Genomic DNA, 57,671 nt, shown 5'->3' on the forward strand with positions numbered 1-57,671 from the left:
ATCTCTGGTCATCTAAACTTCACCGATATTAATAAAGCATTTGATCTATTACACAAAGGTGAATCCATTCGTACTATCTTAACATATGGAGAGTGAGATAATGAGTCTTAAACTTGTGAAACAGCATCGCTCTTTCGGTGGAGAACAATGTAAGTACAACCATTATTCTGAAGTCCTACAATGTGATATGACATTTAGTATCTTCTTACCTTCCAATAAAGAGATGAAAAAAATCCCTCTTATTTGGTGGCTCTCTGGTTTAACTTGTACAGATGATAATTTTAGTCAAAAAAGTGGATTTCAAAGATTGGCTGAAAAACATCAAGTTGCAGTCATTATTCCAGATACTTCACCACGTGGAGAAAATGTTGCTGATGATGAAGCATATGACCTTGGACAAGGTGCAGGTTTTTATTTGAATGCTACACAGGCTCCATGGGCGAAGCATTATAAAATGTATACGTATATAGTAGATGAATTAACAGCCATTGCTTCAACTTTAGTACCTAATTTTTCCGGAGAAGAAAGTTTAATGGGCCACTCAATGGGAGGTCATGGTGCCTTAGTGATTGGCATGAAAAATGCCACGAGATTCAAAGCGATTTCTGCTTTTTCTCCTATAGTAAATCCTAGTCAAGTCCCATGGGGCATAAAAGCTTTCTCCTCTTATTTAGGTGAAGATAAAGCTTCTTGGAAAGAATGGGATGCTTCAGAACTGGTCAAAGGAGCTACGATTCCACCTATTCTCATTACGCAAGGAAATCAAGATGAGTTTTATCCAAAACAATTAGAAGAAACGATTTTCTTAGAGAATGCCCGTGAAAATCATCAAGTAGTAAATTACAAGAAAGTTGATGGATATGATCATAGCTATTTCTTTATTGCTACTTTCTTAGATGACCATTTCGCTTTCCATATACAGTACCTTAAGAAATAGTTTGGAAGAAGAATGAGCTAGTTGGGAGGTGTAGTTATTATGGATATGAAAAAAATGTTAGTCAATGACAGTGTGAAACCATACTTATTAAAAGCCAGTTATGGAATTGAAAAAGAAAGCCAACGAGTTGACTTATCAGGAAATTTAGCGAAAACGGATCATCCTAAAAGGTTATCGATCAGAGATGATCATCCGTATATTCAGCGAGATTTTTCAGAAACGCAGATGGAATTAATCACACCTGTTACTGAGACACGAGAGGAACTGTTTGATTACTTAGCAGCTATCCATGATGTTGCTTATCGTTCTATGGGTGATAATGAAATGCTGTGGCCATTAAGTATGCCACCACAGTTACCTGAAAAAGAAGAAGATATTGTTATCGCGAAATTGAAAAATTCAGGAGATGTTCTCTATCGTCGATCCTTATCCAATTCTTATGGACGCCGTAAACAAATGATAAGTGGTGTGCATTTCAATTTTGGATTCGGCGATGAGTTAATCCAAGCGTTATTCAACTTACAATCGGAGATAAAAGATTATCGACAGTTTAAAACAGAGATTTATTTAAAAGTCACAAGAAACTATTTACACGATCGGTGGTTAGTCACTTATTTTTATGGAGCATCTCCTAGTAGTGAAAAGAATTTTTTTGAAGGAAATCCTTTGATTGAGGCAGTAAGAAGTATTAGAAGCAGTAAATATGGTTATTCAAATCGTGATGATGTTCAAGTGTCATATAGTAGTATACAGAACTATACATCCGATCTTTCTTTGATGGTTAAAAGAGGGCTTCTATTAGAAGAAAAAGAATTTTATGCATCTGTCCGTTTAAGGGGTGGGCAGCAGGTTTCAGATTTAGAAGAACATGGTGTTCGTTATATTGAATTGCGAAATATTGATTTAAATCCTTTTGAAACGTATGGAATTAGCTATGAACAAGCAGAATTTCTTCATCTTTTCTTACTTTATTTACTCTGGAAAGATGAAGGTGATAATTGTGATGAGTGGGTAAAAATGGGTGATTTTCACAATGAAGTAGTGGCTCTTGAGCATCCATGCGAGCATACACAATTTGAAACAGATGCGAACCAGATTATTGATGAGATGGAACATGTAGCAGAAATCTTACATTTGTCTATTTCAGATAAGTTATTTGTTCATCTGAGAGAAATGCTAACAGACCCAAGTAAGACTTTAGCTGGAAGACTTTATAAAGAGAGTGAAAAAAGCAGTCAAGGTCAAGTGGCTACGTATATTGCTAAAGAAAATTATAAAAAATCATGGGATAAGCCCTATCAATTATCAGGATTTACTGACATGGAGTTGTCCACTCAGATTTTCATGTTTGATGCTATTCAGCAAGGTATCCAGGTAGAAGTCTTGGATCGGCAAGATCAATTTTTGAAGCTTCAATTAAAAGATCATGTTGAATATGTAAAAAATGGTAATATGACAAGTAAAGATAGTTATGTATCTCCGTTAATTATGGAAAATAAAACAGTAACAAAGAGAATTCTTCAACAACATGGATTCCGTGTGCCGCAAGGTGAGGAATTTAATGACATAGAACAAGCTTTACGGTCCTATGAGATATTTTCCACCAAACCTTTTGTTGTAAAGCCGAAAAAAACAAACTATGGATTAGGCATATCTATCTTCAAAGATGGCGCAAATTACGAGGATTACCAAAAAGCAATCACATTAGCATTTAAAGAAGATTCATCAGTTTTAATCGAAGAATTTCTCAATGGAACAGAATATCGATTTTTTGTGTTAAACGATAAAGTTTATGCTGTTTTATTACGAATTCCTGCGAATGTTAAAGGTGACGGTAAACATACAATTGAAGAATTAGTCATTCAAAAGAATCGTGATTCCTTAAGAGGAAGAGACCATCGAACACCTTTAGAAAGTATACAATTAGGTGAATTGGAGAGCCTTATGCTTAAAGGTCAAGGATATCGAATGGACTCGATTCCAAAAAATGGTGAAATTGTCTATCTTCGCGAAAATTCTAATATTAGTACAGGGGGAGACTCCATTGATGTGACAGATCAAATTCCTGATGATTATAAAAAAATAGCGGTGGATGCGGTATCTGTACTTGGAGCTAAAATTTGCGGCATTGATTTAATTATTGAAAATAAAGAAGTTCCTGCAGCGGATGAAAATGCATATGGAATTATTGAAGCGAACTTTAATCCATCGATGTATATGCATATCTATCCATATAAAGGGGAGTCTCGACGTTTGACTATGCATATCATACATTTTTTATTCCCTGAACTATTACAAAGTCAGCAAATCGAGTAGGAGGGAGTGACTAACTCCCTCCTACTCGATTTTAAGGGGACGTACTATTTCGGTAGCCTGGGTAGAACGGTCGAACCCGTGGGAGTTCTCATCCCGTCGCTAAAACTGTTCACCCCCTACTTGTAGAAACCATCTTTAGGCTGGTTGGGACAAACGATCTCGCATCACTAGCGATGCTGTGGAACTGCAAGCAGTAAATAGGGGCTGCCGGCAATAAATGTTTGGAGAGGGAGAGATGTATGAATCCAGTCATCGGTCTGGATGTATCGAAAGGGCAAAGTCAAGGGCAGGTGTTTTTAGATAAAGGTCAATCTTACGGTAAGAGTTTCTCATTTCTTCATACCCAAGAGGGACTTCATTTCCTTTTAAACATGATCAAGGAAGTGTCTACACTGACAGGTCACTCGCCCACCGTCATCTTAGAGTCTACTGGGCATTACCAGGCTGCTGTTGTTCAGTTTCTGGAGGAACACTCTATTATCTTCATTGTGGTGAATCCGCTGATCTTAAACCAAGCGAAAAAGTCTTCTTCTCTACGTAAGGTTAAGACTGATGCAGTAGATGCCTATCAGCTCTGCGAGCTGTATTACAAGGAGGAGTTTGAGGCTTATAAGCAGAGAGGCGTACATTTCTTGAATCTTCGCCACCTCACGAGGCAGTTTGAATCCCTGACGGATATGTATGTTCAAGCAAAGTTGCAATTTCATGCGGTGCTCGATCAGATATTACGGGAATTCCCTACAGCTGAGTCGATCCTGGCTGCGGGCCACATTTACGCATGAAGATCAAGGATTCAAGAAGAGAGTTAGCTCTCCCTATACCCGTCAACAATCAAGTCAAGTTTTCCTGTTTTCGGGTCGATGACAAGACCATGAACCGGAACGTTTTCGGGCAGAAGAGGATGATGTTTGACCGTCTTAACGCTGGATCTAACGGAATCTTCTACACTGTCGAACCCGTGAAGCCATTTTTGCAAATCAATTCCGGCACTTTCAAGGGTATCAAGCTTTTCTTGTGAGATACCCCTTTCCTTCATTTTGTTTATGGTTTCATCCGGGTCAATTACACTCATACCACAATCATGGTGACCTATAACAAATACTTCATCGGCTTTTAATTCATAAACAGCAACGATAATGCTACGCATGATGCTCCCGAACGGATGTAAAACAATTGCACCTGCATCTTTAATAATTTTAGCATTACCGTCCTTTATGTTCAAAGCGCGGGGCAGAAGGTCGACGAGCCTTGCGTCCATACATGTTATAACAACGATCTTTCTATCCTTGTAACGTGTTCCTTGATATTTCTCAAATTCCTTGTTCTCAACAAACCCTTGGTTAAAATTAAGAATTTCATACAGTCGTTTCAAACAAATCACCTCTTTTTTCATACTGAAAATTATTATACCCATTACACGGGTCCCGCCAACATTTTAACGAAAATATACGCTAAGCCTTCGGAGCGACCGGTTTAGCGTTTTTTCTTACTTTAAGCAAAAGCAATCCTGACGATTGCTGATGACCCAATAGTTGGTGATAAGTACAACGCCTAAAAAAACGCCGGTACAATTCTCTTCGCCGTTCTCCACGAAGTTGAGCATAAATCTGTGGTGGATGCTTTTTCATGCCCAAGCATTCCTGGATAAACTCCAGCAGTGCACCGTTATCTAGTAACTGGCAGGCGTAAGTGTGACGAAACCCAAATCTCCGATACAGCCCACAAAAGAATCAGCACCCGATTATTTTGAAGTTTTCCACTGTCTAATTGAACCGGTGCACTATCCGCAAAGCTGGAAGCTACAAAAGTTGGCATCTGCAGACGAATTATGCGCCCCGATAACGGGGGGCAGCAATACTTTGAGAGCGAACACCCAATCAACCATGTAATGACTTGAGAGCAATCAAACCCGAAACGTTATGTGGCTTGAAATACAAATTGCCGGTCGTATGATTTTTCGATTACAGGGCATGATAAAACTATTAGTTTAATGAAGGAGAAGACTATGGTTGAAAAATACGACCCTCAAATATCCACATGGCTTGATGAATTAAAACAGAAATTAAACCATATGGATGATGCCGAAGTCGTTGAGCACAGAATGGGTAACAGTGGTCCAGTCCATCTTTTATACATAAAAACGTTAATCGATCAAGAGCGTTTAAACGAGGCGATTATTCAGCCAGTTCATCGATCTGCCAGCCATTCGCTTTCTTCATGCATAACCAATGCAAAAGTTTCGGAAATTATATCGATCGAAGATGCTGAGCAAAAAATAATGAAAGGATGTATTCTTCTAAACGATTCAGTCAACGATCAATGGTTAGGCGTCCAGCTGGAAAATCCTTTGGGTCGGGCAATTGAATCTTCCCAAACGGAAACTGTTATATATGGAGCGAAAGACAGCTTCAGCGAACAAATCGATAAAAACATTACAATGTTACGCAGGCGTTTGCCTATAATGACATTAAAAGCGGAAAGCTTCACTGTCGGTTCACTGAGTAAAACGAAAGTTGTGTTACTGTACATAGACGGATTAATTAATCCGGAATTTGTTTCCCTTGCAAGACAGAAAATTGAAAGTGTGGATTTCGATCAATTTTTAGACTCCTCTCAGCTTGCAGCTTTTATGGAAGATCATCATCATACGGTCTTTCCGCAGTTTCTACAAACGGATCGGCCGGATGCCTGCGCCTACGCCTTAGGTGAGGGAAAGCTGACGCTATTGGTCTCCAATTCACCGTTTGCCTTAATTGCTCCCATTACTTTTTTTCATTTATTCCAATCGCCGGAAGACTACTTCCTTCGTTGGCCGGTAGCCAGTTTTTTACGTGTAATTCGGTACGGAAGTTTTATTATTTCTTTGACGATGATTCCTTTTTATGTTGCGATAACGACATTTCATTACCAAATCGTTCCGCTGCCGATTCTTTTCGTATTATTGGAATCGAGAAGTAAATTGCCCTTTACTCCGTTTGCGGAAGGATTGTTCATGATCGTAACGCTGGAAATCATCAAAGAAGCAAGTTTACGAATGCCGACCAAAACCAGTCAAACGTTAGGGGTTATCGGTGGTATCGTCATTGGACAAGCGGCTGTAGAAGCAGGTTTTGCAAGTAAAGTATTGATTGTTTTGATGGGTATATCCGCCATTGCTTTCTTTTTAGTTCCCAATTATCAAATGACAAAATCCATGGTTCTGATCCAAGTGCTTCTTCTTATCCTTGCATCGTTTCTTGGGTTGCCGGGAATCGTGATCGGGCTGATAGGGATTCTTGCACATCTCAATGGATTAACGTCATTAGGTCAACCTTATTTAGCGCCGATCACCCCCTTTTATGGAAAAGATTGGATCTATCTCTTTATCCGCGGCCCTTTAATTTGGATGAAAACGCGTCCGAAGTATCTAAAACCACTACGGAAATGGCGGCAGGAGATGAAGAAATGAAGACTTTATCCTTATACAATCGAACTTCCACCCTTGGTGGCATCTATTTCTTTTTCTTGGTGAATCGCACACAAATGCATTATTTTATTTTAATCATGCCGGTTTATTTGGTTCATTCGTATATGGTTTGGGGAATTGCCGTCATGGGGCTACTGTCACAACTTAATTTGATGATGCTGTCCAAATGGTTTACTTCCAGTTATGCAACTAATGGCTACCAAGGATTTGTACAGCTTTTCGGAAAACTGCTGGTTCAAGTTTTCGCGATACTTGGTTTTTTGATCATATGGTTAAAAATTTCAATCATCACACTGGGGTACGTTGAAATGCTCCATAGTTTTATTTATCCATCTATGAATAAAAAGTGGCTGATCCTAATGATTCTTTTGATCAGCTTATTTGTGGCTTCACATGGAATGGAGAAAACATTGCGTTTTGTCGTCATCGCCTTTTTTTGCGGGGCTTGGATCGTAATCGCGTTTATTCCGTTTTTCTTTCCGCCGATTGCAAATTACCGCGATTTGTATCCTCTCATACCCACCGAATGGTCAGGACAATCCTGGCAGGGTTTGTTGTTTATTTGGTCGTCATTTTCCGGTTCGGTATATTTGGCCTTTATGGTTCCGTGGTTAAGCACCAATAAAAAAATATTAAAATATCTGGTCATTGGAAACATGCTGTCGGTCATGGAATATTCATCTTTGTTCATTGCTTCGGTGTTGTTTTACGGTTCGAACTACTTGAGCAAGATCAATTATCCAATTGTATATATGGGAAGCTACATTCAAACGAGCGGTTTAGAACGAATCGATTACATCCTTATCTCTTTCCATATGTTTAATTATGTGTTTGACATTTCAATCCTTTTGTTGTGTTTTTATGGAGCCGGAAGAGTCTTTATGAGAAAAATGAACGAACGCACGACTCGGATCGGATTGTTGTCGAGTTGGTTCGTCATTTTGATAAGCATCATCTTAATGGATCAATGGTTATGGCAAACGGTTCCAGGTCAAAAGATGTTACTGAACATTCAAATCTGGCTCGGCGCAATCATTTATTTACTTGTTCCTACGATCCTTTTCACTGCAGTTAAACGAAAGGAGAGCATGTAGGCATGGTACCATTCAAGCACTATAGTTTATTGGCGATTGTAAGCCTTATGTGGATGGCCGGCTGTTCTTCTCCATATGTCGAGGACAATAAGATCGAAGAGATCGCTCCGGTAGTTTTCTGGTCGGTTGACAAGGGGACGGAAGGGAAGTTGAAAATCAGCACTTTAGTACCACCGCTCATCCAAGAAAAAAAACGTCTTCTCTCCAAAGAAGTCGATCTGTTAAAGCAGGGAGGCAAGGAGTTTAATTTAATTTATAATCGGGAATTAAAGCAGGGGCAGCTGCAAATGTTATTAATCAATGAGGAGCTGGCAAAAACAAGAGGCATTGAAAAGCTGATCAATACGATACTGGTTGACCCCGATATTTCAATGCGTGTCTATTTGTTGATTGTCAGAGGTAATTTTGATGAATACATAAAAAATCAATTGACGAAGCAAGAAAACCAAGATTATTTTCTTTACCGGATGTTAAAGCATTACGAGGAGCATAACCAAGGTGAAATGAGCATCGTCAATAAGCATCAATTTATGAAGAAGTTATATTCCCCTCTTAAGGATCCGATCCTGCCGGTTTTTCATTCGGATAAGAACAATTTCAATTACGTAGGGACAGCCTTATTACAAAAGGATAAAGAAGTAATGGTCATTCAAGATGTGGACGATGAAATTTTTCAACTTCTGGATAACGATCATTTCCTAAAAGTCTTGGCCATTCCAAAGTTATCTATCAGTTTAGGACGTATTCGATCCAATGTTCGCATGAAACTTTCGAGGGACTATTCATCCTTGTCCTTACACGTGGGATTGAACGGAAGAATTGAGGAATACCAGGGGGAAAAGAACATTCAAAATGAGGAACAATTGGAACATTTAATTCATGAGATTGAGATTTACCTGGAGGAACAAACGTCAGATTTATTAAAAAGAATGCAACAGTGGAAAGTGGATCCCTTAGAGGTCGGAACACATTCGCTTAAGCCGTTTTCTAAAGAAATAACGGAAGAGCAATGGTTGAAATATTGGGGAAATATGAAAATTAATGTAGACTACGACATCAAAATAACTCCATTAATTAATGTTGAGCGGTTGAAGTGATTCAAAACAAGCAAATCGTTCCGAGCCGCTTGAAATAAGCGGTATTTTGTTTGCAATAAGATTGATGCAAGAGATTTAATGAGGATTAGTCTTTGGTTGGTGAAAACAGGACGTTAAGAGCGCAGCATAAGAAAATTGACAGTAAGGAACTTTATCCTGAGCTTGGTATTCTCGAGATTTTCGTAACTCTTAAAAAATCGGCTCTATGAGGCTAACAACTCGATTTATTGGTACTTACATTGGCTTCGAGATGTGTTTTGAATCACACAACAACACTATATTTAGCCTAAGGGAGTAGTAAATTTATTTGGTGTTAGATATGTCGAAGTGATAATCAAAAATATACCAAGTATGAAAGAAATTGTCGATGTAACTGGGATTAGACCTTCTCATACAGAAGGTATGTTGTTCCTAAAGACCCACATGCCGCTTACGCGGCACCATCAGATGATGAAAATGGATTACATCGATATAATTAACTTACGGCTGGCGAAGGGAGGTCGACAGTCAATGGTGCTTCGAGCCCGTGTTTTAGACAGACCCCAACGACCAGGTGCACCACAGATTGTTGCTCCAATTTGGAAGCACGCAGGATAGAATAACCATTGGTGGTTGTTGCACCAGCCCTTCAAATCTTAGATGCCGTAAGGAAGTTTTTTTGAATGGACGTCGTTTTACAGCCATGTATGCGGGCTTGACGTTCACAAAAAGAACGTCGTTGTTGCCTGCATCATGACACCCAAAGGGAAGGAAATCCGAACCTTTGAAACAATGACCGACGATCTAATCCTACTTATGGATTGGATCAAGGGGGCAGGATGCACTCACGTCGCAATGGAAAGTACAGGTGCTTACTGGAAACCCATCTACAACTTGCTTGAGCTTGAAGGGATCGAAACACTTGTAGTCAACGCCCAGCATATTAAGAACGCGCCCGGTCGTAAGACCGACGTGAAGGATGCAGAATGGATTGCCGGTTTGTTACGGCACGGTCTTTTGAAAGGCAGCTTCATCCCAAAACGAGAGCAGCGTGAACTTAGGGAATTGATTCGATACCGCCGTAGCCTCATTGAGGAGCGAGCCCGAGAAGTCAGCCGCATTCAAAAGGTGTTGGAAGGCGCCAACATTAAACTTTCGACCGTTGTCAGCAACGTGCTTGGGAAATCAGGACGCGCAATGATTGAGGCGCTGATCTCCGGCGAGACGAATCCCGATAACTTGTCGGAACTAGCGAAACGAAAGCTCAAAAGCAAAAAAGAGGCTTTAAAACGCGCTCTAAACGGGTTAGTAGGTAATCACCAGAAGTTAATGCTTAGTGCCCAACTTCGGCACATCGACTATTTGGACGAAGAGATTGGCAGGCTAGATGAAGAAATAAAGAGGCGCATGCTCCCTTTTGAGAATGACCTGACTCTGCTCGACACGATCCCCGGCGTGGCAAGACGGACTGCAGAAACAATTGCAGCTGAAATTGGTGTGAATATGGACCAGTTTCCCTCTGCTGCTCACTTGTGCTCATGGGCAGGGTTATGCCCAGGTCAGAATGAAAGCGCCGGGAAACGCCTATCGGGAAAAACTCGTAAAGGAAACAAAAAGTTACGCAGCACACTTGTGGAAGCAGCGAGAGCTGCTGCCAGAACAAAAGAAACGTATTTATCTAGCCAGTACCACATCGTATTGCGGCACGCCGGGGATCGAATCGAGCTGCCATTGCTGTAGCTCACAGCATATTGTCCATGGTCTACTATATTCTCAAACGGAAACAGCCCTATATCGAACTAGGTCCGACCTATTATGAGGAACGAAAACGCAACACAATCATAAAACAAAACTGAAGATTATGATACTGGAGAAGTGAAATGCAAGATCATCCCCGTGAGATCATTGAATTCGGATGTGCAAGAGCTCGAGGATCTGAGGCTCTATTCTGGAGGAATATACGATGTCTAAGAAGTGGATCGCGATATTTATTGGGGTCTATATTTTAGGGGGAATTGCTTACGTTGGTACAAAGAACGTAAATGATAGTGGGGCACATCTAAATCCGGAGACAAGCTTGAGTGAACAGGAGACCAGAGCGGGGGCTCCTTCTAGCTATCACATGGCCTGGTTTGTGCAGCAGCCGGGAAAGGGGAATTTTGAACCACCGTATTGGTTGAGTAAGCCAGAACTTGAAGAGCATGTAGAAGAGATGTCACATGATCATGAGCATGCGAAAACAACCAGCCCCGACAGTCAATTAATGACTTTCTTCTCTTATTTACAACTCGGTCCTCCAAAGGATTTAAACTCCTTTATTAATCCGGACATATCATACCAAGATATCTCAGCAAAAGACTTTCAACACATTGAAGAAACACTTAAAGAACTTGGGAATGAGATTAGCCGGGGGAAGACAATCAAAGAAGTTTATCTTTCGGACCCGCAGTTATCGGACGATCAAGCCTCTTTTGATGTAACGATCGTATACCAGGATGAAAAAATTGTGAAGCTGCCTAAGTTGGCAATGGTTAGCCAGAATGAGGTGAAAAACTGGTTTATTGATATCAGACTGTCCGAACTCGCTAGCCAGGTGAAACGGTTGATACAGACATAGTAGAAATCATTTATTGCTGAAAGTATGCTTTCCTGGATTGCTTTTGGAAGATGCAATGGCTGCTTGCTACTTAAGCAAAGGGGGACATTGTGAGTTGCTATTATTGTACGTGAGTTTCGCAATTTTACCGATTTCAGCGTTTGTATTTGGGAGAAAGAGAATTGGAAAGGCACTTACTTTTAACACTCTCTTACTTTATGGTCTAATAATCGGCGCCTGGAACACATGTTGTGGAGGTGGGCTGATCTACGGTGTTTTAGTCCTGTTCGTTTGTATGCCGGTTTATTTGATTTGTCTTTTCACATGGGTTTATTCTGCTTTGAAGCAACGGGAAACCTCGAGTAGAAAAGAATTATATGAAAAGATATGGCTTGGTCTGATAGCTACCGCATTACTCATAGAGGGAGCTTTGTTCGACCAACTTTGAGTGTCGTAGTGAATAACTACTTTGGTAAGTAGCGTCACAGCTTTGGCGTCGGCAGGAGTATTTTTCCAATCCGTGTGTTTCGAATCACGTATCCAACGATACGACATTTTTACGTCTATCTCATGCCGTCTGGCTACCTGGCTCGCGTTTCCTGTTTCTTGTGCCTCTTGGATCAGTTGTTGTTTGAACTCGATTGGATAGCGTTTCCGTTGCATAAAAAATCCCCCTCTGTTCTTCTGATATCAGCTTAACAAGATAAGGGGGTATGACTCAAATCCAATTTCGGGGCTTAAGAGAAATCACAATCGAAAATTTGCAAGACATCATGTTAATTGCCCAAGCACTAAAGAAGGCAAATGCATATATCTATTTATAGAACAAAAAAGAACATATCATTCCGACCAATAAACTTCACTTAAAATGCTTTTCATTGAGTACATTTTATTGGAAAAGGGGGTATCTTTACGCAAACTTCTAATTCAGTACACTCGGATTGTATCCGCGTCCAAAAAGTTTACGACTGGGTAGTAACTGCCAATAGAGTCCGAAACAAAGTTCCGATCCCTGAGGCCTGTCTAACACTAGTAAATGAAGCGATACGTGCTGGCCAAGTTATCAGTGTCGATTGTGTTGAGCCTATGGTCCCCCCACCGTTCCCAATCATCCCCAAGCCTCAACCTACTCAATTTTCTTGCACCTTACTCAATATTCGTCGTGAAAATGTCGTCATCAACGGCGGATCTCCAATTCTGATGGGAATTGTGAGATTCTTATTTGAAAGTACTCTACTAGTACGCATCTTCGCAAACGGTACGTTGCTTTGCGAATTCTCTGCAGAAATCCAATTCGAAGATGAAGTCGTTCTTTGTCTTCCCGCCCCCTTGGACGAAACCAATATTCTTTGCCGTATTACTTCCATTGAGTGTTCTTCAAACGCTCACGATCTGTTTGGTGGGATGGTAGAACTGGAGGTTATTATCTGCAAGGAAATCCAGGTGGAAGCAGATGTCAAACTAGAGGTATTGGCGAAACACTGCAAGCCGCGACCAAATGATTTACCCATACCTGGACCAACTCCCTCGGTCTTTTGTCCTCCCATCTCTTTTCCGCCTCAATGTCCGGGTATTTTTCCACCAACCCGGCCATGCCAACCTATGATTAATATGACGATAAGCTCAACATCTTTTCCTTGCGACTTTATCCTCAATGGAACCGTGACTTGTGCAGGTGAGCCTGTCGCTTTTGGCTTTGTTGCCTTGACTGCGGTGTTAGCAGGTATGGGTTCTGTGTCCGTTCCTGCTAGTGTCCCCATTGTGAATGGTCTCTTCACAACTTCTTTTTCCGCAGTACCCCCTACAATCGGAATGGCTACCGTGACCGCGTCTACAACGGTAAATGGGGTAAGTATATCAGCCATGGCTACAGTGATGATCAATTGTCCTCTCCCACCATGCCAGCCTACGATTACTATGACAATTTCAGCTACGGGTAACCCGTGCGAGTTTCTTATTGACGGAATGGTATCATGCTCTGGTGAACCTGTTATGGCCGGATTTGTAGACTTGACTGCAATGCTGGCAGGAATGGGATCCGTGTCCGTTCCGCCAACTGTCCCTATAATAAATGGTCTCTTTTCCGCGTCGCTGACTGCGACTCCACCAACAAGTGGAACAGCCACCGTAACGGCCTCTACCACGATAAATGGATTGATGGTCTCAACCATGGCGGCAATTAATGTCAACTGTCCTCCATTGCTACCTACTCATATTCTCACCCCAGGGGGAGAAGTAAATGGTGGAATTGCCACCAGCAACGTGGACGATTACTTCTGTGCAACGGATACTTGGGTAACACGTAATCCGATGCTACAAACACGAGAGACACAAGCGGGGGCATTATTGCCGAATGGAATTGTCATCGTCAGTCATGGTTTCGTCAATGCTCCATTCAATGCAACGGATACAGCTGAATTTTACGATCCTACCACTACCTTATGGAGTGCAGCTCCTTCTGCTGCAGTAGCTAGGGGTGATGTGGGAGGGGATACTTTAAACGGTCTATATTATGTAGTTGGAGGTACTAATGATGGCACTACACCGCTAAATACAGTTGAAATATTTGATCCTATAGCGAATACTTGGTCGATCGGGAACCCGCTCCCTACTCCAAGATTTCAATTAGTTGCCATCACACTAAATGGGTTACTTCACACAATCGGCGGATTTAATGGGGTAGAACTTACTACTCACGAAGCTTATGATCCTTTAACGAATACCTGGAGCACGAAAGCACCACTCCCACAGCCTCTTGCCTTCCTCTCAGCTGCGATTTTTGGAGGTAAAATATATGTCATTGGAGGAAGAGCACCTGGTTTTACCCCAACTAATGTTGTGTATATTTACGATCCTGTTACAGATATGTGGACATCCGGAGCAGCCATGCCTACTCCTCGCTGGGGAATGGCTTCATGCGTATGTGATTCTGAGATTTTTGTGATGGGTGGCTTTAACCCACCTAATTATCTAAATATTGTAGAAGCTTATAATCCAGTTACTGATACTTGGCGTACAAATGTAGCTCCTATGCCAACAGCAAGAGCGATCTACCCCTGCATATCGTTATAAATACGTTTCATTATGTTTGACTACAAGAGGTATTTATGTGTCCATCGCTATTGAAGAGAGAAAATAACCACTATGAAACAAAAGGTTTACAGGGCCTAGGTGGTTACCCGTTCAATGATAAGTGTTTTTAATCCTTTTATAGGTAACAGGGACGCGAATACAGCCGTTTATGATCGCAAATTATCCTTCAACCGAACCCCACTTCACAAGGGGATCATCGGCAATGCTTCAGTGCAAATAAAGTATTAGACCGGAACCCCCTAATAATACAAGGAGTTCCGGTCTGTCTTTATTTTATACTTTCAATACATGTATCCAATGTTTAAAGTATTGAAAATTAACGAGTTAACTTAATTTAGTATTGATAAATGATGAAGAGTGGTGAGCCGTTCGCGTTTGCAGGTCTATTTGATTCATGGACGAGCCCAGAAGGGGAAAGCGGGATGTCAAGACCTGGTAAGGTTCTTCGCGTTGCTTCGAATTAAACCACATGCTCCACCGCTTGTGCGGGCCCCCGTCAATTCCTTTGAGTTTCACTCTTGCGAGCGTACTCCCCAGGCGTTCGGAGTTTGACTGAGTTCGGTAACCCGATGAGGGCCCCTAGCCCAATCAGTGCTCTACCTCCAAGACTCTAAATTCCGAGGCTAGCCCTAAAGCTAGTGTGCCCTTAGTAACTTAACCACGACGCACAGGATGTGCTAGTGCATGCGTTGTCTCATGGATGAGACGAACTTAGCAGGCCATCACTAAAAGTACTTACAGTTAATATCTTAGCAATTTCATGCAGTATCCAGTTTTCAAAGAACAATGGATAGTTACTCATAAGAGTAACTGCCTGGCAACGTCCTACTCTCCCGGCTCCCTGCGGAGCTTGCGGGAAAGTATACAACGTTTTATTATAACTGTCACTTTACATTGAAATAATGCCGCATGACGAGGGAGTACATGGGGAATAATCGAAACATGTGCAGGAGGAATTCCAAAAGGGATTACAGAATGAAATGGCAATTATTACTGGATGTCTAATGTAAAATAAAATTACCCCAATTGGTCATCGTGCATTACCCAAAAAATCGTGCAAAATTACAGATCGCTAGGGTAACACGTTCGATTCCAGATATTCCGATACCTCTTCATAGGACAATCGTGAAGGGGACGGAGACTGGAGATGCTGAAGATGAGTCAGGTGGAAACGATAAAAGATTTACAGGCGCAAGGGCTGGGGCCGGTGGCTATAGCTGAACGTCTGAACATCTCACGAAAGACAGTGAGCATGTATATAGGCCACGAGAAAGGAAATGTCGAGAACAAGGTCGGCAACACGAGACGCAATCTGTTCTTTTCTTTGCCCACATCGCCGCCCTGTTCGAACAGGATAAGAAGACGTTCCTCTACTTGCCGAAAACAACGTTTGCCGCTTGCCTATACACCCGCATGGAACTATAACGATACCAGCCGAAGTTAAAAGGAGAAATTAACTTGACAACAAGTACCCAACAAAAGTTTTCGCGTCTTTTCACTGACATTCGGATTGGTCATTTGACATTAAAAAATCGTATCGGCTTAGCTCCGATGACCAGAGTAAGCGCTACTGAAGATGGCCAAGCAACCCAAATCATGATTGACTATTATAAAAGCTATGCACAGGGTGGTTTTGGATTCTTGATCACGGAAGGTGCCTATCCCGATGAAACGTATAGCCAAGGGTATTTGAATCAGTCGGGAATAGCAAATGAGAAGCATATCGCTGCATGGAGAAAGATAACTGAGGCGGTACATCAATCCGGATCCAAAATCATCGTCCAATTGATGCACGCAGGAGCCCAATCACAAGGAAATCGTTACAAGAGTGAGATCATCGCGCCCTCTCACGTACAAGCAAAAGGTGAACAGCTTCCGTTCTATGTCGGGGAGGGGCCTTATAAAAACCCAAAACCAATGACGAAAGCGGACATCCAAGAGGTCGTTCGCAGTTTTGCAGAAGCTGCCAAGCGAGCAAAAGCAGCAGGGTTCGATGGAGTAGAAATCCACGGTGCCAACGGCTACTTGCTTGACGAGTACCTGACGGATTATATGAATCAAAGAACGGATGAATACGGAGGCTCAACAGAGAACCGGGTCCGTATTCTTATCGAGGTTGCTAACGCTGTGCGTGAAGCGGTTGGGACCGATTTTGTCGTAGGAATCCGTATCTCGCAAGGGAAGGTCAGTGATTACCATCATAAATGGGCCGGAGCCGAAAAGGATGCTGAAATCATTTTTTCAAGCTTGAGCAGAGTAGGATTGGATTATATCCATGTAACCGAATATGATGCGACACAACCGGCATTTGAAGGAACCGAACATACGCTGGCGGCATTGGCCAAAAAATTCAGTAATGTTCCGGTAATTGCGAATGGCAATCTCGAAGATCCTGAAAAAGCGGAGCAGCTCTTGATACGCGGTGAGGCTGATCTTATCACCTTGGGTAAAGGAGCGCTTGCTAATCATGACTGGCCCAAGCGAATCGCGGCAGGGCAGCCTCTGCGGGAATTTAACCCGGAAATTTTGGGGCCTAAAGCCAACATAAAGTATCAAGAATTGATCATAAACGGCTGAGTCGGGAGCCGAATCTTCAATATCGTCACTGAAATGAGGAAGATGACATGTCTGAAAATAAAACAAACAAGCGGCTGGGCGACGTCCCATTCTCTGTTCTCGATCTGTCCCCGATTGTCGCGGGCGGCAGTCCAGCCGAGTCTTTGCGCAACACGCTTGATCTTGCCCAGCATGCAGAGAAGTGGAGCTACAACCGATACTGGCTGGCGGAGCACCACAATATGCCTTTTATTGCGAGCTCCGCTACTTCGGTAGTGATCTCCCACGTGGCAGCCGGCACGTCAAGAATCCGAGTGGGTTCAGGCGGTATCATGCTTCCCAATCATTCGCCCCTGGTGATCGCGGAGCAGTTCGGGACGCTGGAATCCTTGTTCCCGGGACGCATTGATCTCGGTCTCGGACGAGCACCCGGTACGGATCAGCGAACCGCACGCGCACTGCGCCGCGACAGCAGGAATGACGGAGAAGATTTCCCGGATCAGTTGGATGAGCTGCGGGCCTACTTCGACCCGTCGTTATCATCAGTCCCTAATCATGTGAGGGCTATTCCTGGAGAGGGCTTGCCTATTCCTATATGGCTGCTTGGCTCGAGCGGGTTCAGCGCGCAGCTAGCTGGTCAGCTAGGTCTGCCATTCGCCTATGCCAGCCACTTTTCGCCTGCCAACACCGTGCCGGCGATACAATTATATCGGCGTTCCTTCCAGCCATCGAAAGTACTGGAGAAACCTTATGCGATGGTCGGTGTCAACGTCATTGCAGCGGATACGGATGACGAAGCGAAACGTCTGGGAACGACTTTGCAGCAGCAATTTTTAAACCTGATCCAGGGCAATGAAGTGCCTCTGCAGCCGCCGGTGGATACCATGGATGGTCTTTGGAGCGAATACGAAAAGCGAGCCTTGGAGCAGCAGCTCGGTTCATCCATATTCGGCAGTCCGGATACTGTGAAGCAAAAGCTGCAATTCTTTCTGGACGATACCCAGGCTGATGAAGTTATGGTCATCGCCCAAATGTTCGACCACAAGGCGCGCCTGCACTCCTACGAAATCGTTGCAGATATCGTCAAAGCGTAGGGTGCAAGAGACACTGAAGTTTCAATGCAACAATAATCACCAAAACATGGGACTGCCGCGGCAGTCTCTTTGCACTTTTCGCCGCAATGACCGTTAAGGTGAACCGTATCACAAGTTAAAGCTGTTATTTAACTAACGGACGATAGCTCAATAATACAGCGGCAGGTGACGGAGTAACGTTTGCTCAGCGGACGTTGCTGCCAGGCCTGTATGTCCTCGAGAACGTTGCCGTGATGTTACTGATGGTGGAGGGGGACTATTGGCTGCCGAACATGCTCTCGATAAAGCGGGCAACGCAAGGTTGCCCATGCCGCTTTTGTACATTTGAATGACAGTTTCCTCCAGCCGGCCGCCCCGCCGCTGATACGGCTCAAAGACGTGAGTCTGGAACTGCCGTTACGATCTCTTGGCACTTGGAGGTCTTCGATGTGACCGTACTTAGTGTTCAGAGAGCGCTTGTAGTAGCCATTGCGACTATTGTGCTCGCCGCCGGGCTCTTCCTCCATGTAGTGTTTGATTTCTGCACGGATGATGGATTCCAAGTTTTCTTTCACGAACGAAGTGATAGCATTTTCAAATAGATTGGCAAGCAAGTTTAGGGTATAGTAGTCATCGAGTAGGATCCTTTCTTGGTGGCGTCGTAACCCCGAGGATATCCTGCTTTTTTGTTGTCTTTTAAGACTCCAAATCATGGGAGACAAACAATTGTACGACATATTAGCAACTTAGAATGTATGGGAGACCACTGCAAAAACATCGCCCAATATATTCGTTATGGAGAATAGGACGGGGCGCTGCGGGAAAAATATATTTAAAAAAAGGGGGTGGGCGCGTGGTAACCCTAACTGATGGGACAACTTTGCCCAGAATCGGTCAAGGTACGTGGTATATGGGGGATGAGCCGTCCAAGAAAAATGAAGAGCTTCGCACGTTAAGACGCGGTGTGGAGCTTGGATTGAATCTGATCGATTCGGCTGAAATGTATGGCGATGGCAGATCCGAGTCCTTGGTTGGAGAAGCGATCGAAGGGATACGAGATCAAGTGTTTCTGGTATCCAAAGTGTACCCGCACAACGCTGGTCTGAATCGCATCGTCGGCAGCTGCGAGCAAAGCTTGAAGCGGTTAAAGACGGACCGTCTCGACCTTTATCTTCTTCACTGGAGAGGAAGTATTTCTCTAAGCGAAACGGTAGAAGCGATGGAGCAGTTGGTCGAAGCGGGGAAAATTTTGCGATGGGGTGTCTCGAACTTGGACACGGACGATATGAGAGAACTGTTCGACGCGGCGCGAGGGACGAATTGCATGGTCGATCAGGTGCTGTATCATCTCGGTTCCCGCGGCGTAGAATACGACCTGCTTCCTTGGTTGAGAGAGCGAAAAATTCCGATAATGGCCTACAGTCCGCTTGCCCAGGGGGCACTTTACGAAGAGGGTTGGTTGAGCATCCAGCGGTTAAGGAAATTGCCGATCGACATGGCGTGAAGCCGCTTCAGATTCTCTTGGCTTGGTGCATTAGAAGCGGTGACGTAATTGCCATTCCTAAGGCGTCAACAGCAACGCATGTCGAAGAGAATGCGGAGGCGGAACGTATTAAGCTTACCGAGGAAGACTTGGGGATGTTGGATGAGGCGTTCCCCAAACCGACTAGAAAGGTTCAGCTCGACATTATTTAAGAAAGCCTTCACATGAAAGTTTCCGCAGGGTAGACTTGTTGGATTCCCGAATATCAAACCGCTGCTTTCCCGTCAGTTTCGACAACCGTAGCACATCTCTCCATGTTCTCTCTTACGAATTTTTCCTTTGTCCAGAGATAATAAAGTTTGGACTGTCAACACCAAACTAGACAGATTTCTTAATTGCTTTCTGTTTGTAAACGAATGGACTCAAATACCCCAATGTTGAGTGAATTCTTGTTTCGTTAAACCATTTCACGTATGCCCCTAATTCCTGCTTCAACTGTGCGAGTGACTCAAATCTTCGATTCTTGACAAACTCCGTTTTAATCAGCTTAAAGGTTGCTTCTGCGACTGCATTGTCATATGGGCAGCCTTTCATGCTAAGCGAGCGCTTGATGTTGAATGTACGGATGACGTCACCAATCGTGCGATTGGTAAACTCACTGCCTCGATCCGTGTGAAAGAGCTGGATTTGACGTAGGTCTCCTTTTACGCTTGCAAAAGCTTGGTAGACCAGCGCGGCATCTTTACTGGTTCCACAGCTATACCCAATAATCTCCCGATTGAATAAGTCCACGAGCAGGCAGATGTAGTGCCATTTGTTTGCGACTCGAACATACGTCAAATCACTCACAACTGCCTCTAGTGGTTCATCTTTTGTAAACTCGCGGTTCAGTTCATTCTGGATTGGTGAATCGTTACACGGTGACTTATGTGGTTTATACTGGGCAACCGTATACGCCGATACAAGGCCATTCTTTTTCATCAAGCGTCCAATGCGCCGTCTTGAAACGATTCGTCCTTCTTTTTGGAGGGTTGCCTTGATCTTTCTGGTTCCATAAACGCGCTGATTCTCGTCAAAAATACGGATGATTGCTTGCTCCACCTCATCATCGCTAGATGACTGCTGGCTACTTTCATAATAGGAGGTACTCCGATTTACCTTGAGTATGGAGCACATGGCAGACACAGAGTACTTATGTGCATTTTGTCGGATCACTATGATTTTCGTCCGAAGATCAGCGCTGCTTGCTTTAAAATATCGTTTTCCATCTTCAATCGTTGATTTTCCTTACGTAGCTCCATCAGTTCCGTTTGTTCCGCTGTTCGGTTGTCCTTTTCTTTGAAAGACCCTGTAGTTCTACTCTGTTTGACCCAACGGTCAAACGCAGATGCACCCAGATCATATTCTTTTAAAATATCTGCACGGGGTTTGCCATTCTCATAAAGCTGAACCATCTGCTGTTTGAACTCATCTGTAAATAACCGACGCTCACGTTTCCGCATGACAATCTCTCCGTTCTATTTCGATTTGCATACAATCTACTAGACCTTAAGAGAATTGTCCAATTCAGTGTAGCCGATCCACAAGTTATATATGGTATGAACGATAGCTGATGACCAAAGTGAATTCGTACGTTTGACTAGATAACCTAACACACAACCAATTAAAAAGACGGTTAACCCATTACCGAATAATTTTTGAAGAGAAGCTCCTCCTGATGTCAGCCAAATGGGTAAATGAATAGAGACAAACATTAGAGAAGAAATCAGATTCGATTTAGTAAACTTCATTGAAGAAGAGAGTTTTTGGAGTATAAACCCTCGAAAGAGGACTTCTTCAGGAAAAGCAAACAAAAACGTTGTAAGCCAACGCCACCCAAGTTCGAAATTAAACCGACCGTGTAAAGAACAGGTTATATATCCTTCTATAACAGCTAATATCAAGCCTATGGAAAGTCCCCACTTAATGCCAGTAGGCACGTTATCTCGTATTTTCATGTAGAGCAATGGATTCTTAATTCGGTCTACAAAGATGAGGTAAAGGAAAACTGGGACGATCCAAATCAAATATTTGACAATGAGTGCGATTACAGACGAGAAGGGATGGAAATAATAAAGAATTTCTTTAGCGGTCCAGATTATGTAAATGCATATAAAAAAAGAAGCAAGACTCTTACCCATTTCTAACAGATCCTCCAAACGATCGAGGTATTTTGATTCTTTAATTTTCCCATAAAGTTCTACCATTGACCATGGGACGAGATATCTGAATGACTTTCATAGTTAGGAAGAAATACAGAGAGGGGAGGTCAGTTATAATTTCCATTTTGCAGTAAAGAAAATGACGGGCTTCGAGATCGATTTAGTGAAAACAGGCGTGCTCTGGTTGAAGTACCTCGGGGAGGGAAGAGCATCATTAGCGAGGAGGATCTGGAGATTGACAACAACCGCAGCGAACGTGCAATTAAGCCATGTTATCGGCCGAAAAAACTGGCTATTTGCGAATACGCCTCGCGGTGCAAGGGCAAGTAGCATTATTTACAGTGTGATCGAGACAGCGAAAGAGAATGAACTGAATCCCTTCAAATACTTGATGTTCCTGTTTGAGCAGCTACCGCAGCTTCCCGATCCGAAAGATTCAGAAGCGCTGGACAGCTTGCTACTGTGGTCGCCATCGCTACCTATGACTTGTCGCGTATTTAAATCAGAATAAAACATAGAACAGCTCTCAACTTGAAGACAAGGTGGGGGCTGTTTGACACTTACGTTTTCTCCATGAAAAGAAAGGTCCGGGCTCTGATTATCTGGGCTGGGGCATGGGTCAAATTCAAGTTTTTGCTTTGATTCTCAGTGACTGCAGCATATAGCATAAAGGGGGTTTACTTCATATCGTGAAAAAGAATAAGGAAAACCGCGACAATATACCATGTGTACTTCCTACTCCCACATATAGCTATGAGTGAAATCCTGCGAATTCATGAGCCTGAGTGAGGATACTGAATCATTTCGAGGGAGCGCAATTAATTACTACCATATTAAATGGTTAGAAATAAGCATCTGATATTCCCTCTTCTCCGTATGGTTCCCCGCGCTGTTTGCGACGGCTAACAGTATTTTAAACATTACCTTACAAAGGGTATACTAGTAAGGAAAGGATGTGGTTTATTATGGCTACAATGAAGGCGATAGGACTAACCCGATACCTTCCAATTGAAAATCCAGAAAGCTTAGTAGAAGTAGTTGTGGAGAAACCAAGAGCGACGGGTCGTGACATTTTGGTCAAAGTTATCGCCATATCGGTCAATCCGGTTGACACTAAGGTACGTGCGCCTAAAGACAGAGTTGAAGAAGTGCCTAAGATTTTAGGTTGGGATGTTGCAGGAATTGTTGAAGAGGCAGGACCGGACTGCTCGTTGTTTCGTCCGGGGGATGAAGTTTTTTATGCGGGCAGCATTGCACGACAAGGCGGAAACAGTGAATACCATCTGGTTGATGAACGGATTGTAGGGCGCAAGCCAACTTCCTTGAATTTCGCGGAAGCGGCAGCTCTTCCTTTAACCTCTATCACAGCTTGGGAAGCATTATTTACCCGAATGTCGATTTCTCAGGATTCGGGCGCCAACGAAGAAAAATCCCTGCTGATCATCGGGGCAGCTGGGGGTGTAGGGTCCATTGCCATCCAGCTTGCAAAACAAGCGGGACTCATTGTAATCGGGACTGCTTCCCGCCCGGAAAGCGTCGATTGGGTTAAATCAATGGGCGCCGACTATACCATTAATCACCATGACCCGCTCCTTCCGCAGCTTGAAGCAATTGGGTTTTCAAGCGTTCCGTATATTTTGTGCCTGAATGCTTTGGAAAAACACTGGGCCGGCATCAGCGAAGCCGTTTCTCCCCAAGGAGTCGTTTGCGCAATTGATGATCCTACCTCTCCGCTCAACCTCAAATTGCTTAAGCAAAAAAGCGCCACCTTCGTGTGGGAGTTTATGTTTACGCGCTCGCTTTATGAAACGGATGATATGATCGAGCAACACTTACTGCTCAATCTGATATCTGATGCTGTGGATCATCAAAAATTGAAGACAACGCTCGCCGAAGTACTTGGACCGATCTCAGCAGAGCATCTTCGCCAAGCCCACAAGCTATTGGAGAGTAATAGGACGATTGGCAAGGTTGTTCTAGAGAATTTTGTTTAAACACCTGTTCTTGGAAAGCACACAATAGAATTCCCTTGCCCAATAAGCAGGTGATACGATTAATCGCAAGAAGAAATAAGTTAGAGCCGACTGCTGTTTGTAGTCGGCTTCAACGAGGCTTTTCGATGAGAATATGACTGTCCAAAACGCCTTTTTCGGTTCTCCCACGGCATCGCGATCCCCTCGACCACCCTTCATCTAGGAGGCAATCTATACCTCGAATCCCATCGAGCGAATGAACAAGGAATTCCGCAAGCGTCTAAAGCCAATGAACAGTTTGACGAACATCGACACCGCGGAAAAGATCGTGTATCTCGAAGCGATAGAGTACAACGAACGCTTCGCAAGCCGCGTCATTCGTGGGTTCGGAGATACGTTAGTCAAGATGAGACTGCTGAGCTGTTTGAGGAACGCTACGGCTCAAACGAACTGCCTCAGGAATAAAAATCCAGCTCCCGCGCCTTCGCTTGGGCTACGTCCACACACGTTAATAGAGTTAGAAGATTACGATATTCGAATTCCATCCTATGGAGCGCTATTCCACAACTATTTGAGCAGCTTAAGAAACTCTCGCATGAACCCCGGCAAATCAGGCCAAGCTTGACCCGAAACTAGATTGCGATGCGTATGAAGCGCTTGATCGATATAGGTGGCTCCGCATGCCGTCACATCCGGCTGGCAATTCGGATAAGCCGTATATTCCCTCCCATGCATCAATTCCGGAAGAACGGCCAGTACTTGCGCAGCATGGCAAATAGCGCCGACTGGCTTACCGGCTTCAAAAAAATGCCGGATAATATCCGGCAGCGCTATATTCATCCGAATATATTCGGGGGCGCGTCCTCCGGGAATGATCAGACCATCGTACTGCGAGGCATTCACATCGGCAAATGCCGTATGCGATTGTAAACGGTAGGCCGGCTTCTCCTCGAACGTCTCCATTCCTTCGATAAAGTCATGGCTAACGGTGAGCAGCTTCTTGACCGAAGGCGAAGCGATCGTCACTTCCAAGCCTTCTTCCAAGCACCGGTAATACGGGTAATAAATTTCGAGAGCTTCCACCGCGTCTCCCGATACGATCAACACTTTTTTGCTCATGCAAATCCCTCCATTTTTGGTTTCATTTTAGGATGCGTACAACTGTTGAAACCTATTCACGGAGGGGAACATAATAGCGGGACGAGCCGCCTAATTCAATCGAAAAGAGGGGAACCTGCATGCTGCAAGTTACAGCTCAGCCGTTGACCGTCAAGGAAGCGATCGAATCCCGCCACAGCATACGTAAATTCGTTCAGGAAGCGATCCCGAAACAAGATTTGCTGGAAATGATAAGATTGGCCGGGCTGGCGCCGAGCGCATGGAACCTTCAGCCTTGGCGGTTTCACATCGCCACGGATCCCGCGATGAAGGCGAAGCTGCAAGAAGCCGCATACGGCCAGCAGCAAGTTACTTCCGCCCCGGCGGTTGCCATGGTCGCCAGCGATATGGAGGATGTGCTGGAAAAGCTTGCGGATACCGTACATCCGGGACTGTCTGCGGAGAGAAAAGAAGAGGAAACGGCCAATTTGTCCGCTTACTTCGGGTCGATGAGCGTAGAAGAAAGAGGGCAATGGGGACTCGGGCAAACTTATATCGCGCTCGGATTTCTACTGCTTGCAGCTGAGGGGATGGGATATGCCACTGTCCCGATGCTTGGGTTCGACCCGAATAAAGTCAAGGAAATCTTGAATCTTCCTGAACACGTCAAGTTCGCAGCCATGGTGCCGATCGGGCGAAAAGCCGCCGAAGGATACGCCACCCATCGCCATCCTGTCGACCGAATCGCCATTTTCCATTAATCAGGATTCGAAAAAGTAAGCGCTCGGCAACAGACGCCCCTCAGGCGTCTGCTTATTTTTTAAAATGCCGTTAATCACAATAATGGAGCAAGCGGGCTCTTTCCCAATACAACCATGATCTGGGTATACTTTACGACTCACCACAGTCTCTATTGGGGGACGGATTGCACTTCTCATCCTTGATCCTGATGATATTTACAGGTATTAGCTATTGGAAATCAAAGGATGAGCAAGATGGGGTGCATGTTCTTCTTTATGGTGCTCTTGGAGTCGTTCATGTCATACTTGGGTCGATTGCAATTATGGTAGCTGGCTTAAAGATTGACTTTGGTCAATACTGGTGGGCGGTATTTCTTGGCATCATTTGTCTCATTATTTGGGGACAATCGAGAAAGACTCCTCAATTATAATGGATTCAGACATCATCGCTGCTATGAAGAAAGACTAAGCTCGGAAAACCAATATTTACATGTAGCCGGTAATGAAGTACACTAGTTCCATATAGTTATCCTAATTTCTTTTAGACCGGCTGGACATGTATCTCGCGTGATTTAATGATCGCTTTCGCTATCTCTTTGAGATAGGATAGTTTATCGATCACAGGTAACTTGAGCCCTTTGTGGCGACTAAAGCTTTCACTATTTTTTCTGGTGAAATTGCTCATGTTGCTGCAGAGGGCTTTTTTGCGTTCTCAAAAAGCGAGGTGAAATCGAGAAAGCGGGCGCAAATTTTTCATTTACGTCACCGAAAATTACCACAACCAAAGGGAGAGAATGATTATGTTCAAAATGGCGAGTGAGGTTTTAAAAGGTACTGTTAGTCAATTGGCAAAAGGTACAAGGAAAAGCAAGCTTGGAGAGAAGTCTGTTTTCCTAACTACAACGGAGGGACGGTAATGTCGTCTTTTGTGTAAATGGAGACGATCTTTCTATTGAAAGACAAATACCGGCGGCTGTTAAAAGAAAATAAACCATTAGACTGAAAAATAAAGTGTTAGACTCGGAAAATATAGTTGTAGACTGGGAAAATAAAGTATTAGACTGGCGATAGCACTGAGCTAACTGGCTGACCTCATAATACGAACGGGCAGCATTCCTATAATGAAGAATTTGAGGTTTGAGTAACAAAAAAGCTCCTTGGTATGATGGTCAAAGGTCCCAGTTGCCGGCAAGCGATCGGACCCTCAAACAAACCAAGGAGGCTATCGTAATGAATTATACTCAGAATCAGAAGATATCTCAAATCTCTTCTCACACACTAATTATTGGGGTAGACATCGCAAAATTTAAACACGTGGCTCGGGCACAGGACTATAGAGGAGTTGACCTAGGAAAGCCACTGACATTCGAGAATAGTAAAGAGGGATTCGATGGCTTTCTACAGTGATCTCAGCAAATTATGTTGAACAACGGATGTAGTGAATTCATTGTAGGTATGGAACCGACGGGTCAATACTGGCTAAATCTCGTCCATTACTTAAAAGACCACGATATCCCATGTGGAGTGGTCAATCCTCTCCATGTGAAGAAAAGCAAAGAACTAGACGACAATTCTCCAACAAAGAATGATGTGAAAGATGCAAAAGTCATCGCACAGTTAATCAAAGATGGGAGATACGCTGTACCTAATATTCCGCAAGGAGTATATGCCGAACTACGAGAGGCAATGAAGATTCGCGATCTCCTAACAACTGACTTACAGGCTGTACAGGGAAGAGTTCACAACTGGTTGGATCGGTACTTTCCTGAATTCCTTACGGTATTCAAAGACTGGGAAGGAAAATCTGCTCTCCATATTCTCCGATTAAATCTACTTAAGTTTGGAAAGGATGGATAGAAAGAGTGTAATTAGGAGTGATATCATGCACTATACAATAGCAACTATTCTTCAACCTATAGAAATTGAAAATATGGGTGAATATACGATTAAATATGATGATCTAAACTACTATTCAGTATGGTTTAAGCAGCTAATGTTATTAGAGAATATTACACTAAATGTTGCCAAAGAGTTCTGTAAAGCAAGGATTAATCGAGATGCTCAAATCGTTTTTGTGTTTAACACGTACTTCTTAAATATCAGGGGAGAGACCTGGTCAAAATACATGAACGAAAAGACATGGCACAGAAGATACCATTTCCCTTGGATTGGATTTTATCCGATACCTCAAAAAATAGAAAAGGGAACATTAGTTTATGAAAGTCTTATCAATGAATTTGTGGAGGAAGAAAAAAACAGACGGATTTCAGTTGTTTATAAATCTTATTTCGCACAAAAAAAGCGTGAAAAATTCAACAGAATTTAATGACGATAAAATAGTAGAAAAAGCACCAAATTTTCAGTACATGAAATGCTTGTTTTATGAACTGAATAAGAAAAAGCAAAAAAATGCAAGTCAGATTTTAGATAGTCGTGTCGTGAACATATATATGTCTATGCACAAACAAGTCCACCAGTGATCTCTTTATGGTGGACTTGTTTGTGTCATAAGACAGTTATAGCAGCATGTTTGTGTGCTAATTATTACGACACAAACATGCTACTGAACACAAAAATCAGTCCTAATTAGTAGTATGTTTGTGTCGTGAAATTACTTGAAAGTATGTTTGTGTCGCGGAATGGTAGTATGTTTGTGTCGCCAGACAAAAATTGATTATATCCACACATGCTCAATTTCTGTTCTTTTTATCAGTTTACATAATATATATTATCGGACTCAATGTGAAATACATAATTCCTAAGAGGGGTGCTCACCTTTTCTAACCAACTTTGTCACGAATTCGTATGTAATTGGATCCAATCAATGACGAATACAAATAAATAGCTTTTTAACCATCTATCTGTTCGGTACTCGATAACATAATTGCATCCAGCATAGCTTGCACTCATAAAAACTATAATGAAGAAGCTTCGTACACAACTGTTACTCAGTTTTACAGCGAACCATAACATGCAGCAACCAAATGTCTTTACTACGCGAATTACTTCTTTATAGCAATCAAAATTTACTATTATTAAAAATTTTAAAATAAAATGAAAATATCATATTTACATTTATTGTAAATTCATTTATATTATAATTAAGATCACTATAATTAAAATTGCTCGGAGGTCCCAAAATGACCAAAGTACTGCCAAAATCCAAAACCATCAAGCCTACTCCGAAAAAAAGATCATACGAAGATACCTTGAACAATCTGGCTCACTACCTCGAACGAAATAAGAAAAAATAACCAAAAAAAGAGTGCCTACGGTGGCACTCTGCTTTGGCGTGTATATGCCGTTCTTTCCTTCTCTCTTTCTCCCGCCTTCTTTTACTCAGCGGTTCCCATCCAATCCAACAAATAAAAGTCTGTCACCAAGCGTGCGATTTGTCCATCTGCATCATATCCAATGTAGCTCGCGTAGCTACCGTCTCCCCAGCCAGTTGAGAACATGGCAACATTACAGCCTTCGCCAATCTCTGTAAGGGCCCAACTCCGCGTGTGTTTATATGTTTGATCCATACCCTTCATCAACGTCTCATAGAATGTGTCGTCCTTCTCCATTTCTCCTTCCAAGAGCGCGCATGCTTCTGCGTCCATGAAAGAGCCTGTACCCGCGTCAACACCATAACCGAAGAACTCACCTGCTCCAAGCTGCGACACATCTGATTGCTCCCAAACAGCCATTTTCCAAGACACGACAGGTTTATCCGAGAAGGTGATCCTTGCCAATGCTACTCGTTCATCTAGCTCTTCTGTATTCTCAGCTTGCTTTTCCTTTGATAAGGGTTGAACTTGCGCGATAGCGAGCTGTACAAGAAAGCTCCCTTTTGGAAAAGTTTCCACAAATGGTTCGGTCTCGAACATGACAAATGGATCATTGGCCACGATTTTTCCCGTTTTCAGGTGAAGCTTGCCCACATCTTGGCAAAACAAGCGATATAGATAGCCTTCTTGCTCTTGTGTATACCCTTCGTCAAATGCCGTTTCAAAAAAAGCAGGGCAGTTTTGATTCATGATTCCATCCCCCTACATAAAATCCCACTGACGATAGTTTGCCAGTGGGATGTCGTCTACATGCTAATTTACTTGATCAGAGCTGCGTCCAGAGCCACTTCAATCATTTCGTTGAAGGTTGATTGACGCTCGTCAGCACTCGTTTCTTCACCGGTCAGGATGTGATCACTTACGGTGAGGATGGACAATGCATTGCGCTTGTATTTGGCAGCCAACGTGTACAGTGCAGAGGATTCCATTTCAACAGCAAGCACTTGATAGGATGCCAATTTTTTGTACAAGTCGAAGTTCTCGCGATAGAAGCTGTCGCTCGTAAAGATATTCCCCACTTTAACAGACAAATTGCGCTCTGTCGCTACTTGATACGCCTTGTGCAGCAAATCAAAGTTTGCAGTAGGAGCAAAATCAACCTGATTGAGCAGAAGACGATTCGTTTGGGAATCTGAAGATGCGCTCATGGCGATAATTACGTCGCGAACTTTGATGTCTTCCTGGATAGCGCCGCAAGTACCTACACGGATCAAGTTCTGAACACCATATGATTGCATGAGCTCATTGACGTAGATCGAGATAGAAGGAACTCCCATGCCCGTTCCTTGTACAGAAACGCGCTTACCTTTGTATGTACCTGTGAAGCCGAGCATGCCACGCACGTTGTTGTAGCACTCTGCTCCTTCGAGGAAAGTTTCAGCAATGTATTTAGCCCGTAGCGGATCGCCCGGCAGCAGGATGGTTTCAGCAATTTGACCTTGCTGTGCTCCAATATGAATACTCATAATCTGTTTGCTCCTTTATCAAGAAAAAATGACCTACTTGCCTATCGTACTACAAAAACCGAACAATGCAAAGTCAAGAGATTAAATGATTCCAGCACCTTACGATTGTACGACTTGTTTCTTGGTGTAATCGGACTCAAGCTGCAAAATATACTGCAAGTACTGTTTAGCACTGGCCTCCATTTGTTCGTCCGATGCCTGATTCGCACTGTGAAATTTGAAATGAGGACCTGTTCGCCAGACTAGACATAACAATATCTCTCGTCCAAATATATCCCTGCTGAACGAATTCTTTGCTTGGGTTGCTATGTGGTGTATGTTCAAATATAAAATGTATATCTTTGCATTGTGATAAGAAACGAATGATATGTGCTAACTTATATTGCTTTCCGTTATTTTCATGACTCGGATGTACTGGAATCCAAATATACTTACCGTCTTCGTAAGTAACGTTATGCACATGAACAATTTTGATGTATTCCTTCCACTTCTCTACATATTTTACTATTTCATCTCCTGTTGCAATTAGATAATCTCCAATGTCTATGCAGAGCTTCAAGGAATACCTTTCCCATATCTCTACAGGAAAAGAATCAAGATATTGTATGCCTTTCGCAGAACGTCCAATCCCTAATTTGGGTTCACATATAATGGGTATACCGTATTTATTTTGTATTCGGCACAACTCTTGCAAACCCGTTTCGATCATCTCGTTGACAGGTTCTGTTGTTTCACTTTTAAAATAAGGAAAATGTACCAAAATATATTGTGCACCTAGACGTGACAATAACTCGGCTTCTTTCTCCAATTCCTTTCGTGCGATCAAAGGTTCAAATGAAACTTTTTCTAGTAAGTCGTACTTACTTCCATTCCGTAGTAATGGTGAATGTACGCCAAAGGGTATTTGTTTTACTTTACACAGATCTAAGAAAGTACGGAAAGCCGTTTCATGAGGAAATTCTCCAATTTCGATTAAGTCAATATCCTCCCAAAATAATTCGTCAAATTGTTCTGGATTCGATAAGATTGTACTTCCGGATACACCGAATCTAGGTTTGCTCAAAATATTTCTCCCCCTCAACCCATTTTCCCCATTTTCGACATATTAACAAATAATTCCTTCCGTACGTCAGCTACGCAGGTTCTCTAACAAAAAAGCGATACCTACAGATGGCATCGCCGCAACATCAGTTCTATTTACTTGTGTGTGCCATCACATAATTGATTGCTTCCAAATGATCTCCGAGGGCAGTTTGATTCGCGTCGGTCTGAGTCTTTGGCCGTGGCGCACTTTTTCTCGAGAGCTTTGCTGATCCCCTAATGTGTGAAGGCACGACTCGCAATTGTTTTTGCATAGCAATTGCGTGCGCGACCGCAGGGACGACTAAATGTTGCACACCGATGATTGATGCCGCTTGTCGTGTCATGGCAAAAGGCAAATCGGCCATGGATGTGGCCCCTAGTTCAGGATGTTCAACCAAGCTATTGAGAAATGCCTTGGCTAGCAGCACTGTATTTTGTTCCAGGGAAGGATGCCTACGGGACTCTGTGTGCTTACGTAGTGCAATGTCTGCTCCCTGATAACAAGTTCTGACAATAGATTGCATATCTTCTGCTGCGACAATGTTATCAGCATCGAGAAACAGCCACACATCTCCTGACGCTTCCTTGGCTCCAATTGCTCTCCATACGTCATCGCCTAATGCAAACGGGTACACAAACGCAGTGAGTGGATAAGAGGAATAAGCGAGTATTTTTTTCAACGAATGATCCTTGCACCCATTTACAATGAGGACAATTTCCATCGGTCGAAGTTTCTCAATTTCTTTAAGTACTTTTTTGATCGTCTTTTCATGCTGTTGTACAGAGAGAATAACACTTAATCGGCTCAAGTTTTTGCCTTTTTCTTTGCCATTAATGTGATCTTCTCTGCGTTTTTTTGCGGGTTCTCGAATACTTCGTTTTGCGTTTTGCACCCCATCCACCCCCCTCCTTAACACGGGACTCCAGATGAATCACTGAGCGCAAATGCAGGACGTCTGTTACTTCCACAAGGGCGCGATGTCGTTTACCATCCTGATCGGCGCCTCTTTGCGTTGTACCGTTCGTTAGCAGTTGAATTGCCTTCGCATGCTCATGGTATATCGTACGGGTGTCTTTTGGAATGTTATCACTTGCACCTGTCGTTTGCTTTCGTGTAGCCAATGGGACTATCTTCGTCATCTTGAGTCCCAATGCTGACGCTTGGACCAGTGCGATTGCAGGATTAGAAAAGTTCTCAGATCCAATCGAATCAAGAGCGTTTCGGCTTAAGGCAAACGGGGTATTTTCAAAGGATGCAGAGCCCATACTTTTTTGGCCGAGAAGATGGTTCAATAAGCAATACGCGCTTCTAGGTGAACGTTCTCCTTTTTTTGAAACGAATGGTTTGGTGCATGTCGTGATGACTACATCTGAACCCTTTTTGACTTGCGTAACATATTTTTTCAAGTATAAAAGAGGCATTTCAAGGCGTTCATCCATAAAGAGTACAATATCTCCCCTCGCGTGAGCGGAGCCAATCGCCCTGGCCTCATTACAGTTTGTTTCTATCCCAATGGGTATGACTTGTGCTCCCAGGTCAAGGGACAGCATAGCCGCTCGGGAGCTTACTCCTTGGAATACGACGATTACTTCCGTGTCAGAAGCTATTTTTTTCACGAAAGATAGAAGCTTTTTCGTATTCCTGGCGTTGTCACTGATTGGGATGATGACGGACAATAACGGTCGATCATAGATTGGGCTGTCCATCTCACTCCCTCCTGACCAGAATAGAAGTTACTCCTATACAGTACGCTCGTTCTCCACGATTGGACACGGCATCTATCCTCACTACTCAACAAGAGATGACATGAAAAAAACAGGACGCGCATGTAGCCTCGTCCTGTTTTGCTTATCATTTTCATTTTTGATTTAGTAGAAGCGTCTCTGAAGACTGCGCTCACGGATGCGTTTATTCCTCCGAGCACGAGTAAACGTATACGTAATCAAGAAAAGGTTCATACCTAACCAGACGATTAATACGCTGTAGCGTGCAAATGGATGTGTGGCGTCGCTTCCTGTATCTCCAAACGCACTAGCAGGTGCGGGAGGTTCATGACGAAGTAACGGATAGGCTACAGTTAAGCTGCCAGCCTGGACGGACAGCTTTCCGTCCGCTGTGAGATCTACCAAAGGCTCCACGCCTTTCGGTACCGTTGCATACAGATCGTCTTTGGCTGTGAATTTCACAACCGCTTCATTGCCAGGAACAGCTACCTCTGAAAAAGCGTCCCCTTTTTTGGCGATTGGTTTGGTCTCAAAGCCTTGAAACCCGAAGTCCAACAGCTTTTTCACGTCCTTGTATGCATTCGCACTCGTGGAAGCCTTCATGGTGACTGCGATTAGCTCCATCTCTCCACGCTTGGCGGAGCCTACCAGCGTATGCATCGCCTGATCCGTAAAACCATTCTTAATCCCCGTGGCCCCTTCATAATCACGCAATAGCTTGTTGTGATTGACTAAGACCGTTTCCCACGTTTGCCCATGCCAAGGGAGTCGCTTGGTACCGACGATCTCCCTGAAAACAGGGTTCTTCATCGCATACTGCGAAATTTTGGCCATGTCAGCGGCAGTGGTGTAATGATTAGGATCATGCAAGCCATGCGGATTCGTAAAATTCGTCTCGGTAACACCTACTTTTTCTTTCAAAAAGGCGTTCAGATCTACTGCAAAACGCTCTGTCGTCTGGCTCATATGCTCAGCAATCGCTGTACCGGCGTCGTTACCGGAATTCATGAGCAGTCCGTACAGTAAATTGCGTAGGGAAATCCGTTCTCCCTCTTCCAAATAGACACGTGTTCCTTCTTCACGGCGTGCTTTTTTTGAGACGGTGACGGTATCAGCGAGATTGCCTTTTTCGATCGCGTAAATACCTGTCGCGATTTTTGTAATACTAGCAGGGTACAGCTTCTCATGAGGGTTCTTTTCAAACAAGACTTGTCCCGTTGTAGCATCAATCAGAATGGCTGATTGTCCAGTGAGAGTGTTCGGTTCCAGGCTTGATGACTCCTCGGCAAAAGCGGAAGGCATGCCGAGGTTGAACAAAACCATCACCACAACGAGTAGGTTCGTTAGCAAAAAGCGCATGTTAGTCTATATCCTTTCCTACTTTGTCGCGTTTTTTCAGGAGACGTTATTTCAACCGGATCCCCAACAAATCGTGAATCATTTTAAACTTCGGATTGTCCGCAAAAGCCTCTTCGAACCCACTGACGTGTTCTCTGTACAAGGCTGCGGCAGAATCCAAATCCTGCTTGACGTACAAGGAAAAAATTTCTTCCAATTTTTCTTCGAGTGTCGTATCAACCTCAGCTGGTGTGAGGATTTCTTGACGCAAATTGTTCATCAGCACATCGAGCTGGTGCGTGATCACAGACGCTTCATGAAGCTGCTCTAACACGTCTGACGGAATGTTGCCTGCATACTTGTAGCGCAGCTCATGTTCATTCGTCGCCCAGAAGTTCATTCCCAATGTGCGAATTTGGATCTCACAAAAGAGCGTTCTCTTTTCGCTACCATGGTAGACAGTATACGAGACGATCATGTGAATGCTTCTATAACCGGAATCCTTCGGAGCTGCGATATAGTCCTTCACATCGTGGATGACGATATCCTCCCGCTCCTGCAGCAGCTGCTGTACCTCGCGTACGTCGTCAACATAACGGCATACGACACGAAGACCAGCGATATCCTGCACCTCATTAGCCACGTCACTTTGCCAATTATCTCCCAAGAAGTCGATTCCCTTTTCGTTCGCCTTCTTCAATAAGCTGTCGACTTTTTTCACTCGTCCAACTACAAATTCAATCGGAGAATAACGGCCGCTTTTTAGAAACCCGTATTTGATTCCTTTTAATTTTAACTTTAACTCTTCAACTGCTTGTTCATACGGCGCCAAGAAATGAACCATGTTATTTAACACTTTGCTTGGCACATTTGTGACTCTCATAAGACACCTCCAATTACTTCCAGAGGAAAGGTGATGCATCAAAAAACGGCTGCGGATTTACATACGTATTTCCGACTAACATGCCGTAATGAAGGTGAGGACCTGTAGAAAATCCGGTGCTACCCATCTGTCCAATCACCTGTCCCTGTTTCACTTCTTGTCCTGTCTTGACATCTAGCTTGGACATGTGTGCATATATGGAAAAAATATTTAGCCCATGGTCGATAATAATGGTATTGCCTGTTAAGTATAAGGAGTCGGCCAGTACCACTTTACCATGATTGCTCGCCCAAATCGGCGTTCCTGTTTTGTTCGCAATATCAATCGCCGAGTGTCTGTTGGCTGGTACACCGTTCACGACCCGCTGATAGCCGAACGGAGTCGTCAGTTTTCCTACTGCCGGCTGTTTAAACGGCTCAGTAAAATACGGAATCGCTCTTGAGCTTGATCTGGCTGCATTGATCTTTTTTTGATCCGCGTTGATTCGATTCGTATCCTGTCGCATTTTATTGAGCTGTTTACTAACCGTGAGCTTGTCTACTTCAAATTTTTTAGGTGAAATCGTGACAGACACCGACAGCTTCTTGTCCGCTGACGTTACTTTATAGGTCCCGGGCTTGGTGTTAAATGGAATCGGGATAAACCGGGCATACTCATCTTGCGTCTGTTGCAAGTGATAGTTCTGTGAGAACACCGTTACGGTTTGTGGTTGTTTACTGCGTACAAATATAACGTCCCCAGGATATGTTTTGGCTGGTGTTACGCTGATCGCTGGTTGCTGTTGTTTAGCTGCTTGTGCGTAAACGCCTTCTAATGTCTGGCTGAATGTGCTTGTCCCTGAGACGAGTGTCAATGCTGTTACCAACATGAGACTAACCATTGATTTGAACATAGACATGCTCCCTCCCATTTTCTAGTATAACAAAACACACCCTGAAAGGAAAAAGAAAAAGAAGGCTATTGAGCTAGCCTTCTCCAATCATTCAACATGTTCTCTCATTGTTTCTTCGAATAATCGGACATCATGTCCATAATGGATTGCACGCCTGTGAGCATTTCACTTGCACGTTTTGTTTTTTGCGAGATGCCGTCAAAATCAAGCACCCCTCTTTTACGGTCGCTCCACCTTTTAAACAACTCTTCAGCCATATCAGGGTTGCTCCGAACCGCTCGAATCCGCATGGAATCTTCAAGGACCCACGCTTCAAATTCGGGATGCTTTTTTAACAGCTGTTTTACTTCTTTTTTCTTCATAGCCTTATCGTCGCTCCTTTCCACTGGACAAACGAAGATAGTTATCTGTTCGTTACACCATATGACTAGTCCGCGATTGTGCTTGTGTGTTTGCACCACACAGGAAAGAAAGGGCTTTATGAAAAAATAGAAAGGCCCCTGTTAAGGGACCTTTCTTCATCCAGCTATTTACTTGTCATCACTATGGCTTAGCGGCCTGCCATTTGTTGCTCAGCGAAGCTCACCAGACGCTTGGTAATTTCGCCACCAACAGAACCGTTTTGACGAGAAGTAGTGTCTGGTCCGAGATTTACACCGAATTCAGATGCAATCTCATACTTGAGTTGATCCAAAGCTTGGTTCGCTTGAGGAACTACCAGATTGTTGGTGCCACCTTGGTTGTTAGCCATGATTGATTCCTCCCGACGCGTTTTTTCTCCCGGGACGGTGTTGAACCGTCAGCGTTTCTTGCTCCTCGCTGTGAGACCGGAAGTTGATTTTCAAGAGGTTGTTGTTGACCTCTTGTGGTACTATCATCCCACCGTAATCAAAGTACATGCACGGTTTCGTACGATATTTCAGTTGTAAAATCTGACAAGGTTGTCCCGCTCCTTTATGCTATAATGGTGCGTATAGTTTGGTAGTGAGAGGGGCAAGGTTTTGTGAGTGATTCTGGAAAAGTACTGCTCATCGATGGCATGAGCTTTTTATTTCGCGCCTTTTATGGTTCTGCTTGGGGTGGAGCCTATCGCCAGACGTCAACAGGTGTATACACCAATGCGGTTTATGGATTTACGAAAATGATGCTCGATTACGCCGAGTTAACCCGACCTACTCATTTGGTAGTCGGTTGGGATGTCGCTTCCCGCGAGTCCTTGGTGCGCAGTCAATGGTATGACGGCTATAAATCAAATCGCCAAGCAGCGCCGGATGAGCTGATTCCGCAATTCGATCTGGTAAAGGAAGTCACGGATGCGTTTTCCGTTCCGAACTTGGGCTGTCCAGGCTATGAAGGTGACGATGTATTGGGTACGCTCTCTACTCGTCTATCCGAAGAAGGACACGAGGTCATCATTGCGACGGGTGATTACGATAGCTTGCAGCTCATTTCTGAGCGAGTCAGCGTGAAAATCCTGAAAAATGGTGGCAAGCACGAGCACTATAATCCAGCGAGCCTCCTGGCATTGCGTGGCATAACACCAGAACAGGTCGTTGACGTCAAAGCATTGATGGGAGACGCGTCGGACTGTATTCCAGGGTGCCCAGGTATTGGCGAGAAAACAGCGACAAAGCTGATTACCGAGCATGGTGATCTGGATAACCTATATGTAAATCTGACAAACTGTACACCTAAAATGCGCAGCAAGCTGGAAGAGCATCGCGATCAGGTGTACTTGAGTAAAAAGCTGGCTACGATTATCCGGGATGTTCCGGTGGAATATGCGCTGGAGGATGCCGTGTGGGAATACGATCGTCAAGTCGTTCAAAGCAAATTCGACGAGCTCGAATTCGGACGTACGATGGCAGCGAGAGTCGGCTAATTGGGGTCATGATCACCGGCTGAGAAGAAGCGGTCTATCCACTTTTTTTCAGCCGATTCCTTTATGCACTGCATAATCGCTCCGTCAGTGAAACCCATACGACTCGGCGATCCGTTTGGTCTCGGAATCTTCGTACCAAATTTTCCTCCTCCAGCCTACTAATTAAGCCTGAAGTTGTGCTGTTTGACAAATCAACAGCCTTGCTAATGTCCCCCATTGTTTTTGGTCCATTTCCAAGAATTTCGAGAATCAATACTTGTTGCCAATTGATTTCATTTGTCTCTAGCTCTTTTTGTGCAATATTTGAAAACAAGACATTGGCCCCCCGTATAAGCTTGGCCAGCTTGATCAGTTCCTTCATGGTGTCCTCCTTTTGCCATTTTCCTTGCCTAGCTACGCTCAGCATAAGCGAAACTATTAAAGAAAAAAGTGGGTAAGAGTTAAATTTTTTCTTAAGCTTCCCTAAAAAAATCCCGTCCCACGAGAGGAGACGAGATTTTTAAAGTAACATCGAATCACTTATTTGGCTGTTTGAAATACATCCAGGAGCAGTCCCGTGTTCTCTTCCCCATCCGCATCCCAGCTCGTCGCAAATTTGACACGGTGAGAAACGCCCAGCAAATCATACGCTTGTACGAGATGCTGCCTCGCAGAACCCACAATCAAGCTGTGTAAGCGAACTTGTTTATGCTGACCCAATGAGATGAGTTTTTCTTGGACATAAGGAGAAATGCCTCCAATTCCATCCGTTACCATGACAAAATCTGCTCCACGCCACGCTTGTTCCTTTTCAACCAGCTCAATGGCTCGTTTCATCGGGGCGTCAAAGTGAGTCCCACCACCAAACGCCATTTGCGCCAGGCCGTAAAAAGCAGGCCAATCTGGCTTTTTGTGATAGAGCGGTTGCTCTTTGATCTCGCCTTTTGCCCCGAACAAGAGGAGGATAAAATCACGCTTTTCCAGCATCGAGAGGGCAGCAAATGTCATGAGGAAGATTTGCGCAAGACGCAGCTTACTTCCCCGCATCGAATGGGATGAGTCCAGCATGCAGATCACCGGACCTTTTGGCGGTTCTTCTACCCATCCCGAAGTATCGTAGGTCATGAGCTTTTGCTCCAGCCATTTGAGCATGAAGTAATTCTCGAAGTCCGGATCAGCAAGAAGCACTGCTTCACCAGGCAGCATGTGTGCAATATCGCCCGATTGCCGCAAATCATAGTATTCCTCAGGAAAATGTCTGGAGCGAATTTCTTTACGCTTTACACGAAAGCGATGGACTTGCCTGCCTACCTCATTTAGAAAAGCGACCAGGTCAGGATGGCGCTTTAATTTCTCAATCCATTTCAAATACTGCTCAAAGTTTTGCCTGCGCAGCTTGCCTAGCTCATGTCCCCAGCTTCGGTTGGCAAAACGCTGACTGGCCGTAAATACCTCTTCAACAAAAAGAGTATCGAGTTCTTCAGTGGATAACGTCGCCTTTAGCGATTGCTCCAGCCATTGTCCCAGCTCTTTTTCAAAAGCGGCGATCGCTTCCTTCTCTTGCTTTTGCAGTCGATCTAGCTGCTTTTCCCTCTGAGCCAGGTCACTCTCCAGTTTTTTCACCTTTTGCAGAAGCTTGGTCCGCTTCGTGAACTGTACTTTCATTTCTTCTTGCAGCTCAGTAATGCGATTTTGCAAAGACAATACCTCTGCCCGCACTAAAGGCTTGGTGTCTATGGCCTCTTGCTTGTCTTCCACGACCCGCTTCCCCTGTTGAAGCGTATAACCAACTAACTCGAGTTTTGCCTTTTGTTTTTCTGTCAGCAGCTCGGAAAGCTGTGCTTGTTGACTTCCTTCTTTGCCTTGCTGGTCTTTTAAGCCAGTTAAGAGCGGAGAAAGCCGTTGATCCTTCTCCCGCTGCTTCACTTCCTCGGAAAACGTCTCTGTCAGCCACAGCAAGGCCTTGATTGCGGTTTTGAACGACGCGCTTTCCTGCCCGACTGTCCGAGGATGAATCATGCGTGTAAAATACTGCTTCATGAGCGTGCGAATCATCCAATGATGAAAAGGAGTAGATTCTTCCGTCAGATCGATCTCCGGCTTTTCCAAATAAAAGACGAGGAAAAAATCGGCTAAAAGCTCCAAATCAAACCATGCTGCTCGTGCCCGCGCCTCATGAACCCATTCCTGAGCGGTGCGCGAAGAGGCGAGGTACGTTTCAAATACATAGCGATCAACACCGCTAGCGCGAATGATCATACGAACTACCCCCTACAATGATCATACGAACTACCCCCTACAACGTAAAATCATAATCCGCCCCGGGGATTTCCTTGTCAAAAATCGTCCGATATGTGCGCTGTAGCTGCTGCAAAATCCGTTCGCCTTCAATTCGCAGGTACGAATATTTGACCGCGTATTTTTCTACATGGGGAATCAAGCGGTTTTTTTCCAGGACATAGTTATGCAGATCGTGCTCCCGCTTCTCCCACTGAATGAGACGATTGCGCAAGTCACGTGCAGTCTCTTCCACCTCGTCGCGACTCTCCTCCAACAACCGGACATTGCGCTCCATCGCTTCCTTGCCCAGCTTTGCGCCCACTTCTTTTTTAAACTGGAACGCATGCAGCTCCGATTCTTTTTCCTTCCATTTATCCGCAATTTGTCCGAAGCGTTGGAGTGGTAGTTCGTTCTCCATCTCACTCTTGAGTATCTCGGTAAATTGTTGTTCAAACGCTTCCTGCATAACGGTCAAGTCCTCTGGAACATCCCACAGCATATGCGGGGTAAAAACGGTATCCCAGATCGTGACCTCTTCCCGTCCATGCAAGGCAGCAGAGGTCCGCCATACATGCGCGATTTTGCTCCAGCGACGGTCGGATAGCACATACTCTTTTGCTTCCAGATCTTGTTTTAGACGGTACAAGAAATAAATGATGGTTTCCGGAATGACCACCTGCTTCGCCGCTGCTTGTATATCCTTCACATCGTACAAGGAAAAAACGACGGGAAGGGGCGTGGTTGGCAAGGAAAACATGCGCTCGTAGCTTGCAGCATGCTTCAAATAATGAACCTCATAGCGAAACAGGAAGCGGTCATAGAGCGCTGTCAATTGATCATCATCATCCGGAAGTTCATTCGAGGCAGCGATTAAGAACTGCAACGGAACCTCTTCTTTTTCTCTGCCGTTGAAATAAATTCGCTCGTTCAATATGGAAAGCAGCGCATTGAGAATCGCGCTGTTCGCTTTGAAAATTTCGTCCAAAAACGCAAACTGAGCGTTGGGCAAATAGCCTGCTGTTTTTCGTACATATTGATCCAGCTTCAATTGTTGGAGTGAGACTGGACCGAATATCTCGTCTGGTGTCGTAAAGCGGGTAAGTAAATACTCGAACCAATGCTCCGATCCAAATAGCTGAGACACAGACCTTGCCAGCTGGGACTTGGCTGTTCCCGGTGGGCCGATTAACAAGGCATTCTCCCCGCTCATGATGCCGAGCATTAAAAGGCGAATCAATTCACTTCGTTCCAGGAAACGGCGCTCCAAAAGCTCAATTGCCTGGTCCATTTTACGTTGGATGGGTGTAGTCGGATTCATCGTAGTTGGCGCACGACGTTATTGCTCGGGACGTCGGTATGCCGTTCCCCCTCTCTTGCTTGGAACCAAAGTATTCGTCTTGCTTCGTTCATGCTATTAATAGTGGCATATCATGGACAAAAATGCCAGTTTGTACGTTCACCCATGGCCTATTTTTCGCATATGTTGTGACATCAGAGTACGTAATCGAAGTAAAGAAAAAGGAGGGTACGATGTGGGTATCGAGTTGCTGTGGATACATGGTGTGTACGTCTTGTTCGTGATCGGCATTATTCTCATGATGGTATTACGTAAAGATACCAGTCTGATCAGCATCGTGGGCATCGCGATTCTTGGTTTCGTAGCGACAGGGTCTGTGACTACGGCTGTCGGCGGAATATTCGGCAGCTTCATCTATGCGATTACGGAGCTGTTGCCGACCATCCTTGTCATCTGCATCATCGTTGCGATGAGTCATGTTTTGACAGATACGGGCGTGAATGAAACGATGATTCGCCCGATGACCCATTTGGTTCGAAATCCCACATTGGCTTATTGGGTCATCGGGATTGTCATGATGGTCATTTCCTGGTTTTTCTGGCCTTCTCCAGCTGTCGCGTTGATCGGGGCTGTCATGCTGCCTGTGGCATTGCGAGCTGGTCTGCCTGCGATGGGTGTCGCTGTTTCCATGAACTTGTTCGGGCACGGGATTGCGCTATCCGGCGATTATATCATCCAAGGAGCTCCAACATTAACGGCCAAAGCGGCGGGTATTCCTGTCACAGATGTGATTTCTGCCAGTGTCCCTCTTGTCATTATTATGGGCGTAGTGACTACCGCCATTGCTTTCTGGTATTTGAAAAAGGACATGAAGCTCGGTATGCTCGCCACACCCAAAGAGACAGTCGTACCGGATGCTGTTTTTACATCGGCACGAGTTCCTTTGTCGGATGGAGTACGTCGTACGTTGGCTGGCCTTGTACCGATCTTATTTATCCTCGATGTTGTGGCCATGTTTGCTTTTGATTTACACGGTGGTGATGCGACGGCGTTAGTAGGGGGAACTGCCTTACTCATTCTGATCATCGCAACGATGCTCGCTCACAAGCAAACGGGTCTTGAGCAAGTCACCGCTCATCTCATCCAAGGTTTTCAGTTCGGCTTCAAAGTGTTTGGTCCTGTTATCCCAATTGCCGCATTCTTTTACATGGGTGACAGCGGGTTTCTCAAAGTATTTGGCGAGGTGCTGCCACAGGGTTCACACGGAATCGTGAATGACCTGGGTGTTGCACTCGCACAGACGATTCCCATTAGCAAGGAAGTAGCCGCTCTCACGGTATCTGCCGTTGGTGTCATTACTGGGCTGGATGGGTCAGGATTCTCCGGTATTACATTAGCTGGCTCCTTGGCTCAACTGTTTGCCACCGCATTGGGAGCTGGTGCGGCTACGTTAACAGCGCTCGGACAAATTGCCGCAATCTGGGTCGGCGGTGGAACGATTATTCCGTGGGCATTGATTCCCGCTGCCGCGATTTGTGGAGTGGACCCATTCGAGCTCGCGAGACGTAATCTGTATCCCGTGGCGATCGGACTTTTGGTGACGACAATTGTGGCGATGTTCCTTTTGTAAGAAGAAGCGAATGGTCTCGTGCCATTCGCTTTTGTTCATTGGTAAGGATGTAGACAAGTTTTTTCATTCTGTTTTTCTCCGAGACTCATACACTTGTACTAGCAGCTATTTGGATGGGAAAGGAACAAACCAGTATGAAGTTGTGGGGAAAAAGTATCCAGGTCGCAGCCACGTACATTGGAACGGTCGTAGGTGCCGGATTCGCGAGTGGTCAAGAAATTCTCGCATTTTTCACTGCCTACGGACATGCAGGAACGATTGGCATCCTGCTCGCCACATCTCTTTTTGTTTGGCTGGGCTACAAGATGATGTTGATTGCTCACCATTTGCGCACACCCTCGTATGAGTCCTTTAATCAAAAACTGTTCGGGCCGATGATCGGTCGCACCATGAATATTTTGGTCTTTCTCACTCTTTTTGGCGTTACGACTGTCATGCTGGCAGGAGCTGGCTCGGTCTTGGAGGAGCAGTTTGACATTCCGTATTTGGTCGGGACCACAGCGACCGTATTGTTCGCCCTCTTCATCCTGCGAAAAGGATTGGAGCAGTTACTTGTTGTCAATGCTGTCGTCGTACCTTCCATGTTTTTGTTCGCGTTGCTCATATTGCTGGATGGCACTGCCGAATCACCCATGCCACTCTCACCACCATCCGATTACTCGTTCCTATGGAAAGCGATCTTGTACGTGTCATTTAATCTGGCCATGGCGCAATCTGTTCTCATCCCAATCGGATACGCAATCCGCGAAAAGGTTATTTTGTTCCGTGCTGCTGTCATTGGCGGTGTCGTCCTTGGCTTCATGCTTCTCGTCGTACACACGGCCATGCTTGCTAACTGGGACGATGTCCGTCTCATGAATATCCCGATTCTTTTTGTAACGGATCAATGGAACGATTGGCTCCAGCTGTTCTTTGTTTTCGTCCTCTATTCCGAAATTTTTACCACGCTGATTTCTAATGTGTTCGGGATTGGTCAGCAGCTTCGTGAATTATTGAACGTTCCGGAAACGCGGCTTTACTTGTATTTATTTTCAGCCGCTTTCGTACTGTGCCTGATTGGGTATAGTCAGTTGCTTATGTTTTTGTATCCGTTGTTCGGGTACTTGGGATTGTCTACGCTCTGTCGGATATCGGTTCCCGGGACCATTCCTCGGCATAGATTTTAAAGTGTGATCTGGGATCGTTCGGGTTTAAGCGTGAGACTTACGATAACCAAAAGTATTACCCCCGAGATTTTTTTAACAAAGCGAGAGATAACCCGAATAATCACGAATAATTTTAACATCAACTTAAATAACGTTCGTAATTAATCTTTATCACATTTCTCGAAAGTAATTAACTTATTTACCAACATAGAAAAAGCCGACTACGCTGGGAAGCAGTCGGCTTTTTGCTGTTAATGATCAGCTGTTCACTACTCTAGTATTTGAGCGGGCGTAATCTTGTGCGTGTGAATGATGATGTCGAACCAGTCAGCGAGGGCTCCTTCCATAAAAAAGGTAGCGTCTTTCTCCGGATCGTAGTAGGGTCCAATCACCCGAACCTTCGTTTGCGAGTTGAGCCATGCGCGAACCGATTCCGGTTGATCAGTACGTAGGTCCAGGTAATACGTTTCGAGTTCCGGCTGGGACAAAATCGCTTCCGCGAAGTCTGGAGATGGGAATGGAATGGGTTCCGACTCCGATCCATGATGAAAGGTCAAAGCGATGGATACATAGCCTGCCCCCAAGTATTTTCGCAAGAAGCTTCCAGCGCTGCCACTGTTTTGTATCAGGCTGCTGTTGGCTGTGTGTCCAATCCCGCCCCAATAAACCATTTTGTGCCCTGTGTGTTCGAGCCAAAGGATCGTGTTTTTGGCAAATCGATGATCAAGTGAAAGACTGTCTTGGCCTTCGCGCTCATAGTACCCGACAATAAATCGTGCGTATTGGAGAGCAAGTTCGCGGCTGTCACTGGGTGGGAGCTTAGCGATGAGTTCATAAGCTTCCGCATCCACAGCACCTGTATAGGCTCCAAATACACGAATAGGATCGGATGGATTCTGCTCGTTGAATGTACGCATCCATCGAATGGCATCAAGAACTTCCTCGGTTTGCAACGGCCCCCAGGCTTCGGCAAGCAATGCGCGGGGATCGCCCACACCCGTATGCAAGTATGCATCCAGTGGGATGATTTTCGTCCATTCACCCTCCAGAACTAGCGAACGAAAGCCGGCATGCTCGACCAGGAATCTCAGCAAGCGATGCTTGATCAGGTACAGCTCATGGGCACTTCTAGCACCTCGAGTCGACTCTCCAAGACCCACAATTTTTGCATCGCGAATCATAGTGGCTAGCGGTAGCAGATCATTGGCTGCTGCCTGAGGGTCTATTGTTAGAAGAGGAAAAGCATTACTTTTTATCCATTGGCTTACTGCTACCCTGTCAATGTTGGCTTGTTTTTTTTCCACCATCATCCGCTCCTTTTTCATTTTTGCTCCATTTTTTCGTCTTGGTGATGTATCTGCAAAAGAATGGTAACATTTATCACGATTGAACCGTCATAGTATAAGTACAATCTCATCAAATACTAGAGAGGAATTCTATTATGAAATTTTCTATCCTATTAAAAGCCATGCTCGCTCTGTTGCTCACCTTTGTCTCTACCTCGCCAATCAAGGCTGAAGAGCAGCAAGACCCATTAAATCCACCGCAATTACCAGTGGTGTATCAAAACTTGCAAATCCCATCTCATTTGACAGAGCCATTCTTTCTTTTCACGAAGCAACCACTTTACAAGCACGATTCACCTCCAAAGACTTACACCATGTCATTGGTTTCACCGTCTGGAAAAGTAATAAAAAGCAACTACCTCGCTTATAAAAGTGAAGTGTACCCGCTCCGAAATGGGTACGGTTATTTTTATAATGGCAGCTTTTTTAAGCATACGGAATATTTGGTCTACGATAAGCAGGGCAACGTTACACCGATGGGTACCTGTTGCGATGTTGGTTTCAAGCAGATACATGGGGAATGGTTTACGGGCACGGACTATCCGGGAAACTTGCCGTATCTGTACAATGCCAAAACAGGGAAAATTACCAAGAAGTTTCCGGACTCGGATCATCCATTCTACGTAGCCGAACCGACTACGAAAACGTTTGATCCGTACTACTTGCCCTATGGTGACATGGTAAAAGACGCAAAAGGGGACGAATACTACAAGATGGGCATGCGAAATATTCATGGAAAAATACTGAGCAAGCCATTTTTTGATGAATATTTCGGGTATGGTGAAGGCTGGCATCGTGTGAAAATAAACGGCCAGACGCATTTTATCAGCAATGAAGGCAAAATTATGCTGAAGCCTTCCCGTAACTATAAAGTCGAATCGAATATGCACAGTGGCGCATTTATTGTCTCAGGCAAGCTGGGGAACGAAGAATTTTATGTCCTTATGAATAAAAAAGGGCTCATTGCTTCGAAAAAATATGCGTTTATCCACCCTACATCCGATGGGCACTTTCTCGCTGTGACGAAAACCAACAAGCAATATACGTTTACCAAAATAAATGCAGCAGATAAAGTCGTCTCACCCCAACAATATATGCTAAATAAGCCAGAACAAATAAAAGAGCTCAAGCAGACGGGACAGCTGTTCCATACGGATACCCAGATCATTACGAATACCGCTAATAATAAAAGCTTCAACTTTCCACATCAATTGCTGATCACTCCTACGAATGAAACTGTTGCCATCGAGCACACCATCTCGGGGACCAAAAAGATAGGCGTGTATACTCATGACGGAAAGCTGATCTATGAGGAGCTTATCAATAAGTAACTGCAGTGATTTCTCTCATACTTACGAATAAAAGCACGACAATACCCTGGTAACTGGGGATATGGTCGTGCTTTTCCTATCAAGTACCCTTATTCCAGACCTGCCGGCTTTTCCTTTCCATCAAGCGGATACCAACGAATCACATCACGCGGCGGACTTGCTAACCCTTCTTCCAGCAAAACACACCTCCAGTGCATATCACCAGGGCCATCTGTTGTATCGCCTTCTTTTATAACAGGGCCATTCTCGAATACATAATGGGATATATTACGCAGGAAACTCGCTACTTCGTTTGGATCGTACGCTAGTCCATCAAATACCGCCTCATGATCGATCACATCCAGCTGCTGCATGCCAACGGTATCCATTAACATCCACCCTTGTGGGAGATTGAACAATCGGACATTCGACCATAGCTCCAATGGCAGAAGCTGTGTCTGCTCCAAACGTTGATTCAGCTCATCCAGCAAATCGGCAGATGCGAGGCATTCTCCATTCGGATTAAAAAAGCAAAGGGCTTCTGGCAATTTCAATAGCGACTCAGCAATAGCAGTGACAGTCATCAACTCCGGGAGCGGCTCGTAATCCTCAGGCAATACCGTAGCCTGATCGTTTGACTCCCCCAATACGAAAGAAGAGCGAATACGGATAAACGCTTTGTGCTCGGATGCAGCTTGCCGTCCTTCGGGAAATTCCCACGACTGCTGAGTTGCGCGCTCGAGGCTATTCGAGAATGTAAACGGACCAAAAAAGCCCATCGACCAAGCGCCAAACAGCATCGTATCTTCTGCCGGGTCTCCCATTGTATCCGGCCAAGGCTTATCGACGACATCGACCTGGATATATCCGTTTACTGCTGGTCGGTACGGAATAAGCAAGCTAGGGCCACTGAACACCCATTGATCGAACGTTTCCATGATGTTGGCAATTTCGAATTGATCCTGGAGCATGTCTGCTAATTGGTGAATCGGAACCGCCGTTGACAGAAGAACAGCAACCCCTTGAGAATACATACCTTTTGGCATATCGTCATCTTCTTTCCATTGTTTTTTGAGTCATGGCGTACTTTATGTAACTGTAAATCCGATCGCTTGAAGCTCCTTGATCGCGATTTCTAAATCAACTTCCGGATTCAGCTCCAAAATCATTTCTTCAGTAATGGCAGTATTTGAAAACGTGTAACCAACTACATCCAGCGAGATCTTCATCTCGTAATAGTCTTCTGCCCACTCTACATAATCATCTGGTGTGTCATAGATCATCCCAAGCAAAAAATCTGAACCGTCATCCAGCCCTTGCGGATTATGTATGTCCCCAGTCTTCCAAACTGAATCACTGGATTGGCGCCATAAACAAAACGTAGCGTCCTCTTTCGTAAATGCCTCGTCGTCTAGGAGATTGAGCAAAGCAGAAGGAGCTTGCTCGTAAATACCTGGCCAAACCTCGTAGTCTTCTCTGGCATGAGGACTCATTTCTGATTCATGATCGAATCCTTTTACAACGACTCCTTCAGGCGTGAGCAGGATGTACAAATCGTCGCCAGCGCCGTTGTTTATGCTCGCGACTGTTACGTTCTCTCCCCATTGTGGATCGAACCGATATCTACGTAGCCATTCCTCCGGGCACAAGAGGATATCAAGTGCGCTTAGAACGAGCATACGTTGTTTTAATCCTTCTGGCTCAAGGAAAGGTTTTGGCCAAAGGTTCATTTTTCCATTTCACCCCAACCGAATTTTATTTTCATGACTGATTGCAACAATACTAAACTGAGCGTTGATTGAGACCGTATTCGAAATCGCAAAATACGAATATGACCATTGGTATGGATCATATCTTTTTATCAATTCAGAAGTGCTGTACTTTCTGACTTCTACCACCGGGTCGCTATATATCCATATCTCATCTCGTTCTTCACTGATCACAATCTTGTCCACATAGGATCGGGGACTGGTAAACAGCGTTTCCACAGTTTCTGACTCCTCCGGCCATTTACGAATCAGGCCCGAATCGTTATGAGCATACTCGGCTAATACGACTGCATCTTGACTGTCTACGAGTAAAGCACAGCAATGATTCCTGTTTTCCAAACAAATCTTATAAATCGGATAACCCCGGTCAATATCAAGGACAACTACGAAAGAGTCACTGGCTGAAAAAATCAGCTTTTTGCTGTCTTTTGTAAAAGCGATCGCGTCAATCATCCTCATACGGGAAGGCAAGCCGATCCAGACAAAGTACGCGTGCCTGGCGATTACTTCTGACGAAGGCAAATCCCACACGTCAAGGTCTTTCCCAAACAGAGCCACTGCTAACAGCTTCTCGTCCGGACTGATCAGGATTGAGGCGATTTTTTCACCTTGATAGGTATGCTGCAACACGAGTTGACCCGTGAGGACGTCTACGACATAGAAAGTACCGTAATAATCGGGAGTAGGATAGCCCCGATCCCCTTGAGGATCATAGTTCTCAGCAGTTGGAACAATAACCAGATATGTACCTTTCTCACTATAGGAAACGTGCGTGTATTCCCGGTAATACGCATTTTGCGGAAGCTGCTCCCAATTCAATCCCGGATAGGAATACTCCGTATGCAACCGCTTTTGTACCACATTGTAAACCTTAACAATGCCAATACCAAGCCCGACGGCAAGATAACGGGAGTCGGGACTGAAGGCAAGACCGACTGCCTCTGCCTTCTCCTCCTGATAGAGAGGGACATTCTCGTCAAAAGAGGCGATCTCTGCCCCGTCTTTGGTATGCAGCAACTTCAAGATCCCGTCACGGTACATGACGGCTAGTATGGTACCGTCTGCGTTCAGGCATAGATTCTCGATCCACGCGTCATGCTCGCCAATTTCGATAAATGCACGATGCTGTTGACGCAGCTCCTGGAAGTCGAGTCCAGATCGTTCTTCTATTTTGCGATGAAGCTCACGAACCTGCTGGTTATAGAAAGGGGACGAGCTCTCCGAAGTGACCGGAAGCTTGCGCCTGGCATCGACGACATTATAGTCGCGATAATCGGCAAGCGCCAAGAAGTACCGACACCGTGAAACAAACTCTGGGTCCTTACCTTCACTATCTTCTGATAAACTCCCCATTGATCGTATCGCAGCTAATTGCCCCCATTTAGGATTATAGATTCGAAAAATGCTTTCGATAAATCGTTGAAGCTCATTCGCTTCCTCAAGTAATCCGAGCTTTTCATAGCCGTTGTGATCAAGCTCCTGGAGATAATCCGCAAAATCCTTCGCCTCAGACATCCGCCCGCTGTGCAAGAGAGCTTCTGTATAAAGGTACATTCCTCGAAAGCGATCTTGGCATTCTTCAGGACTTCCCACGGCTTTTTTCTCATTAATAAGATGAGAGGTAAGCAGCACCAAGGCATCGTCGAACTTGCCCTCGTCATTCAACATTTCTGCTTGTTCCACAATTGCCGACACTTGACTCAATCAAACAACCTCCTTACTCCCAATCCAAGAAACGCTTCATGGACAACTTTTCCGCTATGCTAAAAATCGATCTAGTAGACGAAAGCACAGATTCACCAGCACAACCACAACGACGCCAAGCACGCTAGTCCCGCCAAGCTTCCTTGTCTCATCAAGATCAAGCGTTGCGTGTTTACCGTGAGCTTTTTTTATTTTCTTCACAGCCGAAAAATAGTAAATAAAATTAGCACTTAATCCGAATAGCACTCGTTGAAGTAGTGCTAAGAGAATGTAAATTCCATTTAATGTCGCATCATCAAGTCCCGTTACACCCAGGACAAAACCCAGAAGGAGATTCACCGAATAAATAATAGCAGCGAATACATACATCTTCCGAAAGGCAAACCACGCTTCTCCAAAAAGGGCAGCTCCCCAATTCCATGAGAGCCCTTTCGTACGCCATGCATCTAAATAGTACTTATGATGGTGGACATAAGCGGACAAGAAATTTTGACTAAGATGAATGTCCAATGATTCTCCCCCAATTACTGTAATCTGTCTATCCACATTTCTATCAACTCATCATCGAAAACGATCTCTTGGCTTCCGTTCTGTGGTCTGCTTACCCAAAAGTCTCCGATTTCTATGACGGTATCGATGGTCACTTCGTCTATCCTGCTATCATCTGATCATCAAAACTTCTCCTTATTACTTCCGCATAGTTTTCCATTGGCTCCTTTTCCATAAGGGCAATCAGCTCTATCGTCTTTCGTTCCCATTTGTCCATCTGATCTTCTTCACGCAGCATCTCAATGAACGGCTCGTACAAGCATGGAATTTTTGTCGCAATTGGATGTTTCTGATCCAGTAGTCTAGCCCACGCAAGATATCTTTCACATATCAGGTAAGCAATCGTTCCCTCTCCACCACTACATGACTGCTGCCAATCTACAAACACCTTTGATAGAAATGGCTCACTGCGCTCAAAAGAAACTGTATGATCGGAAGAAACTACGCCTAGCTTACTCTCTAAACGAGTGAATGCTGCATGAATTGTCTCTTTGTCTTCCTTTGATGAATATACACTTTGCCCCAAAAGTTTGCCGCTTTTCTGGCCCCACCTGATCCGATTGATTTGATCGATAGCATATGCCCCATTTCGATTTTCCCAAGCCTCTGCGATGCTGTCATAAATATGTATCGGTTCTTTACCGGCTACTGCTTGCCAACTTGATTGATGTATCGTACCATTACCAACCGAAATGAATCCATGCTCCTTAGTTATGTATCCCCCGAGACAGTAGAACAAGAGCAGCGGTTCATAAACGCGATATATCTCGGCAGCGATTGTATTTCCTTCTTTCGCGCACTTCATATAATATAACGTTCGGTTACTAATCGACCTTGCATTAGAATATTCATTCATTCTCTTCAAGACGTAATAATCATCAATGTCAAACTCTATTGGGACTCCTGCCACTTGATAGGGGTGAAAATACAACGGATGAACATGAGTCGGATGCTTCTCGATAAAGGAACAAATACGCCGTAAATATTCTTTGAATAACAACCAATCTACGTTGGTCTCTGCTGCTGTTCTTCTACGATTCAATTCATCTGCGCTTGCCAGATACGAGATCAGCTTTAGTATCATACCATCGCCACTTTGCAAGGCAAACTCGATCAACTCCGTATCATAATCCTCTACGCTTATTTCAAGCTCTGGCATCTTCAAGATGAATTCTTCAATTCGCTGCCTCATATCGTATTCTTTCTGCCCCGTCATATATAAATAGATATCATTCGCTTCCTTTACCTGGGGAACTTTGACTCTAGTATAATCGCTAGTATGATATAAGCTTCCACGGAAGTGATACATTTCTTTGGTAAACGCCATTTCAGCGCATTCTTTCTCCGGGTAAGGATAGCAAGAAAAAGGAAAACCCCCTAAAAGTAAATAGCTATTTAGATCTTGTTTTTGCAAATCACTGAACTCTCTAGCATAAGCCTCCGCGTACGATCCTCGACCATTATAAGTATGGACATAAAAACGATCATCTTGTGTCCTCCACCAGTTTGACTGTCCCTGACTTGCTTGTGTTAGTAAAATAGGACTGGGCTTGGCATTTTCGAGCCATTTCGTTACCTCTGACTCGTACATACTTTTGGTTATCCATTGTTTTTGTTTTCGCAATAGACTATATTTCACTGCTTCCGTTTCCCATAGTTCCTCGATATTCTCCGCGATGAGATTCAACGTTGTGTTTATTAAAATGTACAGCTTACCACCCCGGTCGATATATCCACTTTCACTCCATCCATCTTTTCTATGATGAAAACATTCCACCAACGCTTGCTCATTGGAATACCAGACCTTGGGCATTCGGTAGCAATCCGAGGAATCTTTCATCACATCAAACAGGTAGCTGTAGTTAGCCTTTCCGCCAAATGAATAGCTCAATCCCCCGTACTTCTCCTGTAAATCTAGCAACGCATCGAAGACAGGAATTCCGTTCTCTTGGAGCTCTCTCTTGACGGTATCTCGATCTGTAATTGTTGCCCTTCTCGTACAATGTCGAATCAAATCTTTGGCCATCTCAGACAATTCACGGTTAATGTACATACTCGTATTTTCCTTTCAATCGCAAGTTAATCATGGCGTGTTTACAATCATTTACAAACGATTTGTTAAGAGAAATGTAAAGCACATTTATCGGATATTGAAAAGCTTCGATTTCTTCAAAGGAGTAGCTGCGAATATCAACTCTAGCTGCTAGTTTGGCAAAAGAATCGATATCGTGAAAAAGCTCAGTGACAGCTTTTATTAAGTGGTTCGACGAAATTTTCCCATCAAATTGTACGTATTGTGTAGGCACCTACTCGTACAATCTCCCTTCGCGCAAAGACAAGCTGCTAAACAACCTTCGTAATCCATATAGTTGATCATTGACAAGAAAAAAGGACTCCCCGGGGTCCTTTTTTTCTTTTACTCGGCTTGATTCAAATAGTCGCGCAACTTATCTATCAATTTTCATCTAGCTCAATAGCATAGTGAGGCGTCAATTCTCTTCTCAATTTTTCTGCCACCATCAGCGCATGCGTATAGGCATTTTCCAAGTCCTCTTTCCGTAGCTTTGCGGTTAACAATGTGTATTCCCTGTACGCTTCAGGGCTCAAGTCTTGCTCTAAATTCTTCGTGCTGTTTAGCCACCGTTCTACATTCTGCTCGTTAATTCGAAGCAGCTGCAATATATACTTTTGCACATTCGTTAAGACCTCTAAAGCTCGTGCGAGTTCTCCTCGACGCATCACGTTTATACCCAACAACCAGGCGTTAACGAAGTTATGGAATGCATAGTTAACATTTTCATCAGTCATTCTCTCTGGACCTTTGCCTCTTAAATCATCCAGACATTCCCTCAACCTTCCTGTGTTGTCGTATATAAACATGGATTCTGTATCTGGAAAAACGCCTGTCGACTTAAAGCTTTTTATGATTTCGAGTTTAGAGGTAGGCAAGAAATGAAACTCACCTCGGATTAAGTTGGAAAATATCACGACTTCAGTTCCATACTCATTAAAGAACATCAAATCGTACGGAGCAATATTGGCAACCCAAGTTTTGGATTGAAATGCTTCAAAAAAAGAATCCTCTATGAAAATATAAAACTCAACATCAGAGTATTGATCTCCCTCACCCTTCGTAAAGGAACCATACATCATGCATGATGTTACTTGGGCGTCTTGTTCACAAGCTTCTTTAACGGATTCGATAATCTGCATCTGCTTTAACATTCCGTACCACCCTTTTTTCAAAAAATTTACAAAAAATCGTTCTTTCAGTATACCAAATCCATAAACTTTGGAAAGGGGAAAGGAGATGGAACAATGTCCAAAATGCCATATGTACGACAAACAGATCAAGAAAATACCCGAAAATTTCTCGGGAGCAAGGTTACCTTTTTAGTGAACGGCGATGATACAGATGGTCAGTACACGGTCTTGCATTTCCATGAACAAAAGGGATTAGAGCCCCCGCCCCATATTCATTATCTGGAGGATGAAGCCTTCTATGTGCTGGAAGGGGAAATCACGTACTATATCCAGGGCGAGGCTGTTCATGCAACTCCTGGTACGTATGTGTATGCGCCACGCGGAATCGAGCATACTTTTTCTCTTCAAACCGAGGAAGCAAAGGTATTGGTTACGGTTTATCCATCTGGGTTCGAACAGTTTGTGAAAGAATTGAGCGTTCCTCTTTCGAATGAAGCACAGCCAAAACCTGCAGGTCCTCCCTCTGAGGAGGAAGTTAAAAAGTTGGTAACTACGGCTGCAAAATACGGAATCGATATACGAGTACCCCATCCCAAACAACCATGAAGATAGCTTTTCTTCTCTCTCTTGCAGATCCCCGTTTTTTCTACTAAATTTCCCAAGCCTTCTCTCAGCAGCGATCCTTCCGTCCAGCTTATACATCACTCGCTCAGCTTGAGCTGCCATTTTCGTATCCCGTGTCACCTACTCTTTTTTAAAAACTCCTTGGCATTCAGCCCTTGACTTTCACACTAATGTCAACGTTTAGACTACATTCAGAAAGGTTAATCATCCACACAAGGAGGAACAAAAATGAACAACTACGCAGGGAAAAAAGCCGTCATTACGGGAGGAACACATGGCATGGGTTTAGCCGTAGCCAAAGCTTTAATCGCTGGAGGAGCAGAGGTGATCGTCACTGGCCGCAATCCGAAAAATGCTGATGAGGCCAGACGAGAGCTGGGAGAAGGGGCACATGTCGTCGTGTCAGACGTATCGAGTATGGAGGATATTCAAGCCTTGGGGCTGTTCGTGGAGAACCATTTTGGCAAAATCGACTTCCTTCATGTGAACGCAGGCATCTCCGTGCTTGAACCATTCTTGGAAGTGACAGAGGACACTTATGATCGGACATTTGCCGTGAATACGAAAGGAGCGTTTTTCACCGTTCAACGATTGGCGCCGCTTATTCATGAAGGCGGCTCGATCGTATTAACCTCATCCGTAGCTGATGAAGGCGGCTATCCCGGCATGAGTGTATACAGCGCATCCAAAGCGGCATTGCGTTCCTTGGCTTCTGGATTTGCGGTGGAGCTGCTCGACAAAGGCATTCGCGTCAATGTCGTCAGCCCTGGATTCATCGATACGCCGTCAATGGGGGTGATCGGGTTCACGGATACAGAACGAGCTACCTTCCTGGAGCTTGGCGATAAGGTTACTCCAATGAAACGTCATGGTTCATCAGAAGAAGTGGCTAGAGCGGTTCTATTCCTCGCTTTTGACGCTACCTTCACGACTGGTGCGAAGCTAACCGTCGACGGTGGACTCGGGCAAAAACTGAGTACGTTGTAAACATGAGCGGCCCCGAAGCAATTGATCATGCTCCGGGGCCGTAACGATGGTCTTAGCTGGAAACCTTTTTTTCACGTGTGATCGAAATTTGCCGCTCCAACAGCTTCTTCCACTCTTGGAGTGCTTCTATTTGTTCATTGACATTCCTTAGCTTTTGTTCGTAAATAGCCAGCATTTCTTCGCAATATTCATAGTCGTCAGGAGATGCCACTTCGCCCCGGAACAACGTCCTGATTTCTTCAGCTGTTAGCCCCAGCTTTAAGTACAGCTGAATCATCTTGACGCGCTTGACTGCAGATTCGTTAAAATTCCGATAATCATTTTCCAGTCTCTCGGCTTGAATCAGCCCTTTTTCTTCATAATGCCGAATGGAACGCGCGCTTACTTTTGTCAATTGAGATAATTCACTTATTTTCACTCCGCTCTCGACCTCCTCCAAAGGAACATACTGCTTCCATTATATGCCTCTGTTTTGGGGAAAGAAAGAGGAGCTACACCCCTGTATTCGTCTCAGTCTGTTCTTCCTTTTCCTTGATACAATAAACGGTCACGGGCAGAACCAACATGGCCGCAATCGCACACATGATCCCCACTGCAAGATACCCCAAGCCCCACGTCAACATCATCGCCGCGACAGCTGTAGCTGCTGTCATCCCGATATACAAAGCCGAGCTATTGAGTGAAAGTACAGTCCCACGAACGCTTGGGTTTTGCTCGGAAATAAGGGCAGTAAGAGTCGCTTGCCCGATCCCTACAAATGTCGCCCACACTAACTGCGAGAAAAACGCTCCCCAAAACGTTTCCGTCATTATGGAAAATGTGAGAACGCCAATGGAGGCCATCACAGAAGCGATCCCGAGCATCACCTTTTTGCCCCAACGATCAGAGAGCCGTCCCCCTGCGATACTGCCGATAACACTCAGAGCAGCAGCGACCATCGTGACGATTCCGATTTCATCTACTTCCAACTGGAAATTTTCTTCGTAATAAACACCAAGATAGGCAAACATCCCCTGCAAGCCCATCGTCCAAAAAAAGGTAGACAACAACGCGAAAAAAACAGAGCGATTCGAAAAAGCCGTCTGGAACTGCGTTATATACGCTTTGAGTGGTCCACTCGCGATTTGCCGCTTTGGAGCTGTTTTGGCAATTCCCATCATGACGAACACATAAGCAAGGATACCAAGCCCCGCAATCAGCCAAAATGAAGTGCGCCAGGAACCGGCTTTAGCCAAAAAGGTACCGACAGGAATCCCCAGCACTTGAGAGCCAATGATCGCTCCTGTAATCAGCCCCATTGCCTTTCCCCGTTTTTCATAAGAGTAGGTGTCGCCAATCAGTGCATATATACTCGGCATGCACATCGCTCCACCCAAACCAGCAATACCCCGATAAATGAGCGCCCAGATAAAGTCGTTGGCAATCGCCGTCAATGCTGTGCCGACTGAAAATACGAGCAGTCCCAACAAAATCATCCGCTTGCGCCCCCAGCGGTCAGAGATCGGACCAAACAACGGCGCAGACAAACCGAACAACAATCCGTA

Annotated in this window: 47 protein-coding genes and 10 pseudogenes (1 of these 57 running past the window's edge); 28 read left to right on the forward strand and 29 right to left on the reverse strand. The window is 44.5% G+C overall.

All coding sequences use genetic code 11. The annotated features are described in order from the left end of the window. From AB1L17_RS14515 to AB1L17_RS14530, 4 genes and pseudogenes are all read left to right on the forward strand, one after another. Positions 1-96, forward strand: a pseudogene (locus AB1L17_RS14515) (zinc-binding dehydrogenase); the annotation flags it as partial. Between the two features lie 4 nt (positions 97-100). Beyond that, the gene (gene fghA, locus AB1L17_RS14520) at positions 101-937 is read left to right on the forward strand and encodes an S-formylglutathione hydrolase (RefSeq protein ID WP_412845704.1); all 837 of its coding nucleotides are present in this window, start codon (positions 101-103) and stop codon (positions 935-937) included. A 39-nt stretch (positions 938-976) separates the two neighbouring features. Then, complete coding sequence (gene gshAB / locus AB1L17_RS14525) at positions 977-3,253, forward strand: bifunctional glutamate--cysteine ligase GshA/glutathione synthetase GshB (protein WP_412845703.1); 2,277 nt, start codon at positions 977-979, stop codon at positions 3,251-3,253. A 239-nt stretch (positions 3,254-3,492) separates the two neighbouring features. Beyond that, positions 3,493-4,014, forward strand: a pseudogene (locus tag AB1L17_RS14530) (IS110 family transposase); the annotation flags it as partial. Between the two features lie 44 nt (positions 4,015-4,058). Here AB1L17_RS14530 and AB1L17_RS14535 read toward each other — a convergent pair. Then, positions 4,059-4,625 carry a beta-class carbonic anhydrase gene (locus tag AB1L17_RS14535; protein WP_412845702.1) on the reverse strand — a complete coding sequence of 189 codons (567 nt, stop codon included), beginning with the start codon at positions 4,623-4,625 and terminating at the stop codon, positions 4,059-4,061. Between the two features lie 633 nt (positions 4,626-5,258). Here AB1L17_RS14535 and AB1L17_RS14540 point away from each other — a divergent pair. The 5 genes and pseudogenes from AB1L17_RS14540 (at position 5,259) to AB1L17_RS14560 (ending at position 11,506) form a co-directional block, all read left to right on the forward strand. After that, positions 5,259-6,701: a spore germination protein gene (locus tag AB1L17_RS14540; protein ID WP_412845701.1), complete on the forward strand. Its 1,443-nt coding sequence runs from the start codon at positions 5,259-5,261 to the stop codon at positions 6,699-6,701. Continuing rightward, a complete protein-coding gene (locus tag AB1L17_RS14545) occupies positions 6,698-7,813 on the forward strand; it encodes a GerAB/ArcD/ProY family transporter (RefSeq protein WP_412845700.1) in 1,116 nt (371 codons plus the stop codon). The genes AB1L17_RS14540 and AB1L17_RS14545 overlap by 4 nt, the downstream gene beginning before the upstream one ends. 2 nt (positions 7,814-7,815) lie before the next feature. Continuing rightward, positions 7,816-8,910, forward strand: coding sequence for a Ger(x)C family spore germination protein (locus tag AB1L17_RS14550; protein ID WP_412845699.1), 1,095 nt, complete (start codon positions 7,816-7,818; stop codon positions 8,908-8,910). Between the two features lie 662 nt (positions 8,911-9,572). Next, positions 9,573-10,745 (forward strand): annotated as a pseudogene (locus AB1L17_RS14555) (IS110 family RNA-guided transposase). A 107-nt stretch (positions 10,746-10,852) separates the two neighbouring features. Next, the gene (locus AB1L17_RS14560) at positions 10,853-11,506 is read left to right on the forward strand and encodes a hypothetical protein (protein WP_412845698.1); all 654 of its coding nucleotides are present in this window, start codon (positions 10,853-10,855) and stop codon (positions 11,504-11,506) included. Between the two features lie 309 nt (positions 11,507-11,815). Here the strand turns inward: AB1L17_RS14560 and AB1L17_RS14565 are convergent, their stop codons facing one another. After that, positions 11,816-12,148, reverse strand: a complete 333-nt coding sequence (locus AB1L17_RS14565) for a transposase (RefSeq protein ID WP_412845697.1) — start codon at positions 12,146-12,148, stop codon at positions 11,816-11,818. Between the two features lie 282 nt (positions 12,149-12,430). Here AB1L17_RS14565 and AB1L17_RS31535 point away from each other — a divergent pair. Continuing rightward, a pseudogene (locus AB1L17_RS31535) lies at positions 12,431-13,006 on the forward strand (BMQ_0737 family morphogenetic spore coat protein); the annotation flags it as partial. A gap of 38 nt (positions 13,007-13,044) precedes the next feature. Here the strand turns inward: AB1L17_RS31535 and AB1L17_RS14570 are convergent. Beyond that, positions 13,045-13,674, reverse strand: a complete 630-nt coding sequence (locus AB1L17_RS14570) for a hypothetical protein (RefSeq protein ID WP_412845696.1) — start codon at positions 13,672-13,674, stop codon at positions 13,045-13,047. Between AB1L17_RS14570 and AB1L17_RS14575 the strand changes: the two genes are divergently transcribed. The 4 genes from AB1L17_RS14575 to AB1L17_RS14590 all read left to right on the forward strand — a co-directional run bounded on the left by AB1L17_RS14575 (position 13,655) and on the right by AB1L17_RS14590 (position 18,228). Next, the gene (locus AB1L17_RS14575; RefSeq protein ID WP_412845695.1) at positions 13,655-14,557 is read left to right on the forward strand and encodes a Kelch repeat-containing protein; all 903 of its coding nucleotides are present in this window, start codon (positions 13,655-13,657) and stop codon (positions 14,555-14,557) included. The two genes, AB1L17_RS14570 and AB1L17_RS14575, sit on opposite strands and share 20 nt — an antisense overlap. 1,177 nt (positions 14,558-15,734) lie before the next feature. Continuing rightward, entirely contained in the window at positions 15,735-16,022 is a 288-nt protein-coding gene (locus AB1L17_RS14580; protein ID WP_412845694.1) for a hypothetical protein, read from the forward strand. A 14-nt stretch (positions 16,023-16,036) separates the two neighbouring features. Continuing rightward, the gene (locus AB1L17_RS14585; RefSeq protein WP_412845693.1) at positions 16,037-17,155 is read left to right on the forward strand and encodes an NADH:flavin oxidoreductase; all 1,119 of its coding nucleotides are present in this window, start codon (positions 16,037-16,039) and stop codon (positions 17,153-17,155) included. Between the two features lie 47 nt (positions 17,156-17,202). Further along, the gene (locus tag AB1L17_RS14590) at positions 17,203-18,228 is read left to right on the forward strand and encodes an LLM class flavin-dependent oxidoreductase (RefSeq protein WP_412845692.1); all 1,026 of its coding nucleotides are present in this window, start codon (positions 17,203-17,205) and stop codon (positions 18,226-18,228) included. Between the two features lie 167 nt (positions 18,229-18,395). Here AB1L17_RS14590 and AB1L17_RS14595 read toward each other — a convergent pair. Further along, positions 18,396-18,841: pseudogene (locus tag AB1L17_RS14595) on the reverse strand (transposase); the annotation flags it as partial. Positions 18,842-18,958: 117 nt separating this feature from the next. Here AB1L17_RS14595 and AB1L17_RS14600 point away from each other — a divergent pair. Further along, positions 18,959-19,902 (forward strand): annotated as a pseudogene (locus AB1L17_RS14600) (aldo/keto reductase). A gap of 166 nt (positions 19,903-20,068) precedes the next feature. On the opposite strand, the gene AB1L17_RS14605 reads toward AB1L17_RS14600, so the two are convergent. After that, positions 20,069-21,192 (reverse strand): IS3 family transposase gene (locus tag AB1L17_RS14605; RefSeq protein WP_412845690.1). Its coding sequence is split into 2 segments (ribosomal slippage): positions 20,069-20,943 and positions 20,943-21,192, totalling 1,125 coding nucleotides; the frame shifts between segments, so codons are not numbered across the junction. A gap of 39 nt (positions 21,193-21,231) precedes the next feature. Then, positions 21,232-21,936, reverse strand: a complete 705-nt coding sequence (locus AB1L17_RS14610; protein WP_412848873.1) for a CPBP family intramembrane glutamic endopeptidase — start codon at positions 21,934-21,936, stop codon at positions 21,232-21,234. Between the two features lie 183 nt (positions 21,937-22,119). Between AB1L17_RS14610 and AB1L17_RS14615 the strand changes: the two are divergent. The 3 genes and pseudogenes from AB1L17_RS14615 to AB1L17_RS14625 all read left to right on the forward strand — a co-directional run. After that, a pseudogene (locus AB1L17_RS14615) lies at positions 22,120-22,402 on the forward strand (IS66 family transposase); the annotation flags it as partial. 454 nt (positions 22,403-22,856) lie between these two features. Further along, positions 22,857-23,885 carry a zinc-binding alcohol dehydrogenase family protein gene (locus AB1L17_RS14620; protein ID WP_412845689.1) on the forward strand — a complete coding sequence of 343 codons (1,029 nt, stop codon included), beginning with the start codon at positions 22,857-22,859 and terminating at the stop codon, positions 23,883-23,885. Between the two features lie 205 nt (positions 23,886-24,090). Next, positions 24,091-24,329 (forward strand): annotated as a pseudogene (locus tag AB1L17_RS14625) (IS256 family transposase); the annotation flags it as partial. A gap of 102 nt (positions 24,330-24,431) precedes the next feature. Here the strand turns inward: AB1L17_RS14625 and AB1L17_RS14630 are convergent. Next, positions 24,432-24,983, reverse strand: coding sequence for a DJ-1/PfpI family protein (locus AB1L17_RS14630; RefSeq protein ID WP_412845688.1), 552 nt, complete (start codon positions 24,981-24,983; stop codon positions 24,432-24,434). Between the two features lie 119 nt (positions 24,984-25,102). On the opposite strand from AB1L17_RS14630, the gene AB1L17_RS14635 reads away from it, so the two are divergent. The 4 genes and pseudogenes from AB1L17_RS14635 to AB1L17_RS14650 all read left to right on the forward strand — a co-directional run bounded on the left by AB1L17_RS14635 (position 25,103) and on the right by AB1L17_RS14650 (position 28,028). Continuing rightward, a complete protein-coding gene (locus AB1L17_RS14635; protein WP_412845687.1) occupies positions 25,103-25,723 on the forward strand; it encodes a nitroreductase family protein in 621 nt (206 codons plus the stop codon). Positions 25,724-25,887: 164 nt separating this feature from the next. After that, a complete protein-coding gene (locus tag AB1L17_RS14640; protein ID WP_412845686.1) occupies positions 25,888-26,133 on the forward strand; it encodes a hypothetical protein in 246 nt (81 codons plus the stop codon). A 799-nt stretch (positions 26,134-26,932) separates the two neighbouring features. Then, a pseudogene (locus tag AB1L17_RS14645) lies at positions 26,933-27,529 on the forward strand (IS110 family transposase); the annotation flags it as partial. 55 nt (positions 27,530-27,584) lie between these two features. Further along, complete coding sequence (locus AB1L17_RS14650; protein ID WP_412845685.1) at positions 27,585-28,028, forward strand: hypothetical protein; 444 nt, start codon at positions 27,585-27,587, stop codon at positions 28,026-28,028. Positions 28,029-29,037: 1,009 nt separating this feature from the next. Here AB1L17_RS14650 and AB1L17_RS14655 read toward each other — a convergent pair. From AB1L17_RS14655 to AB1L17_RS14700, 10 genes are all read right to left on the reverse strand, one after another. Further along, on the reverse strand, positions 29,038-29,724 hold the full coding sequence (locus AB1L17_RS14655; RefSeq protein WP_412845684.1) for a DUF4241 domain-containing protein: 687 nt from the start codon (positions 29,722-29,724) through the stop codon (positions 29,038-29,040). Positions 29,725-29,792: 68 nt separating this feature from the next. Then, entirely contained in the window at positions 29,793-30,500 is a 708-nt protein-coding gene (gene deoD, locus AB1L17_RS14660) for a purine-nucleoside phosphorylase (RefSeq protein ID WP_412845683.1), read from the reverse strand. Positions 30,501-30,666: 166 nt separating this feature from the next. Continuing rightward, positions 30,667-31,563 carry a sugar phosphate isomerase/epimerase family protein gene (locus AB1L17_RS14665; RefSeq protein WP_412845682.1) on the reverse strand — a complete coding sequence of 299 codons (897 nt, stop codon included), beginning with the start codon at positions 31,561-31,563 and terminating at the stop codon, positions 30,667-30,669. 130 nt (positions 31,564-31,693) lie between these two features. Then, positions 31,694-32,476, reverse strand: coding sequence for a glycosyltransferase family A protein (locus AB1L17_RS14670; RefSeq protein ID WP_412845681.1), 783 nt, complete (start codon positions 32,474-32,476; stop codon positions 31,694-31,696). Further along, the gene (locus AB1L17_RS14675) at positions 32,415-33,290 is read right to left on the reverse strand and encodes a glycosyltransferase (RefSeq protein ID WP_412845680.1); all 876 of its coding nucleotides are present in this window, start codon (positions 33,288-33,290) and stop codon (positions 32,415-32,417) included. Before AB1L17_RS14675 ends, AB1L17_RS14670 begins: the two co-directional genes overlap by 62 nt. 162 nt (positions 33,291-33,452) lie before the next feature. Beyond that, on the reverse strand, positions 33,453-34,667 hold the full coding sequence (locus AB1L17_RS14680) for a D-alanyl-D-alanine carboxypeptidase family protein (RefSeq protein ID WP_412845679.1): 1,215 nt from the start codon (positions 34,665-34,667) through the stop codon (positions 33,453-33,455). A gap of 46 nt (positions 34,668-34,713) precedes the next feature. Then, positions 34,714-35,529: a GTP pyrophosphokinase gene (locus tag AB1L17_RS14685; protein ID WP_412845678.1), complete on the reverse strand. Its 816-nt coding sequence runs from the start codon at positions 35,527-35,529 to the stop codon at positions 34,714-34,716. Between the two features lie 13 nt (positions 35,530-35,542). Further along, complete coding sequence (locus tag AB1L17_RS14690; protein WP_412845677.1) at positions 35,543-36,421, reverse strand: M23 family metallopeptidase; 879 nt, start codon at positions 36,419-36,421, stop codon at positions 35,543-35,545. Between the two features lie 104 nt (positions 36,422-36,525). Further along, positions 36,526-36,783, reverse strand: coding sequence for a hypothetical protein (locus AB1L17_RS14695; RefSeq protein ID WP_412845676.1), 258 nt, complete (start codon positions 36,781-36,783; stop codon positions 36,526-36,528). 188 nt (positions 36,784-36,971) lie between these two features. Continuing rightward, positions 36,972-37,172: an alpha/beta-type small acid-soluble spore protein gene (locus AB1L17_RS14700; protein WP_106842000.1), complete on the reverse strand. Its 201-nt coding sequence runs from the start codon at positions 37,170-37,172 to the stop codon at positions 36,972-36,974. Between the two features lie 252 nt (positions 37,173-37,424). On the opposite strand from AB1L17_RS14700, the gene AB1L17_RS14705 reads away from it, so the two are divergent. Continuing rightward, positions 37,425-38,303 (forward strand): 5'-3' exonuclease, encoded by an 879-nt coding sequence (locus AB1L17_RS14705; RefSeq protein WP_412845675.1) that lies wholly within the window; start codon positions 37,425-37,427, stop codon positions 38,301-38,303. A 61-nt stretch (positions 38,304-38,364) separates the two neighbouring features. Here the strand turns inward: AB1L17_RS14705 and AB1L17_RS14710 are convergent, their stop codons facing one another. The 3 genes from AB1L17_RS14710 to AB1L17_RS14720 all read right to left on the reverse strand — a co-directional run bounded on the left by AB1L17_RS14710 (position 38,365) and on the right by AB1L17_RS14720 (position 41,880). Beyond that, positions 38,365-38,664 (reverse strand): MarR family winged helix-turn-helix transcriptional regulator, encoded by a 300-nt coding sequence (locus tag AB1L17_RS14710; RefSeq protein ID WP_412845674.1) that lies wholly within the window; start codon positions 38,662-38,664, stop codon positions 38,365-38,367. 158 nt (positions 38,665-38,822) lie between these two features. Further along, the gene (locus AB1L17_RS14715) at positions 38,823-40,541 is read right to left on the reverse strand and encodes a hypothetical protein (RefSeq protein ID WP_412845673.1); all 1,719 of its coding nucleotides are present in this window, start codon (positions 40,539-40,541) and stop codon (positions 38,823-38,825) included. Positions 40,542-40,578: 37 nt separating this feature from the next. Beyond that, positions 40,579-41,880 (reverse strand): AAA family ATPase, encoded by a 1,302-nt coding sequence (locus tag AB1L17_RS14720; protein ID WP_412845672.1) that lies wholly within the window; start codon positions 41,878-41,880, stop codon positions 40,579-40,581. Between the two features lie 214 nt (positions 41,881-42,094). On the opposite strand from AB1L17_RS14720, the gene AB1L17_RS14725 reads away from it, so the two are divergent. Together AB1L17_RS14725 and AB1L17_RS14730 are read left to right on the forward strand one after the other, a co-directional pair. Next, entirely contained in the window at positions 42,095-43,489 is a 1,395-nt protein-coding gene (locus tag AB1L17_RS14725) for a hypothetical protein (RefSeq protein ID WP_412845671.1), read from the forward strand. A gap of 113 nt (positions 43,490-43,602) precedes the next feature. Further along, positions 43,603-44,655 (forward strand): YkvI family membrane protein, encoded by a 1,053-nt coding sequence (locus AB1L17_RS14730; RefSeq protein WP_412845670.1) that lies wholly within the window; start codon positions 43,603-43,605, stop codon positions 44,653-44,655. A gap of 248 nt (positions 44,656-44,903) precedes the next feature. On the opposite strand, the gene AB1L17_RS14735 is transcribed toward AB1L17_RS14730, so the two are convergent. Then, positions 44,904-45,938, reverse strand: a complete 1,035-nt coding sequence (locus tag AB1L17_RS14735) for an erythromycin esterase family protein (RefSeq protein WP_412845669.1) — start codon at positions 45,936-45,938, stop codon at positions 44,904-44,906. Between the two features lie 137 nt (positions 45,939-46,075). On the opposite strand from AB1L17_RS14735, the gene AB1L17_RS14740 reads away from it, so the two are divergent. Beyond that, on the forward strand, positions 46,076-47,311 hold the full coding sequence (locus tag AB1L17_RS14740) for a hypothetical protein (RefSeq protein WP_412845668.1): 1,236 nt from the start codon (positions 46,076-46,078) through the stop codon (positions 47,309-47,311). Positions 47,312-47,400: 89 nt separating this feature from the next. Here AB1L17_RS14740 and AB1L17_RS14745 read toward each other — a convergent pair whose 3' ends face one another. The 6 genes and pseudogenes from AB1L17_RS14745 to AB1L17_RS14770 all read right to left on the reverse strand — a co-directional run bounded on the left by AB1L17_RS14745 (position 47,401) and on the right by AB1L17_RS14770 (position 54,537). Next, complete coding sequence (locus AB1L17_RS14745; RefSeq protein WP_412845667.1) at positions 47,401-48,336, reverse strand: DUF4261 domain-containing protein; 936 nt, start codon at positions 48,334-48,336, stop codon at positions 47,401-47,403. 42 nt (positions 48,337-48,378) lie between these two features. Further along, a complete protein-coding gene (locus AB1L17_RS14750) occupies positions 48,379-49,020 on the reverse strand; it encodes a hypothetical protein (RefSeq protein ID WP_412845666.1) in 642 nt (213 codons plus the stop codon). A 9-nt stretch (positions 49,021-49,029) separates the two neighbouring features. Further along, positions 49,030-50,763 (reverse strand): WD40 repeat domain-containing protein, encoded by a 1,734-nt coding sequence (locus AB1L17_RS14755; protein ID WP_412845665.1) that lies wholly within the window; start codon positions 50,761-50,763, stop codon positions 49,030-49,032. Between the two features lie 54 nt (positions 50,764-50,817). Beyond that, a complete protein-coding gene (locus tag AB1L17_RS14760; RefSeq protein ID WP_412845664.1) occupies positions 50,818-51,273 on the reverse strand; it encodes a DUF2628 domain-containing protein in 456 nt (151 codons plus the stop codon). 139 nt (positions 51,274-51,412) lie between these two features. Next, on the reverse strand, positions 51,413-53,365 hold the full coding sequence (locus AB1L17_RS14765; protein ID WP_412845663.1) for a hypothetical protein: 1,953 nt from the start codon (positions 53,363-53,365) through the stop codon (positions 51,413-51,415). A gap of 363 nt (positions 53,366-53,728) precedes the next feature. Beyond that, a pseudogene (locus AB1L17_RS14770) lies at positions 53,729-54,537 on the reverse strand (nucleotidyltransferase). A gap of 93 nt (positions 54,538-54,630) precedes the next feature. Here AB1L17_RS14770 and AB1L17_RS14775 point away from each other — a divergent pair. Then, entirely contained in the window at positions 54,631-55,122 is a 492-nt protein-coding gene (locus AB1L17_RS14775) for a cupin domain-containing protein (protein ID WP_412845662.1), read from the forward strand. Positions 55,123-55,368: 246 nt separating this feature from the next. Further along, entirely contained in the window at positions 55,369-56,127 is a 759-nt protein-coding gene (locus AB1L17_RS14780) for an SDR family oxidoreductase (protein ID WP_412845661.1), read from the forward strand. A gap of 52 nt (positions 56,128-56,179) precedes the next feature. On the opposite strand, the gene AB1L17_RS14785 is transcribed toward AB1L17_RS14780, so the two are convergent. Together AB1L17_RS14785 and AB1L17_RS14790 are read right to left on the reverse strand one after the other, a co-directional pair. Next, a complete protein-coding gene (locus tag AB1L17_RS14785) occupies positions 56,180-56,545 on the reverse strand; it encodes a MerR family transcriptional regulator (RefSeq protein ID WP_412845660.1) in 366 nt (121 codons plus the stop codon). Between the two features lie 73 nt (positions 56,546-56,618). Further along, positions 56,619-57,671, reverse strand: the 3' portion of a protein-coding gene (locus AB1L17_RS14790; protein WP_412845659.1) for an MFS transporter. It continues 165 nt past the right edge of the window; the window shows 1,053 of its 1,218 coding nt (coding positions 166-1,218); its start codon lies off the right edge, out of view; its stop codon occupies positions 56,619-56,621.

The organism is Brevibacillus jepli (assembly GCF_047229145.1).
Classification (GTDB): Bacteria; Bacillota; Bacilli; order Brevibacillales; family Brevibacillaceae; genus Brevibacillus.

Bases quoted from the DNA above. Each gene is read 5' to 3' on its own strand.
- fghA (WP_412845704.1), top strand. From the start codon at position 101: ATGAGTCTTAAACTTGTGAAACAGCATCGCTCTTTCGGTGGAGAACAA.
- gshAB (WP_412845703.1), top strand. From the start codon at position 977: ATGGATATGAAAAAAATGTTAGTCAATGACAGTGTGAAACCATACTTA.
- AB1L17_RS14540 (WP_412845701.1), top strand. From the start codon at position 5,259: ATGGTTGAAAAATACGACCCTCAAATATCCACATGGCTTGATGAATTA.
- AB1L17_RS14545 (WP_412845700.1), top strand. From the start codon at position 6,698: ATGAAGACTTTATCCTTATACAATCGAACTTCCACCCTTGGTGGCATC.
- AB1L17_RS14550 (WP_412845699.1), top strand. From the start codon at position 7,816: ATGGTACCATTCAAGCACTATAGTTTATTGGCGATTGTAAGCCTTATG.
- AB1L17_RS14560 (WP_412845698.1), top strand. From the start codon at position 10,853: ATGTCTAAGAAGTGGATCGCGATATTTATTGGGGTCTATATTTTAGGG.
- AB1L17_RS14565 (WP_412845697.1), bottom strand. From the start codon at position 12,148: ATGCAACGGAAACGCTATCCAATCGAGTTCAAACAACAACTGATCCAA.
- AB1L17_RS14575 (WP_412845695.1), top strand. From the start codon at position 13,655: ATGGCGGCAATTAATGTCAACTGTCCTCCATTGCTACCTACTCATATT.
- AB1L17_RS14580 (WP_412845694.1), top strand. From the start codon at position 15,735: ATGAGTCAGGTGGAAACGATAAAAGATTTACAGGCGCAAGGGCTGGGG.
- AB1L17_RS14590 (WP_412845692.1), top strand. From the start codon at position 17,203: ATGTCTGAAAATAAAACAAACAAGCGGCTGGGCGACGTCCCATTCTCT.
- AB1L17_RS14610 (WP_412848873.1), bottom strand. From the start codon at position 21,936: ATGGTAGAACTTTATGGGAAAATTAAAGAATCAAAATACCTCGATCGT.
- AB1L17_RS14620 (WP_412845689.1), top strand. From the start codon at position 22,857: ATGGCTACAATGAAGGCGATAGGACTAACCCGATACCTTCCAATTGAA.
- AB1L17_RS14630 (WP_412845688.1), bottom strand. From the start codon at position 24,983: ATGAGCAAAAAAGTGTTGATCGTATCGGGAGACGCGGTGGAAGCTCTC.
- AB1L17_RS14635 (WP_412845687.1), top strand. From the start codon at position 25,103: ATGCTGCAAGTTACAGCTCAGCCGTTGACCGTCAAGGAAGCGATCGAA.
- AB1L17_RS14650 (WP_412845685.1), top strand. From the start codon at position 27,585: ATGCACTATACAATAGCAACTATTCTTCAACCTATAGAAATTGAAAAT.
- AB1L17_RS14655 (WP_412845684.1), bottom strand. From the start codon at position 29,724: ATGAATCAAAACTGCCCTGCTTTTTTTGAAACGGCATTTGACGAAGGG.
- deoD (WP_412845683.1), bottom strand. From the start codon at position 30,500: ATGAGTATTCATATTGGAGCACAGCAAGGTCAAATTGCTGAAACCATC.
- AB1L17_RS14675 (WP_412845680.1), bottom strand. From the start codon at position 33,290: ATGGACAGCCCAATCTATGATCGACCGTTATTGTCCGTCATCATCCCA.
- AB1L17_RS14680 (WP_412845679.1), bottom strand. From the start codon at position 34,667: ATGCGCTTTTTGCTAACGAACCTACTCGTTGTGGTGATGGTTTTGTTC.
- AB1L17_RS14685 (WP_412845678.1), bottom strand. From the start codon at position 35,529: ATGAGAGTCACAAATGTGCCAAGCAAAGTGTTAAATAACATGGTTCAT.
- AB1L17_RS14690 (WP_412845677.1), bottom strand. From the start codon at position 36,421: ATGTTCAAATCAATGGTTAGTCTCATGTTGGTAACAGCATTGACACTC.
- AB1L17_RS14695 (WP_412845676.1), bottom strand. From the start codon at position 36,783: ATGAAGAAAAAAGAAGTAAAACAGCTGTTAAAAAAGCATCCCGAATTT.
- AB1L17_RS14700 (WP_106842000.1), bottom strand. From the start codon at position 37,172: ATGGCTAACAACCAAGGTGGCACCAACAATCTGGTAGTTCCTCAAGCG.
- AB1L17_RS14710 (WP_412845674.1), bottom strand. From the start codon at position 38,664: ATGAAGGAACTGATCAAGCTGGCCAAGCTTATACGGGGGGCCAATGTC.
- AB1L17_RS14715 (WP_412845673.1), bottom strand. From the start codon at position 40,541: ATGATCATTCGCGCTAGCGGTGTTGATCGCTATGTATTTGAAACGTAC.
- AB1L17_RS14720 (WP_412845672.1), bottom strand. From the start codon at position 41,880: ATGAATCCGACTACACCCATCCAACGTAAAATGGACCAGGCAATTGAG.
- AB1L17_RS14730 (WP_412845670.1), top strand. From the start codon at position 43,603: ATGGGAAAGGAACAAACCAGTATGAAGTTGTGGGGAAAAAGTATCCAG.
- AB1L17_RS14740 (WP_412845668.1), top strand. From the start codon at position 46,076: ATGAAATTTTCTATCCTATTAAAAGCCATGCTCGCTCTGTTGCTCACC.
- AB1L17_RS14745 (WP_412845667.1), bottom strand. From the start codon at position 48,336: ATGCCAAAAGGTATGTATTCTCAAGGGGTTGCTGTTCTTCTGTCAACG.
- AB1L17_RS14750 (WP_412845666.1), bottom strand. From the start codon at position 49,020: ATGAACCTTTGGCCAAAACCTTTCCTTGAGCCAGAAGGATTAAAACAA.
- AB1L17_RS14765 (WP_412845663.1), bottom strand. From the start codon at position 53,365: ATGTACATTAACCGTGAATTGTCTGAGATGGCCAAAGATTTGATTCGA.
- AB1L17_RS14775 (WP_412845662.1), top strand. From the start codon at position 54,631: ATGTCCAAAATGCCATATGTACGACAAACAGATCAAGAAAATACCCGA.
- AB1L17_RS14780 (WP_412845661.1), top strand. From the start codon at position 55,369: ATGAACAACTACGCAGGGAAAAAAGCCGTCATTACGGGAGGAACACAT.